The organism is Aeromonas schubertii (assembly GCF_000820105.1).
Classification (GTDB): domain Bacteria; phylum Pseudomonadota; class Gammaproteobacteria; order Enterobacterales; family Aeromonadaceae; genus Aeromonas; species Aeromonas schubertii.
In genome coordinates this window covers 1-55,299 of record NZ_CDDB01000079.1, presented here as the reverse complement: position 1 = coordinate 55,299, position 55,299 = coordinate 1, and the positions used below count along the sequence as shown (strand labels likewise).

Annotated in this window: 58 protein-coding genes and 1 pseudogene; 22 read left to right on the top strand and 37 right to left on the bottom strand. The window is 63.2% G+C overall.

Annotated features, from left to right (window positions below; genetic code table 11):
- Window positions 1–317 precede the first annotated feature (317 nt).
- The 5 genes from eno to rlmD form a co-directional block, all read right to left on the bottom strand.
- Window positions 318–1,619, bottom strand: coding sequence for a phosphopyruvate hydratase (gene eno, locus BN1133_RS15935; protein ID WP_050667461.1), 1,302 nt, complete (start codon window positions 1,617–1,619; stop codon window positions 318–320).
- Window positions 1,620–1,703: 84 nt separating this feature from the next.
- Complete coding sequence (locus BN1133_RS15930) at window positions 1,704–3,341, bottom strand: CTP synthase (RefSeq protein ID WP_050667460.1); 1,638 nt, start codon at window positions 3,339–3,341, stop codon at window positions 1,704–1,706.
- Between the two features lie 144 nt (window positions 3,342–3,485).
- Complete coding sequence (mazG, locus tag BN1133_RS15925) at window positions 3,486–4,283, bottom strand: nucleoside triphosphate pyrophosphohydrolase (RefSeq protein ID WP_050667459.1); 798 nt, start codon at window positions 4,281–4,283, stop codon at window positions 3,486–3,488.
- Window positions 4,284–4,340: 57 nt separating this feature from the next.
- Window positions 4,341–6,551, bottom strand: coding sequence for a GTP diphosphokinase (gene relA / locus BN1133_RS15920; RefSeq protein ID WP_050667458.1), 2,211 nt, complete (start codon window positions 6,549–6,551; stop codon window positions 4,341–4,343).
- Window positions 6,552–6,665: 114 nt separating this feature from the next.
- Window positions 6,666–7,988, bottom strand: a complete 1,323-nt coding sequence (gene rlmD / locus BN1133_RS15915) for a 23S rRNA (uracil(1939)-C(5))-methyltransferase RlmD (protein ID WP_050667457.1) — start codon at window positions 7,986–7,988, stop codon at window positions 6,666–6,668.
- A gap of 76 nt (window positions 7,989–8,064) precedes the next feature.
- On the opposite strand from rlmD, the gene barA reads away from it, so the two are divergent.
- The 3 genes from barA to BN1133_RS15900 all read left to right on the top strand — a co-directional run bounded on the left by barA (window position 8,065) and on the right by BN1133_RS15900 (window position 12,182).
- Window positions 8,065–10,770 carry a two-component sensor histidine kinase BarA gene (gene barA / locus BN1133_RS15910; RefSeq protein ID WP_050667456.1) on the top strand — a complete coding sequence of 902 codons (2,706 nt, stop codon included), beginning with the start codon at window positions 8,065–8,067 and terminating at the stop codon, window positions 10,768–10,770.
- Window positions 10,771–10,835: 65 nt separating this feature from the next.
- Window positions 10,836–11,315: a YehS family protein gene (locus BN1133_RS15905; RefSeq protein WP_050667455.1), complete on the top strand. Its 480-nt coding sequence runs from the start codon at window positions 10,836–10,838 to the stop codon at window positions 11,313–11,315.
- Between the two features lie 3 nt (window positions 11,316–11,318).
- Window positions 11,319–12,182 (top strand): N-acetylmuramoyl-L-alanine amidase, encoded by an 864-nt coding sequence (locus BN1133_RS15900; RefSeq protein ID WP_082178031.1) that lies wholly within the window; start codon window positions 11,319–11,321, stop codon window positions 12,180–12,182.
- Window positions 12,183–12,225: 43 nt separating this feature from the next.
- Here BN1133_RS15900 and BN1133_RS15895 read toward each other — a convergent pair whose 3' ends face one another.
- The 11 genes from BN1133_RS15895 to rpoE all read right to left on the bottom strand — a co-directional run bounded on the left by BN1133_RS15895 (window position 12,226) and on the right by rpoE (window position 21,046).
- Complete coding sequence (locus BN1133_RS15895; protein WP_050667453.1) at window positions 12,226–12,426, bottom strand: hypothetical protein; 201 nt, start codon at window positions 12,424–12,426, stop codon at window positions 12,226–12,228.
- 79 nt (window positions 12,427–12,505) lie between these two features.
- Window positions 12,506–13,243, bottom strand: coding sequence for a pyridoxine 5'-phosphate synthase (gene pdxJ / locus BN1133_RS15890; protein WP_050667452.1), 738 nt, complete (start codon window positions 13,241–13,243; stop codon window positions 12,506–12,508).
- A 3-nt stretch (window positions 13,244–13,246) separates the two neighbouring features.
- A complete protein-coding gene (gene recO, locus BN1133_RS15885) occupies window positions 13,247–13,984 on the bottom strand; it encodes a DNA repair protein RecO (RefSeq protein ID WP_050667451.1) in 738 nt (245 codons plus the stop codon).
- A gap of 17 nt (window positions 13,985–14,001) precedes the next feature.
- On the bottom strand, window positions 14,002–14,907 hold the full coding sequence (era, locus tag BN1133_RS15880) for a GTPase Era (RefSeq protein ID WP_050667450.1): 906 nt from the start codon (window positions 14,905–14,907) through the stop codon (window positions 14,002–14,004).
- On the bottom strand, window positions 14,904–15,575 hold the full coding sequence (gene rnc / locus BN1133_RS15875) for a ribonuclease III (protein ID WP_050667449.1): 672 nt from the start codon (window positions 15,573–15,575) through the stop codon (window positions 14,904–14,906). The genes era and rnc overlap by 4 nt, the downstream gene beginning before the upstream one ends.
- Window positions 15,575–16,486, bottom strand: a complete 912-nt coding sequence (gene lepB, locus BN1133_RS15870; protein WP_050667448.1) for a signal peptidase I — start codon at window positions 16,484–16,486, stop codon at window positions 15,575–15,577. The genes rnc and lepB overlap by 1 nt, the downstream gene beginning before the upstream one ends.
- Window positions 16,487–16,492: 6 nt before the next feature.
- Window positions 16,493–18,286 (bottom strand): translation elongation factor 4, encoded by a 1,794-nt coding sequence (lepA, locus tag BN1133_RS15865; RefSeq protein WP_050667447.1) that lies wholly within the window; start codon window positions 18,284–18,286, stop codon window positions 16,493–16,495.
- A 119-nt stretch (window positions 18,287–18,405) separates the two neighbouring features.
- Complete coding sequence (locus BN1133_RS15860; protein ID WP_050667469.1) at window positions 18,406–18,867, bottom strand: SoxR reducing system RseC family protein; 462 nt, start codon at window positions 18,865–18,867, stop codon at window positions 18,406–18,408.
- A gap of 5 nt (window positions 18,868–18,872) precedes the next feature.
- Entirely contained in the window at window positions 18,873–19,853 is a 981-nt protein-coding gene (locus BN1133_RS15855; protein WP_050667446.1) for a MucB/RseB C-terminal domain-containing protein, read from the bottom strand.
- A 5-nt stretch (window positions 19,854–19,858) separates the two neighbouring features.
- Complete coding sequence (locus BN1133_RS15850; RefSeq protein WP_050667445.1) at window positions 19,859–20,443, bottom strand: sigma-E factor negative regulatory protein; 585 nt, start codon at window positions 20,441–20,443, stop codon at window positions 19,859–19,861.
- 21 nt (window positions 20,444–20,464) lie between these two features.
- Window positions 20,465–21,046 (bottom strand): RNA polymerase sigma factor RpoE, encoded by a 582-nt coding sequence (gene rpoE, locus BN1133_RS15845; protein WP_050667444.1) that lies wholly within the window; start codon window positions 21,044–21,046, stop codon window positions 20,465–20,467.
- 181 nt (window positions 21,047–21,227) lie between these two features.
- On the opposite strand from rpoE, the gene nadB reads away from it, so the two are divergent.
- Together nadB and BN1133_RS15835 are read left to right on the top strand one after the other, a co-directional pair.
- Window positions 21,228–22,835: an L-aspartate oxidase gene (gene nadB, locus BN1133_RS15840; protein WP_050667443.1), complete on the top strand. Its 1,608-nt coding sequence runs from the start codon at window positions 21,228–21,230 to the stop codon at window positions 22,833–22,835.
- 164 nt (window positions 22,836–22,999) lie between these two features.
- On the top strand, window positions 23,000–24,364 hold the full coding sequence (locus BN1133_RS15835; protein ID WP_407922069.1) for an endonuclease/exonuclease/phosphatase family protein: 1,365 nt from the start codon (window positions 23,000–23,002) through the stop codon (window positions 24,362–24,364).
- A gap of 6 nt (window positions 24,365–24,370) precedes the next feature.
- On the opposite strand, the gene BN1133_RS15830 is transcribed toward BN1133_RS15835, so the two are convergent.
- Window positions 24,371–24,751, bottom strand: coding sequence for a VOC family protein (locus BN1133_RS15830; RefSeq protein ID WP_050667441.1), 381 nt, complete (start codon window positions 24,749–24,751; stop codon window positions 24,371–24,373).
- Between the two features lie 120 nt (window positions 24,752–24,871).
- On the opposite strand from BN1133_RS15830, the gene pepE reads away from it, so the two are divergent.
- Window positions 24,872–25,597 carry a dipeptidase PepE gene (pepE, locus tag BN1133_RS15825; protein WP_050667440.1) on the top strand — a complete coding sequence of 242 codons (726 nt, stop codon included), beginning with the start codon at window positions 24,872–24,874 and terminating at the stop codon, window positions 25,595–25,597.
- Window positions 25,598–25,671: 74 nt separating this feature from the next.
- Here pepE and BN1133_RS15820 read toward each other — a convergent pair whose 3' ends face one another.
- The 3 genes from BN1133_RS15820 to dnaB all read right to left on the bottom strand — a co-directional run bounded on the left by BN1133_RS15820 (window position 25,672) and on the right by dnaB (window position 28,728).
- Window positions 25,672–26,091 carry a secondary thiamine-phosphate synthase enzyme YjbQ gene (locus tag BN1133_RS15820; RefSeq protein ID WP_050667439.1) on the bottom strand — a complete coding sequence of 140 codons (420 nt, stop codon included), beginning with the start codon at window positions 26,089–26,091 and terminating at the stop codon, window positions 25,672–25,674.
- Window positions 26,091–27,164 carry an alanine racemase gene (gene alr, locus BN1133_RS15815; protein WP_050667438.1) on the bottom strand — a complete coding sequence of 358 codons (1,074 nt, stop codon included), beginning with the start codon at window positions 27,162–27,164 and terminating at the stop codon, window positions 26,091–26,093. The genes BN1133_RS15820 and alr overlap by 1 nt, the downstream gene beginning before the upstream one ends.
- A gap of 169 nt (window positions 27,165–27,333) precedes the next feature.
- Window positions 27,334–28,728 carry a replicative DNA helicase gene (gene dnaB / locus BN1133_RS15810; RefSeq protein WP_050667437.1) on the bottom strand — a complete coding sequence of 465 codons (1,395 nt, stop codon included), beginning with the start codon at window positions 28,726–28,728 and terminating at the stop codon, window positions 27,334–27,336.
- Between the two features lie 332 nt (window positions 28,729–29,060).
- Between dnaB and BN1133_RS15805 the strand changes: the two genes are divergently transcribed.
- A complete protein-coding gene (locus tag BN1133_RS15805) occupies window positions 29,061–29,918 on the top strand; it encodes a Tim44 domain-containing protein (RefSeq protein WP_050667436.1) in 858 nt (285 codons plus the stop codon).
- A 68-nt stretch (window positions 29,919–29,986) separates the two neighbouring features.
- Here the strand turns inward: BN1133_RS15805 and BN1133_RS15800 are convergent, their stop codons facing one another.
- Genes BN1133_RS15800 through nudF form a run of 4 tightly spaced genes read right to left on the bottom strand, consistent with a single transcriptional unit; the run spans window position 29,987 to window position 32,473 of the window.
- Window positions 29,987–30,562, bottom strand: a complete 576-nt coding sequence (locus tag BN1133_RS15800; protein ID WP_050667435.1) for a YqiA/YcfP family alpha/beta fold hydrolase — start codon at window positions 30,560–30,562, stop codon at window positions 29,987–29,989.
- Window positions 30,563–31,381, bottom strand: a complete 819-nt coding sequence (gene cpdA / locus BN1133_RS15795) for a 3',5'-cyclic-AMP phosphodiesterase (RefSeq protein WP_050667434.1) — start codon at window positions 31,379–31,381, stop codon at window positions 30,563–30,565.
- A gap of 21 nt (window positions 31,382–31,402) precedes the next feature.
- Window positions 31,403–31,795, bottom strand: a complete 393-nt coding sequence (locus BN1133_RS15790) for a DUF1249 domain-containing protein (protein ID WP_050667468.1) — start codon at window positions 31,793–31,795, stop codon at window positions 31,403–31,405.
- 42 nt (window positions 31,796–31,837) lie between these two features.
- On the bottom strand, window positions 31,838–32,473 hold the full coding sequence (nudF, locus tag BN1133_RS15785) for an ADP-ribose diphosphatase (RefSeq protein WP_050667433.1): 636 nt from the start codon (window positions 32,471–32,473) through the stop codon (window positions 31,838–31,840).
- Window positions 32,474–32,798: 325 nt separating this feature from the next.
- On the opposite strand from nudF, the gene tolC reads away from it, so the two are divergent.
- The gene (tolC, locus tag BN1133_RS15780) at window positions 32,799–34,121 is read left to right on the top strand and encodes an outer membrane channel protein TolC (RefSeq protein WP_050667432.1); all 1,323 of its coding nucleotides are present in this window, start codon (window positions 32,799–32,801) and stop codon (window positions 34,119–34,121) included.
- 119 nt (window positions 34,122–34,240) lie between these two features.
- Window positions 34,241–34,450, top strand: coding sequence for a YgdI/YgdR family lipoprotein (locus BN1133_RS15775; RefSeq protein ID WP_050667431.1), 210 nt, complete (start codon window positions 34,241–34,243; stop codon window positions 34,448–34,450).
- 33 nt (window positions 34,451–34,483) lie between these two features.
- Here the strand turns inward: BN1133_RS15775 and pspG are convergent, their stop codons facing one another.
- The 4 genes from pspG to BN1133_RS15755 all read right to left on the bottom strand — a co-directional run bounded on the left by pspG (window position 34,484) and on the right by BN1133_RS15755 (window position 36,536).
- Window positions 34,484–34,702, bottom strand: a complete 219-nt coding sequence (gene pspG / locus BN1133_RS15770; protein ID WP_050667430.1) for an envelope stress response protein PspG — start codon at window positions 34,700–34,702, stop codon at window positions 34,484–34,486.
- 34 nt (window positions 34,703–34,736) lie between these two features.
- Window positions 34,737–34,859 carry a hypothetical protein gene (locus tag BN1133_RS20585; protein WP_269084467.1) on the bottom strand — a complete coding sequence of 41 codons (123 nt, stop codon included), beginning with the start codon at window positions 34,857–34,859 and terminating at the stop codon, window positions 34,737–34,739.
- Between the two features lie 88 nt (window positions 34,860–34,947).
- Window positions 34,948–35,613, bottom strand: a complete 666-nt coding sequence (locus tag BN1133_RS15760; protein WP_050667429.1) for a PspA/IM30 family protein — start codon at window positions 35,611–35,613, stop codon at window positions 34,948–34,950.
- Window positions 35,614–35,813: 200 nt separating this feature from the next.
- Window positions 35,814–36,536, bottom strand: coding sequence for a 1-acylglycerol-3-phosphate O-acyltransferase (locus BN1133_RS15755; RefSeq protein ID WP_050667428.1), 723 nt, complete (start codon window positions 36,534–36,536; stop codon window positions 35,814–35,816).
- A gap of 124 nt (window positions 36,537–36,660) precedes the next feature.
- Here BN1133_RS15755 and BN1133_RS15750 point away from each other — a divergent pair, with 124 nt between their 5' ends.
- The 6 genes from BN1133_RS15750 (at window position 36,661) to BN1133_RS15725 (ending at window position 41,317) form a co-directional block, all read left to right on the top strand.
- Window positions 36,661–37,047, top strand: coding sequence for a hypothetical protein (locus BN1133_RS15750; protein ID WP_050667427.1), 387 nt, complete (start codon window positions 36,661–36,663; stop codon window positions 37,045–37,047).
- 47 nt (window positions 37,048–37,094) lie between these two features.
- Complete coding sequence (locus BN1133_RS15745) at window positions 37,095–39,089, top strand: protein-disulfide reductase DsbD family protein (RefSeq protein ID WP_050667426.1); 1,995 nt, start codon at window positions 37,095–37,097, stop codon at window positions 39,087–39,089.
- Entirely contained in the window at window positions 39,086–39,802 is a 717-nt protein-coding gene (locus tag BN1133_RS15740) for a DsbA family protein (RefSeq protein ID WP_050667425.1), read from the top strand. Before BN1133_RS15745 ends, BN1133_RS15740 begins: the two co-directional genes overlap by 4 nt.
- A complete protein-coding gene (locus tag BN1133_RS15735; RefSeq protein ID WP_050667424.1) occupies window positions 39,799–40,317 on the top strand; it encodes a protein disulfide oxidoreductase in 519 nt (172 codons plus the stop codon). The genes BN1133_RS15740 and BN1133_RS15735 overlap by 4 nt, the downstream gene beginning before the upstream one ends.
- A 201-nt stretch (window positions 40,318–40,518) precedes the next feature.
- Window positions 40,519–40,773 carry a YjhX family toxin gene (locus BN1133_RS15730; RefSeq protein WP_050667423.1) on the top strand — a complete coding sequence of 85 codons (255 nt, stop codon included), beginning with the start codon at window positions 40,519–40,521 and terminating at the stop codon, window positions 40,771–40,773.
- A gap of 43 nt (window positions 40,774–40,816) precedes the next feature.
- The gene (locus tag BN1133_RS15725; protein WP_050667422.1) at window positions 40,817–41,317 is read left to right on the top strand and encodes a GNAT family N-acetyltransferase; all 501 of its coding nucleotides are present in this window, start codon (window positions 40,817–40,819) and stop codon (window positions 41,315–41,317) included.
- A gap of 44 nt (window positions 41,318–41,361) precedes the next feature.
- Here BN1133_RS15725 and BN1133_RS15720 read toward each other — a convergent pair whose 3' ends face one another.
- Window positions 41,362–42,183, bottom strand: coding sequence for a LysR family transcriptional regulator (locus BN1133_RS15720; protein ID WP_050667421.1), 822 nt, complete (start codon window positions 42,181–42,183; stop codon window positions 41,362–41,364).
- Window positions 42,184–42,305: 122 nt separating this feature from the next.
- Here BN1133_RS15720 and BN1133_RS15715 point away from each other — a divergent pair, with 122 nt between their 5' ends.
- Both BN1133_RS15715 and BN1133_RS15710 read left to right on the top strand, forming a co-directional pair.
- Complete coding sequence (locus tag BN1133_RS15715; protein WP_050667420.1) at window positions 42,306–43,028, top strand: SDR family oxidoreductase; 723 nt, start codon at window positions 42,306–42,308, stop codon at window positions 43,026–43,028.
- Between the two features lie 123 nt (window positions 43,029–43,151).
- Window positions 43,152–43,532 carry a nuclear transport factor 2 family protein gene (locus BN1133_RS15710; protein WP_050667419.1) on the top strand — a complete coding sequence of 127 codons (381 nt, stop codon included), beginning with the start codon at window positions 43,152–43,154 and terminating at the stop codon, window positions 43,530–43,532.
- A 46-nt stretch (window positions 43,533–43,578) separates the two neighbouring features.
- Here the strand turns inward: BN1133_RS15710 and BN1133_RS15705 are convergent, their stop codons facing one another.
- Both BN1133_RS15705 and BN1133_RS15700 read right to left on the bottom strand, forming a co-directional pair.
- Window positions 43,579–43,791, bottom strand: coding sequence for a hypothetical protein (locus BN1133_RS15705; protein ID WP_005346554.1), 213 nt, complete (start codon window positions 43,789–43,791; stop codon window positions 43,579–43,581).
- A 79-nt stretch (window positions 43,792–43,870) separates the two neighbouring features.
- Window positions 43,871–44,188, bottom strand: coding sequence for a hypothetical protein (locus BN1133_RS15700; RefSeq protein WP_050667418.1), 318 nt, complete (start codon window positions 44,186–44,188; stop codon window positions 43,871–43,873).
- A 203-nt stretch (window positions 44,189–44,391) separates the two neighbouring features.
- Between BN1133_RS15700 and BN1133_RS15695 the strand changes: the two genes are divergently transcribed.
- The 4 genes from BN1133_RS15695 (at window position 44,392) to BN1133_RS15685 (ending at window position 48,116) form a co-directional block, all read left to right on the top strand.
- Window positions 44,392–45,222 (top strand): CPBP family intramembrane glutamic endopeptidase, encoded by an 831-nt coding sequence (locus BN1133_RS15695; protein WP_050667417.1) that lies wholly within the window; start codon window positions 44,392–44,394, stop codon window positions 45,220–45,222.
- Between the two features lie 376 nt (window positions 45,223–45,598).
- A complete protein-coding gene (locus BN1133_RS15690; protein WP_153006788.1) occupies window positions 45,599–47,080 on the top strand; it encodes a peptide MFS transporter in 1,482 nt (493 codons plus the stop codon).
- Between the two features lie 295 nt (window positions 47,081–47,375).
- A complete protein-coding gene (locus BN1133_RS20365) occupies window positions 47,376–47,534 on the top strand; it encodes a DUF5993 family protein (RefSeq protein ID WP_168929855.1) in 159 nt (52 codons plus the stop codon).
- Between the two features lie 9 nt (window positions 47,535–47,543).
- A complete protein-coding gene (locus tag BN1133_RS15685; protein WP_050667415.1) occupies window positions 47,544–48,116 on the top strand; it encodes a disulfide bond formation protein B in 573 nt (190 codons plus the stop codon).
- Window positions 48,117–48,374: 258 nt separating this feature from the next.
- On the opposite strand, the gene BN1133_RS19820 is transcribed toward BN1133_RS15685, so the two are convergent.
- From BN1133_RS19820 to BN1133_RS15665, 5 genes are all read right to left on the bottom strand, one after another.
- Complete coding sequence (locus tag BN1133_RS19820; protein WP_231686282.1) at window positions 48,375–49,070, bottom strand: hypothetical protein; 696 nt, start codon at window positions 49,068–49,070, stop codon at window positions 48,375–48,377.
- Window positions 49,070–51,361, bottom strand: coding sequence for a DNA topoisomerase IV subunit A (gene parC, locus BN1133_RS15680; protein WP_050667414.1), 2,292 nt, complete (start codon window positions 51,359–51,361; stop codon window positions 49,070–49,072). Before parC ends, BN1133_RS19820 begins: the two co-directional genes overlap by 1 nt.
- 77 nt (window positions 51,362–51,438) lie before the next feature.
- Entirely contained in the window at window positions 51,439–53,322 is a 1,884-nt protein-coding gene (gene parE / locus BN1133_RS15675) for a DNA topoisomerase IV subunit B (protein WP_050667413.1), read from the bottom strand.
- Between the two features lie 98 nt (window positions 53,323–53,420).
- Complete coding sequence (locus BN1133_RS15670) at window positions 53,421–53,783, bottom strand: protein YgfX (protein ID WP_224162759.1); 363 nt, start codon at window positions 53,781–53,783, stop codon at window positions 53,421–53,423.
- Complete coding sequence (locus BN1133_RS15665) at window positions 53,780–54,049, bottom strand: FAD assembly factor SdhE (RefSeq protein ID WP_050667412.1); 270 nt, start codon at window positions 54,047–54,049, stop codon at window positions 53,780–53,782. The genes BN1133_RS15670 and BN1133_RS15665 overlap by 4 nt, the downstream gene beginning before the upstream one ends.
- Before the next feature lie 89 nt (window positions 54,050–54,138).
- Here BN1133_RS15665 and ygfZ point away from each other — a divergent pair, with 89 nt between their 5' ends.
- Window positions 54,139–55,077: a tRNA-modifying protein YgfZ gene (gene ygfZ, locus BN1133_RS15660; RefSeq protein WP_269084468.1), complete on the top strand. Its 939-nt coding sequence runs from the start codon at window positions 54,139–54,141 to the stop codon at window positions 55,075–55,077.
- A gap of 12 nt (window positions 55,078–55,089) precedes the next feature.
- On the opposite strand, the pseudogene BN1133_RS15655 reads toward ygfZ, so the two are convergent.
- Window positions 55,090–55,299: pseudogene (locus BN1133_RS15655) on the bottom strand (LysR family transcriptional regulator); the annotation flags it as partial.

Below are 55,299 nucleotides of genomic sequence, written 5' to 3'. Positions count from 1 at the left end.
AATCGGCGGGGGGTGGCCGCTCGATGGGTGACTTTTCTTTGGCCACGCAAAGAAAAGTCACTCGCCACAGCCCGAAGGGCGGACGAAACCACGCATAGCGGCAATCCCGCAGGGATTGTGATGCTTGCCATAGGCCAGGAGCTTGACTGAGCCCCCCCAGAATGGCGGGCGAAACCCCGTCGAGGACAACGTCCTCGCTGCCCCCCCCTCGTTGCCCGTCACGGGTCAACACACATCCCCCCAAACCAGACATAAAAAAACCGGAACCCAAGGGTTCCGGTTTTCGTCACGCCAGTCGGGCTGGCAGAACGAGGCGATTAGGCCTGGTTCTTCACTTCTTTCAGACCGCGGAACGGAGCCTTCTCACCCAGCGCTTCCTCGATACGGATCAGCTGGTTGTACTTGGCAACACGGTCAGAACGGCTCATGGAGCCGGTCTTGATCTGGCCAGCGGCGGTACCCACGGCCAGGTCGGCGATGGTCGCGTCTTCGGTCTCACCGGAGCGGTGGGAGATGACGGCGGTGTAGCCGGCGTCTTTGGCCATCTTGATGGCAGCCAGGGTCTCGGTCAGGGAACCGATCTGGTTGAACTTGATCAGGATGGAGTTGGCGATGCCGTTGTCGATACCGCGCTTGAGGATCTTGGTGTTGGTTACGAACAGGTCGTCACCCACGATCTGGATCTTCTTGCCCAGCTTCTGGGTCTGGTAGGCGAAGCCTTCCCAGTCAGATTCGTCCAGGCCGTCTTCGATGGAGACGATCGGGAACTTCTCGGTCAGCTCTTCCAGGAAGTCGGAGAAACCGTTGGAGGAGAAGATACGACCTTCGCCCTTCAGGTTGTACTCTTTCTTCTCGGCGTCGTAGAACTCGGAAGCGGCGCAGTCCATGGCCAGGGTGATGTCGGTGCCCAGCTTGTAACCGGCAGCGGCAACGGCCTCGGCGATCACTTCCAGCGCTTCGGCGTTGGACTTCAGGTTCGGAGCGAAACCACCTTCGTCACCCACGGCGGTGTTGTAGCCCTTGGACTTCAGCACCTTGGCCAGGTTGTGGAACACTTCGGCGCCCATGCGGACGGCTTCTTTCAGGGTCTTGGCGCCAACCGGCTGGATCATGAACTCCTGGATGTCGACGTTGTTGTCGGCGTGCTCACCACCGTTGATGATGTTCATCATGGGCAGCGGCATGGAGTAGACACCGGCGGTGCCGTTCAGCTCGGCGATGTGAGCGTACAGGGGCATGCCCTTGGCAGCAGCGGCAGCCTTGGCGTTGGCCAGGGAAACAGCCAGGATGGCGTTGGCGCCGAACTTGGACTTGTTCTCGGTACCGTCCAGATCGATCATGATCTGGTCAACGGTGGCCTGGTCCTTGGCGTCTTTGCCCAGCAGAGCTTGAGCGATCGGGCCGTTAACGGCTTCCAGCGCCTTCAGCACACCCTTGCCCAGGAAACGGCTCTTGTCGCCGTCACGCAGTTCCAGGGCTTCGCGGGAGCCGGTGGAGGCGCCGGACGGAGCGGCAGCCATACCCACAAAACCACCTTCCAGGTGAACTTCGGCCTCAACGGTCGGGTTACCACGGGAGTCGATGATTTCACGACCGATCACTTTAACGATCTTGGACATGTTTCTTTCCTCAGGTTTCGTAAAAAAACAACAGAAATTATTAAGGAAAAGCGGCTGAGGCACAATGCCCCAACCGCTACCGATTTACTTCAAATTACGCTTCTGGTACTCACCCGCAGCCTTGACAAAGCCGGCAAACAGGGCGTGCCCGTCACGGGGAGTCGAGGTGAACTCCGGGTGGAACTGGGCGGCCACAAACCAGGGGTGATCCGGGATCTCGATGATTTCCACCAGCTTCTTGTCGGCGGAGAGACCGGTCACCTTCAGACCCGCCGCCTCGATCTTCGGCAGCAGGGTGTTGTTCACTTCATAGCGGTGGCGGTGACGCTCATAGATGGTAGCAGAGCCGTACAGCTCGCGGACCTTGGAGCCGTCGATCAGGTGGCAGAGCTGGGAGCCCAGACGCATGGTGCCGCCCAGATCAGACTTCTCGGTACGGGTCTCGACCTTGCCCTCTTCGTCGACCCACTCGGTGATGAGACCGACCACGGGGAACGGGCTGTCTTTCTTGAACTCGGAGGAGTGAGCCCCTTCCATGCCCGCCACGTTACGGGCGTACTCGATCAGGGCGACCTGCATGCCGAGGCAGATACCCAGGTAGGGGATCTTCTGCTCACGGGCATACTTGGCGGCCAGGATCTTGCCTTCCACGCCGCGCTCGCCGAAGCCGCCCGGCACCAGGATGGCGTCCAGACCTTCCAGCATCTCGATGCCGCGGGTCTCGATGTCCTGAGAGTCGATGTACTTGATGTGTACGGAGAGACGGTTCTTCAGGCCGCCGTGCTTGAGCGCCTCGTTGACGGACTTGTAGGCGTCCGGCAGGGAGACGTACTTGCCCACCATGCCGATGGTCACTTCGGCGGTCGGGTTGGCCTCTTCATAGATCACCTGCTCCCACTCGGAGAGGTCGGCGTCCTTGCACTCGATGCCGAAGCGCTCGGTGATGTAGCCGTCGAGGCCCTGGGATTTGAGCAGTGCCGGGATCTTGTAGATGGAGTCGACGTCCTTCATGGAGATGACGGCGCGCTCGGGAACGTTGCAGAACAGGGCGATCTTGGCACGCTCGTTGGCCGGAATGGCGCGGTCGGAGCGGCAGATCAGCACATCCGGCTGAATACCGATGGAGAGCAGCTCCTTGACGGAGTGCTGGGTCGGCTTGGTCTTCACTTCGCCGGCGGCAGCCAGGTAAGGCACCAGGGTCAGGTGCATGAACATGGCGTTGTTGCGGCCAACGATGGCGGCCAGCTGGCGGATCGCCTCGAGGAACGGCAGGGATTCGATATCTCCCACGGTGCCACCGATCTCGACGATGGCGACCTGGTGGCCTTCGCCGCCGGCGATGACGCGCTCCTTGATGGCGTTGGTGATGTGCGGGATCACCTGGATGGTGGCACCCAGGTAGTCACCACGGCGCTCTTTGCGCAGCACGTCGGCATAGATACGGCCGGTGGTGAAGTTGTTGCGGCGGGTCATCTTGGTGCGGATGAAGCGCTCGTAGTGGCCCAGGTCCAGATCGGTCTCAGCCCCGTCCTCGGTGACGAACACTTCACCGTGCTGAGTCGGGCTCATGGTACCCGGGTCGACGTTGATGTACGGGTCCAGTTTCATGATGGTCACATCCAGACCACGGGCTTCCAGAATGGCTGCCAGGGAAGCTGCGGCAATGCCTTTGCCGAGGGATGAAACAACACCACCAGTAACAAAAATATATTTGGTCGTCATGCTGAACCTGAAAGAAAGTTTAGGGAATGTTTAAGGGTGCTTCGGGGAGATGAAGCAGGACGGGGACACAGTATACCAAACCCCCCACTCCCAAACAATGCGCAAAAATCTAACAGCCTGTGGAAGAGGCTGTCTTGCGCCAAATCAACTTTCGTAAGTTTCTTTCACTCGGTTCCAGGCGGCATCGAGTTTTTCAAGGGTGCAATCCTTCACCGCCAGCCCCTCTTGCTCGATCAGATCCTCGACTTTGCGAAAGCGTCGCTCGAACTTGGCATTGGCACCGCGCAGCACCTGCTCGGGATCGTGCCCCAGATGGCGCACCAGATTGACGGTGGCAAACAGCAGATCGCCGAGCTCGTCGGCCACCCGCTCCGGGTTCACGTCGGCCATCAGGGCCTCTTCCATCACCTCGTCGATCTCCTCGTGTACCTTGTCCACCACCGGGCCCAGGGTCTTCCAGTCGAAGCCGACGCTGGCGCAGCGCTTCTGGATCTTGGCGGCCCGGGTCAGGGCCGGCAGCGAGAGGGGAATGTCGTCGAGCACGCTCGGTTTGTCCTTCTGCGCCCGCTCTTTGGCCTTCTCGGCCTCCCAGTTGGCCTTGACCGCCTGCTCGTCACCGAGAGTGGCATCGGAGAAGACGTGGGGGTGACGGCGAATCAGCTTCTCGCACACCGTATCGACGATGGCATCGAAGTCGAACAGCGCCTGCTCCTTGCCCATCTGGGCGTAGAAGATCACCTGGAACAGCAGATCCCCGAGCTCCCCTTGCAGCCCCTGCCAATCCCGGGTCTCGATGGCATCGGCCACCTCGTAGGCCTCCTCCAGGGTGTAGGGCACTATGGTGGCGAAGCTCTGCTGCCTGTCCCAGGGGCAACCCAGTTCCGGGTCGCGCAGGCGGGCCATGATGGCAAGCAGGTCGGCAAGTTGGTAAGGCGGTTTCATGGGATCCTCGACGGCTATCCGATAGAGAGTGACCGGCACTTGGCCGGCCACTGGGGGTTACAGGCGCTTGACGCTGATCATGTCCGGTAGCTGGCTCAGCTTGGCCAGGGCCCGGTTGAAGGCGTCGATGTTGTAGATCTCCAGCTCCATGTCGATCTGGGCGGTCTGCAGCTTGACGTTGGAGCGCGAGCGCACCCCCATCACGTTGATCTTCTCGTTGGCCAGCACGGTGGTGATGTCGCGCAGCAGGCCGGAGCGATCGTTGGACTCGATGCGGATGGTGAGCCCATAGCCGCCCGAGTAGTTCTCGCCCCAGATGGCGTCGATGATCCGCTCCGGGTTGCGCCGCGACAGCTCCTTGAGCTGCTCGCAATCCTCCCGGTGGATGGAGACGCCGCGCCCCTGGGTGATGAAGCCGACGATGCTGTCCCCCGGTATGGGCTGGCAGCAGCGGGCGATATGGGTCATCAGGTTGCCGACCCCTTCCACCACTATGTGGTCACGCGCCTTGGGCCGGAACGGGGTGTTGGCCTTCTGCTCGAGCTTCTCGAGCAGGCGCCGCTCCTCCTCCTCGACGCTGGGCTTGTTGTAGCGGGTATCGAGGTAGTTGAGCAGCTGGTTGATGCGCACGTCACCGCTGCCCACCCCCGCCAGCAGATCGTCGAGCTCTTCGGCATTGAAGCGCTCCAGGGTCACCTTGTCGATCTTGGAGAGGGTGAGGTTGTGGCGGTCGAGCTCCTTGTCGAGCAGCTCGCGGCCGGCGGCGATGTTCTTGTCGCGATCCAGCTTTCTAAACCAGGTGGCGACCTTGGCCCGGGCCCGGCTCGAGCGCAGGAAACCGGCGTTGGGGTTCATCCAGTCGCGGCTCGGGTTGGGCTCTTTTTGGGTGATCACCTCCACCTGATCCCCGGTCTGCAGGGCATAGGTGAAGGGGACGATACGCCCGTCGATCTTGGCCCCGATGCAGCGGTGGCCGATCATGCTGTGGACGTGATAGGCAAAGTCGAGCGGCGTGGCCCCGGCCGGCAGGTCGATGACATCCCCCTTGGGGGTGAAGACGTAGACCCTGTCCTCGAACACCTGGCTGCGCAGATCCTCGAGCAGGGAGCCGCTCTCGGACATGTCCTCCTGCCAGGCGAGCAGCTTGCGCAGCCACTCGATCTTGTCTTCGAAGTTGTTGGCCTTACCGCCCGCCTGGGCCCCTTCCTTGTAGCGCCAGTGGGCGGCGACCCCGAGTTCGGCATCCTGGTGCATCTGATCGGTGCGGATCTGGATCTCCACCGTCTTGCCCTCGGGCCCCACCACCACGGTGTGGATGGATTGATAGCCGTTGGGCTTGGGGTTGGCCACGTAGTCATCGAACTCGCGGGGAATGTGGTGGAAGTGGGTATGCACTATGCCCAGCGCCGCATAGCAATCCTGCAGTCGCTTGGTCACCACCCGTACCGCACGCACGTCGAACAGCTCGGTGAAGTCCAGGTGTTTTTTTTGCATCTTGCGCCAGATGCTGTAGATGTGTTTCGGGCGACCGTACACCTCGGCATCGATCCCCGCCTCTTGCAGGGAGGTGCGCAGCCTGGTCACAAACTCGCGGATATAGCGCTCCCGATCGAGACGCTTCTCGTCGAGCTGCTTGGCAATCTGCTTGTAGGTCTCCGGATGGAGGTAGCGAAAGGCGAGATCCTCGAGCTCCCACTTGAGCTGGCCGATGCCGAGACGGTTGGCGAGCGGCGCATAGATGTTGGAGATCTCCTGGGCCATCAGCACCCGGGTCTCCTCGTCCGCCTTCTTCGCCTCGCGCAGGCAGGCGATGCGCTCGGCCAGCTTGATGACCACGGCGCGCACATCCTCGACCATGGCGAGCAGCATGCGACGCACGTTGTCCACCTGCTCCGGCGAGGTCTCGGTGCGTTGGGCAGTCTGCAGGGAGCGGATCGCCTCCATCTCCAGCACCCCTTCCACCAGGCGGGCTATCTTGGGGCCAAACTCCTCGTCGAGCTTGTTGCGCGCCAGCAGTCCGGCCTCGGCGAAGGGATAGAGGATGGCCGCCTTGAGGGTGGCGATGTCCATGCTGAGCATCATCAGGATGCCCACCATCTCGACCCCGCGCACCAGCAGGCGTTCGCTCACCGCCTCATCGCCCAGCCCCAGACAGTATTGGTAGAGGGTTCGCAACTGGTCACGCTCGGGCTCCTTCAGGGAGAGGGAGGAGAGCCACTCTTCCAGAGTGAAGTTCTCTTTGAGGTGTATATCGCGAACCGAAACCATCTTTTGCATCCTTCTTGAGGGGGCCTGAGCGACCCCTTTCTAACGACACTCCCCTCTCTGGGGACGAGGTGGCCCTGTTTCAAGGCTTGCCTTGCGGCATCAGGGCCGCCCCCGCTACTCCCTGACGAACAGGGCAATCGACTCCAGGTGGCCGGTATGGGGGAACATGTCCAGCATACCGAGCCGCTCCAGTCGATAGCCGGCCTGGGTCAACACCTTGCTGTCCCGGGCCAGGGAGACGGGGTTACAGGAGACATAGACAACGCGGCGGGGCGCAAGTTTCGCCACATGAGGCATCACCTCGAGGGCGCCCGGACGCGCCGGGTCGAGCAGCACCAGGTCGAAACCTTCGCGGGCCCAGGGCAGATCCGTGATATCCGCCGCCAGATCCGCCTTGAAGATTCGCACATTGTCGATGCCATTGCCCGTTGCATTGTGCTGGGCACGCTGCACCATGGCCATCTCCCCTTCCACCCCCACGACCTCGCGGGCCAGGGCAGCCAGTGGCAGGGTAAAGTTACCCACACCGCAGAAGAGATCCAGCACCTTCTCTGTGGGCCGCACATCGAGCCACTCCATGGCCCGCGCCACCATGGCGTCGTTGATGGTGCGGTTGACCTGGATGAAGTCCCCCGGAGCAAAGGTCAACGAGAGCTCACCCAGGCGGTAGCCCGGGGTCATGGTCTGACGCAGGGGCTCGCACCGGTCGCTACCGTCTTGCAAATAGAGATCCAGCTTGTGCTGCTCGGCAAATGCCATCAGCAGGGTGCGATCCTGCTCATTGGGCTTGCCGGTGTGGCGCAGCAGCATCAGCAGGCCATCGTCGGCCTGCAGCAGCTCCACGTGCCCCAGCTCCCTTTGGTTTTTGAGGCGACCAAACAGCTCGCGCAAGGGGGCGATAAGGGCCGAGAGCGGCGCCTCCAGCACGGGGCAAGCGCTGATCTCGACCAACTCACTGGACTGGCGACGACGAAAACCCAAGCGCAGGCGGCGGGCGTTCTTGTCAAACTTGATGGCCAGCCGGCAGACCCGGCGATAGGCGCGATCCGGCCCCGTCATCACGGGCTCGAGATCCGGGATGGCGATCCCGCCCAACCGGCTGAAGAGGGAGCGCAGCCCCTGCTGCTTGGTCTCGTGCTGCCGGGCCAGGCTCATGTGCTGGGTACTGCAGCCGCCACACTCCCGATAGTGGGGGCAGAAGGGCTCGATCCGCTCGGGGGCCGGGGTGATCAGCTTTTGCAACTGACCGTGGGCGTACTGCTTCTTCTGCTCGGTCAGCAGCACCTTGACCCGCTCACCGGGCAGGGTGCCCTCGACAAACACGGCCTTGCCCTCATGACGGCCCACCCCCACGCAGTGGTGGTCGAGCGTATCTATAGTGCATTCAATGTGTTGGGGTTGCTTGTGGGTCTTCTTGGGGGTGAAAAACTGGGCCATAAAACTTGGTGCCTATAGGTGGCTATGTCATCATGTGGGAACCTGCAGCCGGGCATTGTCCCACAAGTACCATTGTATGACCAAATACGGCCTGAGAGCGCGCGTTCTGGCATTCACCATCCTGCCTACCCTGCTGATCGGGGGCATGATGGCCGGTTATTTCTCCTTCCACCGCTACCAGCAGCTGGAGAACAACCTCATCAATCAGGGCATCAACATCATCGAGCCCCTGGCCATCGCCAGCGAATATGGCATGACCCAGCACAGCCGCGAATCCCTCAAGCGGCTGATCGGGCTGACCCATCGCAAGAACTCTCCCCTCATCAAGTCCATCGCCGTCTTCACCCAGGACAACCAGCTGTTCGTCACCTCCAATTACCACAGAGACTTCGCCCTGCTGCGCCTGCCCAAGGGAGAGGCGATTCCGTCACTGGCCAGCGTGGAGCGACAAGGGGATGACATCATATTGCGCGCCCCAATCCAGGCCGAAACCAGTCTCGATGGCTTCCCCCTGCCGAGCGAGAGCGATCCCCCGGTCATCGGCTATATCGCCATGCAGATCACCACCGACGGCGCCCTGGTGCTCCAGTATCGGGATACCTTCTTCGCCGTCATGATGCTGGTCTGCGGCCTGGCGGTGAGCGTGCTGTTTGGCTTTCGGCTGGTCAAGAGTGTGACCCAACCCATCACCGAGATGGTGCAGGCGGTGCACCGGATCCGGGAGGGACGCCTCGACACCCGGGTCAGTGGCCAGCTCACCGGCGAGCTGGAGATGCTGAAAAACGGCATCAACGCCATGGCCAAGGCGCTCTCCGAATACCACGAGGAGATGCAGCAGAACATCGATCAGGCCACCTCTGACCTGCGCGAAACCCTGGAGCAGATCGAGATCCAGAACGTCGAGCTCGACATGGCCAAGAAGCGGGCCCAGGAGGCGGCGCGGGTCAAGTCCGAGTTCCTCGCCAACATGTCCCACGAGCTGCGCACCCCCCTCAACGGTGTCATCGGCTTCACCCGTCAACTGCTCAAGACCAGCCTGACCCCGAACCAGACCGACTACATGCAGACCATCGAGAAGTCGGCCCGCAACCTGCTTGGTATCATCAACGACATCCTCGACTTCTCGAAGCTCGAGGCGGGCAAGCTGCAACTCGAGCACATCCCCTTCAGCCTGCGCGACACTGTGGCCGAGGTGATGCACCTGCTCGGCCCCAGTGCCCACGACAAGGGGCTCGAGCTCTCCCTGCTGGTCGCCCCCGAGGTACCGGACCACCTCACCGGCGACCCATTGCGCCTGCAGCAGGTGATCACCAACCTGACCGGCAACGCCATCAAGTTCACCGAGCGGGGCAACGTGGACGTGCGCATCGAGCCCCAGCCCCACCACCGCAGCGGTGTGGTGCGCCTGCAGGTGCGTATCCGCGACACCGGCATCGGCATCTCCCCCGAACAGCAGCGCCAGCTGTTCCAGGCCTTCAATCAGGCCGACTCCTCCATCTCTCGCCGCTACGGCGGCACCGGATTGGGTCTGGTCATCACCCAGAAGCTGGTGCAGCAGATGGGGGGGCAGATCCAGATCGAGTCGCGCCAGGGCGAGGGCTCCACCTTCTCCTTCAGCATGGAGCTTGAGGTGTCGCCGCTCCCCTTCGACGACAGCCTGCCCCTGGAGAGCCTGCGCCAGCAGCGCATCTGGCTGCTCGAGCCAGACCCCTGTGCCCTGGCCGCCCTCAGCGCCCAGCTCACCACCTGGGGCATAACGAGCCAGCCCCTGCAGGAGGACGAGACGGTCCCGCCCCAGGAGCTGGTCATCATCGGCAGCGGCAGTCAGCTCCCCCCCGAGCAGGTGTTGCTGCGCCTCGACCAGTTGGCGGCCACTCACCCCGTGATCGTGCTGCTGGGGAGCCACGACCCCGCCCTCTACGAGCTGATGCAGGAGCACGGCGCCCTGCACTGCCTCTCCAAGCCAGTGCACCACCGCAAGCTGCTGCACGCCCTGCTCAGCGGCGATGCCACCGAGGCCGGAGCCCCCCTGCTGCTGCAACCGCCGCGCCGGCGCCACGAGATCAGGGTGCTGGCGGTGGACGACAACCCGGCCAACCTCAAGCTCATCGCCGCCATGCTCGAGGAGATGGTGCAGGAGGTGGTGGTGTGCCACAACGGCAAGGAGGCGGTGAAGCTGGCCCAGGAGCACCCCTTCGACATCATCTTCATGGATATCCAGATGCCGATCATGGACGGGATCAGCGCCACCCAGGAGATCCGTCGCCAGTCACGCAACCTCGACACCCCCATAGTGGCGGTCACGGCCCATGCCATCGCCGGGGAGCGCGAACGCCTGATCCGCCAGGGGATGGACGACTACCTGGCCAAACCCATCGACGAGGAGGTGCTCGAGCAGCTCATCACCACCTTCTCGAGCCAGCGACATCAACGCACCCAGAGCCATCTCATCGACTGGCCCCTGGCCCTGCGCCAGGCCGCCAACCGGCCCGATCTGGCCCGGGAGATGCTCGGCATGCTGCTCACCAGCTTCGACGAGACGGCCCCGGTGCTCGATCAGGCCCTGGAGGGGGAGAGTGATCCACAGGAGCTGATGGGGCGGCTGCACAAGCTGCACGGGGGGAGCGCCTACTGCGGCGTGCCGGCCCTGCAGCGGCTGCTGGCCCAGCTTGAGCAGCAACTGCGCGACGGCGTCGGGGTCGACGAGCTGGAACCCGAACTGCTGGAGCTACAGGATGCGATGGATCAGGTTCGCCAGGAGGCCCCCCGCTACCTGGCCTGATCCCGCTTTTTCTGACGCGAGCCCCGGCAGATGGTAGAGTTGCGCCCTATTCACAGGAGTCGACCTTGACCAACAACGATATTTTGCGCCGCCTGCGCTACGCCCTCAGCCTTGGCAACGACCAGATGGTCGAGATGTTTGCCAAGGGTAATCTGGCCATCGACCATGCCCAACTGCACGGCTGGCTGATGAAAGAGGCCGAAGAGGGAGCAACGCAGGAGGCCGGCTATGCCCCCTGCCCCGACTCGGCACTGAGCCAGTTCCTCGACGGCTTTATCGCCGTGCGCCGCGGGGTGCGTGAAGATGCACCGCCCCAGGAGATCCCCAACCGGATCAACAACAACCTGATCCTGCGCAAGCTGCGCATCGGCCTCAACTTCAAGGAAGAAGAGATGCTCGCCACCCTCAAGCTGGCCGACTTCAACCTCTCCAAGTCGGAGCTGAGCGCCCTGTTCCGCGCCCGTCACCACAAGCATTATCAGGATTGCGGAGATCAGATCCTGCGCAACTTCCTCATCGGTCTCACCGCCAAGTATCGCGGCTGACCCATGGTGCGGCCCCCTCCTGCCCCCTTGTCCCGCCTGCCGGAGGGCTTCGGGTGGTGCCGTAAAATGGTCGCCGGTCTCATTCTGCTGCTGGGCGGCTGCGACGAGGGGAGTTACCGCCTCGAGCAACACCCCAGTGCCAGCCAGGACGAGCGCATCCAGTTTATCGTCCTCCACTACACGGACGAGGACGACGATGCCTCGCTTCGCCTGCTCACCGAACCTGGCCATCAGGTGAGCGCTCACTACCTGCTCCCCTCTTCGAAGCCGGGTGTTCCCTATCGCATCTTGCAGCTGGTGGCCGATGAAAGGCGCGCCTGGCATGCGGGCAAGAGCCGCTGGCAAACCCAGGCCGGCCTCAACGCCAGCTCCCTCGGCATCGAGATAGTCAACCTCGGCTACCCGCCCGAGCAGGCCAGCCTCCCCCTCGACCAGCGCGACTGGCCTCCCTTCGAGGAGGCACAGATCCAGGCCCTGGCGGCCCTGCTGGCGGAGAAGGTGAAGCGCTATGGCATAGCCCCGACCCGACTGCTGGGCCACAGCGACGTGGCGCCGGAGCGCAAGGTCGACCCCGGTCCCCGCTTCCCCTGGCAGCGGCTGCACGAGGAGTTCGGGCTCGGCGCCTGGCCCGACGAGCGGCGAGTCGCCGAGCGACTCAAGGAGCCCTTCCCGAGCGACGCCCTCCCCTGGCAGCAGGCCCTGGCGCGCTACGGTTACGGGGTACCCCTGAGCGGCGAGTGGGACGAGATGACCCATCTGGTGCTGCGCGCCTTCCAGCTCCACTTCCGCCCGGCCCGCCCCGACGGGCTGCCCGATGCGCAGAGTTGGGCCCGCCTGACGGTGCTGCTGGAGCAGTACGCCCTGTAAGCACAAAAAAAGAGAGAGGCCCATGGCCTCTCTCAATCGGATATCAATTCTGCCGCCGGCTCTGCACCAACCGGTGCACACCTTCCGCCAGCCAGCCCAGCAACTGCACCAGGCCGAGGGGAATGGTCAGCAGCACCAGCCAGCGCTGCGGCTCATGCAGCTGGGTCAGCCCCACCGACTGATAGAGCAGCGGGGTCAGCAGGGCCGCCAGCAGGATCACCCCGAGACGCCACTTCGATTCCATGACTCGCATCTTGAACCTCAAAAGAAACTCATACGAGGCTCATTGTATCAGGGCGTCACAGGGTAAACCCTGCGCAGACTCACAGACCGGCGCGCGCCTCTTGCATCAGGGCTCGCATGTCGCTGACCGCCTTGGCCAGGCCGTCGAAGGCGGCGCGGCCGATGATGGCGTGGCCGATGTTGAGCTCGATCATCTCGGGGATGGCGGCGATCGGCTTGACGTTGTGGTAGTGCAGGCCGTGGCCGGCGTTGACCTTGAGCCCCTTGCCCGCCGCATAGGAGGCCCCCGCCTTGATGCGCTTGAGTTCGGCGTTCTGCTCGGCCTCACTCAGCGCATCGGCATAGCGGCCGGTGTGGATCTCGATGAAGGGGGCACCGCTCTCGGCGGCGGCATCGATCTGCACCGGGTCGGCGTCGATAAACAGCGACACCTGGCTGCCGACGGCGGCCAGACGCGCCACGGCGTCCTTGATCTTGTCGAGCTGGCCGGCCACATCCAGCCCCCCCTCGGTGGTCACCTCGGTGCGCTTCTCCGGCACCAGGCAGACAAAGTGGGGCTTCAGGCGGCAGGCGATGCCGAGCATCTCCTCGGTGACCGCCATCTCCAGGTTCATCCTGGTCTGGATGGTCTGGCGCAGGATCTCTACGTCACGGTCGGTGATGTGGCGGCGATCCTCGCGCAGGTGCACGGTGATCCCGTCGGCACCGGCCTGCTCGGCCACGAAGGCGGCCTGTACCGGATCCGGATACTGGGTACCGCGGGCGTTGCGCAGGGTGGCGATGTGGTCGATGTTGACCCCCAGATAGATCTCGCTCATTGACTACTCCTTGGATGAAACCTTGCGTTTGAGAAACAACTCCCGGCTCCTGAGGCGGCGATGCCCCAGATAGGGTTGCAGGGCCAACCGGCTGAAACGCTTGGCGGCCTGCAAGATGGCCGGAGTATCGAAACGGTGCTCGGCAAAGGCGTGCAGATGAGCACCGAGAAAGAGGTTGGCGGGATCGGGTGTGCGCTCGCGGGCGACAAAGCCCAGCTCGCGCTCGAACCCGTAGAGGCAATCCGGCAGGATCGGTGACTCCTCGTCGGCGGTGATCTCGAAGTCCACCGCGTAGCCGAGCGCCTCCAGCAGCAGGAACTCGAAGCGGCGCAGGGGCAGCTCGGGGACCGGGGTATCGGCCAGCAGGGTGAGGGCCTCGGCGTAGGCCTCGAACACCTCGGGAAAGGGGGTGCCCGATTCCAGCAGGTAGTAGACCAGCTCGTTGAGATAGAGGCCGTAGAAGAGTCGATCCCCGCTCAGGCGGGTCGGCAAGAGCAGCAGCTCGGCACGGGTGAGGGTCTTGAGATCGCCACGTCCACGCCAGCTCAATGCGAGGCGGGCGAAGGGCTGCAACACCCCCTTGAGGGGGGAGCGCTGGGTGCGGGAACCCTTGGCCACCAGGGTGAGTCGCCCCAGCTCGGCACTGAACACCTCGACCAGCTGGCTGGTCTCCCGATAGGGACGGGTGTGGATGACGAAGGCGGCGACCTGGTCGCCGCCATCACGGCTGCGGGGCTGCATGGGCGTCCCGCCGCGGATCAGTCGTCACCGTAGCCGAGACTGCGCAGGGCGCGCTCGTCGTCGGCCCAGCCGGCCTTCACCTTGACCCACAGCTCCAGGTGCACCTGGTTTTGGAACAGCCGCTCCATGTCCATGCGCGCCTCGATGCCGATGGTCTTGATCTTCTCGCCCTTGTTGCCGATCACCATCTTCTTCTGCCCTTCCCGCTCGACCAGGATCAGGCCGTTGATGTGGAAGATGCCGTTCTCTTCGACCTTGAAGCGTTCGATCTCCACGGTCACGGAGTAGGGCAGCTCCTCACCGGTGAAGCGCATCAGCTTCTCGCGGATGATCTCGGCGGCCATGAAGCGCGACGAGCGATCCGTGATGTAGTCTTCCGGGAAGAAGTGATCGTTCTCGGGCAACCACTCCTTGGCCCACTCGCGGATCTTCTCCACGTTGTCACCCTTGCGGGCGGAGATGGGCAGGACGTGGGTGAACTTCATCTGGCTGCCGAGGAACTCCAGGTGCGGCAGCAGCGCCTCCTTGTCCTTGATCTGGTCCACCTTGTTGATGGCCAGCACGATGGGGCACTTGAGGCCACGCAGCTTGCCCAGCACCATCTCGTCATCCTTGGTCCAGTGGGTGCCGTCCACCACGAACACCACCATGGCCACGTCGCCCAGGGAGCTGGTGGCGGCGCGGTTCATCAGGCGGTTGATGGCCCGCTTCTCCTCGATGTGCAGACCCGGGGTATCCACGTAGACGGTCTGATAGGCCCCCTCGGTGTCGATACCCAGGATGCGGTGCCGGGTGGTCTGGGGTTTCTTCGAGGTGATGCTCACCTTCTGCCCGAGCAGCTGGTTGAGCAGGGTCGACTTGCCCACATTGGGGCGACCGACGATGGCGACGAAGCCGCAGTAGGTCATCTCGTGTTCGCTCATAGCAACTGCTCCAGGGCTTGTTGGGCGGCGGCCTGCTCCGCCTTGCGGCGGCTCGAGCCGATACCGACCAGGGGGGTGCCCAGGCCGTCTACGTCACACTGGACGGTAAACTCCTGGTTGTGGGCCTCACCCTTGACGTTGATGACGGTGTAGGTGGGCAGCGGCTTGCGGTTGCCCTGCAGGATCTCCTGCAGACGGGTCTTGGGATCCTTTTGCTCGACGCCGGGCTTGATCTCCTCCAGACGGCTGGCGTACCAGCCCAGCAGCAGGGTACGGGTGGTATCCATGCCGCTGTCCAGATAGATGGCACCGATGAGCGCCTCGACCGTGTCGGCCAGGATCGACTCACGACGGAAGCCGCCGCTCTTGAGCTCGCCCGGCCCCAGGATCAGGTGATCACCGAGTTCGAACTCACGGGCCAGCTCGGCCAGGGTCTTCTCGCGCACCAGGGTGGCCCGCATGCGGCTCATGTCCCCTTCCGCCACCTGGGGGAAGCGGTGGAACAGCTCCTCCGCGATCACCAGGCTGAGGATAGAGTCGCCCAGAAATTCCAGGCGCTCGTTATGACGGGAGCCGGCGCTGCGGTGGGTCAGGGCCCGGGTCAGCAGCTCGCCGTCGTTGAAGCTGTAGCCCAGTCGGGACTGCAGCCGGTTACGCTTGATGGTCATCACTTGATTGCGCCAATACGGTTGAAGCGGACGCCGGTCGGGATCCAACCCGGCAGCAGTGACCCTTCTTCCCGTTCAAATTCAAAACTGATCCAGATGGCGACCGCCTTGCCGACCAGGTTCTGCTCGGGCACGAAGCCCCAGAAACGGCTGTCGGTACTGTTGTCACGGTTGTCACCCATCACGAAGTAGTGCCCCTCCGGCACTACCCACTCGTCCGGATAGGTCCCGCTCTGGCGGTAATAACGGTCCACCAGATCGGGCATCACGGGGTTACGCAGGGTCTCATGGCTCACCGCTCCCAGCTGCTCGGTGTAGCGATCGAGCGGGATCCCCATCTGGGTAAACTCGCCGCGCTGCTCGAACTTCACATCCAGCTTCTTGAAGCCACCGCAGCTCTGCCCCTCGTCGCAACGGGGGCGGATCATCAGCTCCTTGTTGCGATAGAGGATGCGATCCCCGGGCAGCCCCACCACCCGCTTGATGTAGTCGACACGGGTATCCAGCGGATACTTGAAGACCACCACATCACCGCGCTTGGGCTCCCCGGTCTCGAGGAACTTGGTGTTGGTCACCGGATCGCGCAGACCATAGGCGAACTTCTCCACCAGGATGAAGTCGCCCACCAGCAGGGTCGGCATCATGGAGCCGGACGGGATCTGAAACGGCTCATAGACGAAGGAGCGCAGGATCAGCACCAGGGCGATCACCGGGAAGACGCCACCGGTCTGCTCGACCCAGACCGGCCGCTCGGCCAGCTTGGCCAGGCTCTTGGCATCCTCGGCGCCGTTGGCGCGGGCCACGGCCACCTTGGCGGCGCGCTGCTTGGCCCAGACCAGCTTGTCAACGGTCCAGATAATGCCCGTCAGTATGGTGACGACGACCAGGATCAGGGAAAAGGTGCTCGCCATGGGAGATTAGTCCTTACCTACGTGGAGAATGGCCAGGAAAGCCTCCTGGGGCACGTCGACGCGACCCAGGGACTTCATCCGTTTCTTACCCTCTTTCTGCTTCTGCAGCAGCTTTTTCTTACGGCTCACGTCACCGCCGTAGCACTTGGCCGTCACGTCCTTACGCAGGGCCTTGACGGTGCTGCGGGCGATGACGTGGTTGCCGATGGCGGCCTGGATGGCGATGTCGAACATCTGGCGCGGGATCAGCTCGCGCATCTTCTCCACCACCTGGCGACCCCGGTACTGGGAGTTCTCCTTGTGGGTGATGATGGCCAGGGCGTCGACCCGCTCACCATTGATGAGGATGTCCAGACGCACCATGTCGGAGGTCTCGAAGCGCTTGAAGCCGTAGTCCAGGGAGGCGTAGCCGCGGCTGGTGGACTTGAGGCGGTCGAAGAAGTCGAGCACCACCTCCGCCATGGGGATCTCATAGGTCAGCGCCACCTGCTTGCCGTGGTAGACCATGTTGGTCTGCACGCCGCGCTTCTCGATACAGAGGGTGATGACGTTGCCCATGTACTCCTGGGGCAGCAGGATGTTGCACTCGGCGATGGGCTCGCGCACCTCTTGAATGCTGGTCACCGCCGGCAGTTGGGCCGGGCTGTCGATGTAGACGGTCTCGCCATCGGTGGTGAGCACCTCATAGACTACGGTCGGCGCCGTGGTGATGAGATCCAGATCGTATTCACGCTCCAGACGCTCCTGGATGATCTCCATGTGCAGCATGCCGAGGAAGCCACAGCGGAAGCCAAAGCCCAGGGCGGTGGAGTTCTCCGGCTCATAGAAGAGGGAGGCGTCGTTGAGAGAGAGCTTCTCGAGGGCATCGCGGAACGCCTCGTAGTCATCGCTGGAGATGGGGAACAGGCCCGCATAGACCTGGGGCTTGACCTTCTTGAAGCCCGCCAGCGGCTTGTCGGCGCCGTGCTTGGCCAGGGTCAGGGTATCGCCCACCGGCGCACCGTGGATGTCCTTGATGCCGCAGACAACCCAACCTACCTCGCCACAGCCCAGGCCGTCGGTGTCCACCTGCTTCGGCGTGAAGATACCGATGCGATCGACGCCCCAGGTCTGGCCGGTGCTCATCACTTTGATCTTCTCGCCCTTCTTGAGGGAGCCGTTCTTGATGCGCACCAGGGAGACGACGCCCAGATAGGAGTCGAACCAGGAGTCGATGATCAGCGCCTGCAGCGGTGCATCGGGATCCCCTTCCGGTGAGGGGATCTTGGCCACTATCTCTTCCAGCACCAGATCGACGCCGAGGCCGGTCTTGGCGGAACAGCGCACCGCGTCGATCGCATCGATGCCGACGATGTCCTCAATCTCCTCGGCCACACGCTCGGGCTCTGCCGCCGGCAGGTCGATCTTGTTGAGCACCGGCACCACTTCCAGGTCCATTTCCATGGCGGTATAGCAGTTAGCCAGAGTCTGTGCCTCAACCCCCTGACCGGCATCCACCACCAGCAGCGCCCCTTCACAGGCAGCCAGGGAACGGGATACCTCGTAGGAGAAGTCCACGTGGCCCGGGGTGTCGATAAAGTTCAGCTGATAGGTGTTACCGTCTTTGGCCTGGTAGTTCAGGGTCACACTCTGTGCCTTGATGGTAATGCCGCGCTCACGCTCCAGTTCCATGGAGTCGAGAACCTGGGCCTGCATCTCGCGGTCGGAGAGGCCGCCGCAGGTCTGGATCAGGCGGTCGGACAGCGTCGACTTACCGTGGTCAATGTGGGCGATAATGGAAAAGTTACGAATGTGTTTCATCGAGCAATAATCACTCAAAAAGTTGTGGTATCCGGATATGGAGGCAGGATTTTACTGGATAAGCGCACGCTCGGCCATTCTTTAGTCGGCCACCCCAGTAAAATCGCCTTCTGCGGGGGTTAAGGATGGAAACGGGTCGGGATCACGCGCCCCAGCATACGGGGGGCATACTCCCCCTCACCGAGGCGGTGGGAAAGGTAACGAACCAGTAAAAAACCGAGTCCGCCCCCCAGCGCCGTGGCGAGGATACTGACCCCCTCTCCTCCCTGCAGCAGGGGGCGCAGCCAGAGCTGGCCAACCAGACCGCCCCCCACCAGACAGAGCAGGGGCAGCAGATAGACCAGCAGAGCCCCCTGGATCAGGCTGCGCTGGGGAATGCCGATGCGGATCTGCTGACCCACCCGCACCTCCTCGCACAGGCGCACCCGCACCCGCTGGGCACGGTTGGCCAGGGCCTTGGCGACGGTACCTGTGCCACAGTCGCTCTGCTGCTGGCAGCCGCTGCAGGCACTGCGCCGCTCGCAGCTGACCCAGGCGTGATCGCCGTCGAGCTCGACCACGGTGGCCAGCTCCTCACTCATGGGGCTCATTGCACCGCCTCGTTGCGAGAGAGGGGCTTGATCGACTCGGCAATGCGCTTGGCGGTCTCGGCAGGCACCTCGCCCACCACGGTGATCTCCACCCCGACGTCATTGACGAAGCTCACCAACGTGGTCGCCCCCTGACGGATCAGCTGCTGGCGCACGCTCTGCTGGGGATCGGCCCGGGAGACATAGACCGAGAGATCCACCAGACCGTCCGAAGCCATCATGTAATCGACCGGCTGATTGGTGGCCACCAGACGGTGGCGATCCCGCGACTTGAGGATAAAGCCATCCGGCAGCCAGGTGATGCGCCATGCCAGCTCCTGCTGGGGCGCCTGATAGGCCTCTTCCAGCGCCAGGGCCGGCGGCTGGGATTCCGCAGCCAGCTTGGCGAGCCAGGCCGGCGCCGCCGTCAGCAGATCGAGATCGACCCCCAGCACCTGCTCCACCAGATTACCTTCCCGATCGATCATGTCGACCCGCAGCAAGAGGTGGCTCTCCTCATCGAGCCAGAGCACGAAGCCGTACTTCTCTCCGTCCCGGGGCACCAGACGCACCACCTGGGAGACCTGACCGGCCACCCGGCTGCGGCCGGCCATCACCACGTCATAGGAGCGGGTCAACTGGTCGAGGGGCACCCGTTGCAAAGCGCTCCAGATGCCGGGGAAGCGGGCCCCCTTGAGGGTATAGGGAGAGTGGCCGGCTTCGAAGAAGGTGTAATCGTCGGCCCGTTGCAGAAACTCGATATTCTGACCATCCAGATGGGTCAGGTGGGCCACCTGCTGCCCCTTGATGATCGTATGGCTGTAACGAAGTGATTCGATGCGTCCCTGACGAACCTTGACCATGGAGAGTTCGAAGTGACGATGGTGAGAGGCACTCTGCATCTGTTGCAGCAAGGCCTCGGCCGACGCAGGGTCGGCCGAGGCCTGGGAGCAAATCAGGAGCAGAGCGGCCGATACTGCGAGGCGACTCTTGCGCACGAAGACTATTCCTGAACCTGTTGTGCCTGATGGAGACGTTGCTGCAGCTGGTGATCGCGCAAGAAGGCATTGATGCGATCCCGCTGCTCATTCATCTGCTGCTCGGTCAGTGCCTGCTGGCGGGCCCGGCTGTCGTCCTTGGGATAGTGAACGCTCACCGGCGCCGCATTGCCGCCGATCGGGATGGTGTTGAGCACAGGATTGACCGGAGTCACCGAATCCTGACCCTGGTAATGCTGCACCCCGAAGATGACGGCGGCGGCCACGGAGGCGGCGATGGCATATTGCCCCATTTGCTGGCCGAAGCGGCGCACCAGCGGGATCACCTTGCCACCATGAAGCGGCGCGGTCGGTGCCGGCTGGGGAGCCAGCACGGTGGGCTCCTCATCCAGCGCCATGGCAATCTTGTCACACAGATCGAACTGCATGGTGTCAGGCAGCTCGCCCCGCATGGCATCACCGATGAGGTGATAGCGTGACCAGCTGGCTTGCAGCTCGGCATCGCTCATGACCTCATCAATCGCCTGCCGACCCTGCTCACCGTCCAGCACCCCATCCATCAGGGCGGAAAGTTGCTCTTTGTTCGCCATAAGAAAACCTGTATCCCCAAGTTAATGTGCAATCAGAGGCTGCAGCTTCTTGTCGATCGCTTCCCGCGCTCGAAAGATTCTGGAACGCACGGTACCCACCGGACACTCCATAATCTCTGCAATCTCCTCATAACTCAGCCCTTCCAGTTCTCGAAGGGTGATTGCCGTCCGTAAATCTTCGGGCAGAGCCTCTATGGTGGCGAAGACGGTACGCTTGATCTCGTCGGTCAACGCCAGATTTTCCGGAGTCGAGGTCTCGGTCAAGGCCTCGCCGCCGTCGTAGTACTCTGCCTCGTCTGCCTCCACATCACTGCTGGGGGGACGGCGCCCCTGGGAGGTCAGGTAGTTCTTGGCCGTGTTCACGGCAATACGATACAACCAGGTATAAAAGGCACTCTCGCCGCGAAACGTTCCGATGGAGCGGTAGGCCTTGATGAAGGCCTCCTGTGCCACATCGGGCACGTCACCGGGGTTGCTGACATAGCGTGATACCAGGTTGACCACCTTGTGCTGATACTTGCGTACCAGCAGGTTGAACGCGTTCTTGTCACCGCGTTGAACTCGCTCAACCAATTGTTCGTCCAGTAGATTCTGGTCGCTCATTGGAGCCGTAAAACCCCCATCAGGTTATCGTTCTTCTCATCCGGCCCTTCCTAAGCGCACTAGTTCAGACAGGGTTCAGCAAGGAAAGTTCGCTCGGGCGCAAAAAAATGTGATGCAGGCTGCATCCTCGCGGCCCCTTGGGCTACCATAGGGCCAGTTTTAACTCAGGCCAATGATACTTATGAAAGCAAGCGTTGAATACCTTTGCGACGTGCTCATCATTGGTAGCGGTGCCGCCGGTCTCTCCCTCGCCCTGCGCCTGGCAGACTCGGCAAAAGTCCTCGTACTGAGCAAGGGGCCCATCAGTGAAGGGGCCACTTTCTATGCGCAAGGAGGCATCGCTGCCGTGTTCGACGAGACCGACAGCATCGAATCCCATGTCAGCGACACCCTCAATGCCGGCGCCGGATTGTGCGACGCGCGAGCGGTCGAGTTTACCGCTCGCCACGCCCGCGACTCGATCCAGTGGCTGATCGGCCAAGGGGTACCGTTTGACAAGGAAGAGGGAGAGGAGGGAGAGGAGCACTATCACCTCACCCGCGAGGGGGGGCACAGCCACCGCCGCATCTTCCATGCCGCCGACGCCACCGGCAAGGCGGTCCAGACCACCCTGGTCGATCAGGTGCGCCAGCACCCCAATATTCAGTTGATGGAGCGCTTCAACGCGGTCGATCTCATCACCACCCGCAAACTCGGCCTGCCCGGCAATCGGGTGCTTGGCGCCTATGTCTGGAACCGGGACAGCGAAGAGGTAGAGATGGTGCGCGCCCGCTTCGTGGCCCTGGCCACCGGCGGCGCCTCCAAGGTCTATCAGTACACCTCCAACCCGGACGTGAGCTCGGGCGATGGCATCGCCATGGCGTGGCGCGCCGGCTGCCGGGTGGCGAATCTGGAGTTCAACCAGTTCCACCCCACCAGCCTGTTCCACCCGGACGATCGCAACTTCCTGCTGACCGAGGCCCTGCGCGGTGAGGGGGCCTACCTGCGCCGCCCCGATGGCAGCCGCTTCATGCCCGATTTTGACGAGCGCGCCGAGCTGGCACCGCGGGATATCGTCGCCCGCGCCATCGACCACGAGATGAAGCGCCTCGGGGTGGACTGCATGTATCTGGACATCAGCCACAAGCCGTCGGATTTCATCATCAAGCACTTCCCGACCATCTATGAGCGCTGCATGGCGGTGGGCATCGACATCACCAAGGAGCCCATGCCCGTGGTGCCGGCCGCCCACTACACCTGTGGCGGCGTCATGGTCGACAAGCACGGCCAGACCGATGTGCCGGGTCTCTACGCCATCGGCGAGGTGACCTACACCGGGCTGCACGGCGCCAACCGCATGGCCTCCAACTCCCTGCTCGAGTGCGTGGTCTACGCCCGCTTCGCCGCCGAGGATATTCTGGCCAAGCTGCCGGCGAGCGAAGAGCCCCCCTCCCTGCCCGCCTGGGACGAGAGCCAGGTGGACGACTCGGACGAGCGGGTGGTGATCCAGCACAACTGGCACGAGCTGCGCCTGATGATGTGGGACTATGTGGGGATCGTTCGCACCAACAAGCGCCTCGAGCGGGCCAAGCGCCGCATCGAGCTGCTCAAGCAGGAGGTGCAGGAGTATTACGCCAACTTCCGTGTCTCCAACAACCTGCTGGAGCTGCGCAACCTGTTGCAGGTGGCCGAGCTTATCGTCGAGTGCGCCATCCGCCGCAAGGAGTCCCGTGGCCTGCACTATAACCTCGACTACCCGGATCAACTGCCCAATCCCAAGCCAACCATACTCACTCCCAAGCCGGAGTAACCAGGGGGCCCGTCATGGGCCCTTTTCGTTTTACTCTTTTGGTTGTGAATGGCCTCACACTTCCCCCATTCCACCCCGTTCGAAGCCGAACAACTCTCTATAATGCCAGCGCTCCACCGGAGCATCATCTGTCTACGCTACGGAACACAACAATGAAAACAATGATGAAACATGCACTGGCGGCCTCAGTGTCGCTGGCCCTGCTCGCCGGTTGCGAATTTTCCTTTAATAGCGACGATAACGACGCTGCGGCCAGCACGGTTCGCTTTGCCACCTTCAACCTCTCCTTCGATCGCACCGCCGCAGGCATGCTCTCCGGCGCGCTGGCCCTGACCCGTGCCGAGCAGGATGCCCTGCTGGCTCAACTGGCCGAAGGGAGCCTCTCCGGCGCCACTGAAACCAAGGCCAAAAATGTCCAGCAGATCCGCAACGTGGCCGAGATCATCCAGCGCACCCGCCCGGATGTCTTCGTGCTCGACGAGTTCGACAACGACGGCAAAGGTGGAGACACCCGGGATCTGAAGGCCTTCAACGACAACTATCTGGCCCATGCCCAGCACGCCGAGGTCAAGGCCATCACCTATCCGGTCATGGAGAGCTTCGCCACCAACACCGGCCTGATGAGCGGCTTCGATCTCAACAACGATGGCAAGGTGAACTCGGGCCCGGACGATGCCTGGGGCTTTGGCAACTACCACGGCCAGTACGCCTTCGCCCTGCTCTCCAAGTATCCGGTGGATAGCAAGCAGATCCGCACCTTCCAGAAGTTCAAGTGGAAGGATATGCCGGGTGAGCAGAACCCCGTCATCGACGACTGCAATAACGCCAAGGCCCCGATCCCGGCCAATCGCCAATGCGGCGATCGCTGGTACAGCGACGCGGCCTGGAATGGCTTCCCCCTCTCCTCCAAGAACCATGTGGATGTGCCGGTTCGGGTGAAGACGGGTAACGGCGAGACGGTGATCCACTTCCTGCTCTCCCACCCGACGCCCCCCATCTTCGGCAACGCGGCGCGCCACAACCTCAAACACAACCGCGCCGAGGTGGATTTCTGGAACGACTATGTGGCCGGCGAAAGCTACATGGTCGATGACCAGGGCAAGGCGGGCGGGCTCGCCAGCGGGGCGCGCTTCGTCATCGCCGGGGATCTCAACGCCGACCCCCAGATCGGCGACGGGGATCTCACCGCCATCCAGGATCTGCACAACAACGCCCTGGTCAATCAGGCGGTGAGTAACGGCCATCTCATCCCCACCAGCGAGGGGGGCCCCGAGTGCCTGGCAAGCAAGGTGTGCCAACGCAACAACAGCCGCCCCACCCCGGAGCGCATCACCAGCAGCAGTGGCCTACAGCTCGATCATGTACTCCCCTCGGCCAATCTGGAGGCGAGCGCCGCCGGCGTGTTCTGGCCCTCGAGCAGCCAGAGTGGCTACCACCTGGTCTACGGGGTGTTCGACGGCAAACCGGACATCGCCAAGAAGGTCTCCTCGGATCACCGCCTGGTGTGGGTCGACCTCAAGGTGAAATGACCAGAATCAGGCTCGATTGGCGAGCTCGATAAGGTTACCGTCCGGATCGCGGACATAGAGTGACAGCAGGGGGCCGGTGGCACCGGTACGGTGCACCGGCCCCGCTTCGACGGGGATCCCCGCCGCCCCCAGCTCGGCGGCAACCCGCTCGAGCGCAGTGGTCACGATAAAACAGAGATCCCCGCTTCCCACCATGACACGGGCCGCCTTGGGCTCGAACTCCTGTCCACTCCGGTGCAGGTTGATCTTCTGGCTACCGAAGGCGAGGGCCACCCTCCCCTCCCCAAAGCGCACCTCCTCCATCCCCAGCACATCCCGATAAAACTCAAGGGTGCGATCGAGGTCGGTCACGGTGAGCACCAGATGATCGAGCGACGCTATCTTCATATGATTTCCCTCAGTGCGTCGCCCTATGACCCCTCGATCACAGTTTTTGTACGCCGCACGCGCTATGGTCTGCACTCCCTTTTCGCCCCAGGGGGCGCGTCTTCTATCGAGGAGTCCATCATGGATCTGCTACTGCTTAGCAACGGAAAAACCGACGAACAACCCGGCCTGCTCGGCTGGGCCCGGGAGCGGGTAAGAGCCCTGCTGGCTCGCCACAATGTACAACGCATCCTGCTGATCCCCTATGCCGTCATTCGGGGAGACTGGGATCAGAGGGCGGCGGAGCTGGCCGAGAGCCTGGGCGTCGAGGTGCAGAGCATCCACCACGCCGCCGATCCGGTGGCCGCGGTGCAGCAGGCCCAGGCCATCTTCGTCAGCGGAGGCAATAGCTGGCGCCTCAATCAGCAACTCCACGAGCGGGGACTGGTGGTCCCCATCCAGCGGGCCGTGCGCGAGCGGGGCGTCCCCTATGTAGGCTGGAGCGCAGGCACAAATGTAGCCACGCCCTCCATTCGCACCACCAACGACATGCCGGTCTGCAGCGCCGCCGTGCTGCCGGCCCTGGGCCTGTTCCCCCTGCAGATCAATCCTCACTATCTGGATACGGTCATCAACGGCCACAAGGGGGAGACCCGGGACGAGCGTCTGGCCGAGTTCTGCGCCATCAACCCGAGCGAGTACGTAGTGGCACTGCGCGAAGCGAGCCTGCTGCAGGTGAGCGGGAATACCATCGAGTACTGGAGTGCGCGGGGAGAAGACTTCAAGATCTTTAAACAGGATCAGGCGCCGCAGGCTTTTATGGAGGCGACCCCGCTGGCCGGGCTGACCCCCTTCGCAGCGCGCTAGCGCGCCTTCGGGGAAAAACCAAAACGAAGAGGGATGGCGCAATGCCATCCCTCTTTGTTCGTGACGGTCCCGGCTTACTCGCCCTGCAGGGTCACCACTATCTTGCGGGCCCCGCCGTCCAGGCGGTGCTCGCCGAGCCAGATCCCCTGCCAGGTACCGAGGGCCAGGCGTCCCTCCCGAATGGGCAATTGCAGGCTCACGCCAAGCAGGGAGGACTTGATATGGGCGGGCATGTCATCCGGCCCTTCATCGGTGTGGCGATAGTAGGGGGCCTCTTGCGGCGCCAAACGGTGCAGGTGCGCCTCCATATCGGCGCGCACGCTCGGGTCGCAGTTCTCGTTGAGGGTGAGCGAGGCGGAGGTGTGTTGCAGCAGCAGGTGCACCAGGCCCACCCGGTAGCCGGCAAGCTCGGGCAGTTGGGCCAGCAGCTCGTCGGTCACCAAGTGAAAGCCCCGCGAGCGGGGCCTCAGGGTGATCAAACGCTGATGCCACATCAGACGTACTCCATAAAGACCCGGGAGGTGAGCTTGGTGATGAGCTCATAGGGAATGGTACCGATGGCCTCGGCCACCCGCTCTACCGGCAACCCGTCACCCCACAGCACCACCTCGTCCCCTGCCTTGTCGCAGGCACCAGGCCCCAGATCGACCGTGGTCATGTCCATGGAGACGCGGCCGACCAGCGGCACGATGCGACCGTTGATCAGCACGGGCGTGCCGTTGGGAGCCATGCGCGGATAACCGTCGCCGTAGCCGATGGCCACCACCCCGAGGCGCGTGTCTCGCTCCGACACCCAGTTGGCCCCGTAGCCGACGGGCTCGCCCGCCTTGTGGTCGCGCACCGCGATAAGCTGGGTCTTGAGCGTCATCACGGGTTTGAGGTCGTAATCCGCCGCCACCGTGTCCGGGAACGGCGAAACACCGTAGAGGATGACGCCGGGGCGCACCCAGTCGCAGTGGGAATCCGGCCAGGCCAGGATGCCGGCCGAGTTGGCCATGGCGCGCTCGCCGGCCAGGGGAGCCGTCAGCTGGCTGAAGAGATCGATCTGCTCGCGGGTGGTGGGTTGGTCCAGCTCGTCGGAGCGGCTGAAGTGGGTCATGACGTTGAACGGCTGCACCACGTTCTTGCACTTGCCGAGGCGCTCGATGAAGGCGGGCATCTCTTCGGCACGCACCCCGAGGCGGTGCATGCCGGTATCGAGCTTGAGCCAGGCCACGACGGGGGCGGGAAGCTCGGCCTGCTCCAGCGCCTCGAGCTGCTCCCAGGTGTGCACCGCAGTCTGCAGATTATTGGCCGCCAGCACCGGCAGATCGTCGGGGGAGAAGAAGCCTTCCAGCAGCACGATGGGCTTGACCACGGCGCAGGAGCGCAGCATCAGCGCCTCCTCGATGCGGGCCACCGCATAGGCATCCGCCGCCGCCAGGGTACGGGCGACCGGCAGCAGGCCGTGGCCATAGGCGTTGGCCTTGACCACGGCGATGATCTTGCATTCGGGGGCGTGGCGCTTGACCACGGAGAGATTGTGGCGCAGGGCCTCGGTATTGATTTGGGCAGTTGCCGCTTTCATGGTTTTCCCTTACGAGAGCACAAATGGCGCAGCCCCCCGACGGGAGGCCGGAGGCCGCCGCTCAGTTGTCATGGCCGGACCGGCAGAATTGTCGAACCGGGAAAACAGGCCCCGGGAGGGTACAGACCCAAGCCGGGGCTATGGTGGCGAGCGTTAGCGGATGCTCGCCTTAATAGTCATCATCAAACGCCGGACCCGCGTAGTTGTCAAAGCGCGAGAATTGGCCCTGGAAGGTCAACCGCACTCTTCCTATCGGGCCGTTACGCTGTTTGCCGATGATGATCTCGGCGATCCCCTTGTCGGGGCTGTCGTCGTGATAGACCTCGTCGCGGTAGATGAACATGATGAGGTCCGCATCCTGTTCGATGGAGCCGGATTCACGAAGGTCCGAGTTGACCGGGCGCTTGTCGGCCCGCTGCTCCAGGCTTCGGTTAAGCTGGGAGAGGGCCACCACGGGACACTGCAGCTCTTTCGCCAGGGCCTTGAGGGAGCGGGAGATTTCACCGATCTCCAGGGTCCGGTTGTCGGAGAGACTGGGCACTCGCATCAGCTGCAGGTAGTCCACCATGATCATGCTGATGCCGCCGTTGTCCCGCGCCACCCGACGGGCACGCGAGCGCACTTCGGTCGGGGTAAGGCCGGAGGAGTCGTCGATGTACATCTTCCCTTTCTCGAGCAGCAGCCCCATGGTCGAGGAGAGGCGAGCCCAATCCTCGTCGTCGAGCTGACCGGTCCGCACCTTGGTCTGGTCGATGCGCCCCACCGAGGCGAGCATACGCATGATGATCTGTTCCGAGGGCATCTCGAGGGAGAAGATAAGCACCGGCTTGTCGGCGGTGAGCGCCGCGTGCTCGCACAGGTTCATGGCAAAGGTGGTCTTGCCCATGGAGGGACGGGCCGCGACGATGACCAGATCCGAGCGCTGCAGGCCGGCAGTCATCTTGTCCAGATCGTGATAACCCGACGAGACCCCGGTTACCCCGTTGTGGGGGGTCTTGAACAGCTCCTCAATCTTGTCGACGGTCTGCTCGAGGATCAGCTTGAGGGGCTGGGGACCTTCACTGGCGCTGGTACGCTGCTCGGCGATCTGGAACACCTTGCTCTCGGCCAGATCGAGCAGATCCCCGGAGTTGCGCCCCTGGGGCTCATAGCCGGCCTCGACGATCTCGTTGGCCACGGCGATCATCTCGCGCACCACGGCCCGCTCGCGCACGATTTCGGCGTAGGCACCAATGTTGGCGGCACTGGGGGTATTCTTGGCGATCTCCACCAGGTAGGCGAAACCGCCCACCTCCTCGAGCTGCTCGGAGCGCTCGAGATCCTCTTGCACCGTGATGAGATCGATGGGGCTGCCCGCATTGGAGAGGCGGGTCATGGCCTGGAAGATAAGGCGGTGGGGACGGCTGTAGAAGTCCTTGTCGATGACCCGTTCGGCCACCCGATCCCAGGCGTCGTTGTCGAGCATGAGACCGCCCAGCACGGACTGCTCGGCCTCGAACGAGTGGGGGGGAACCTTCAGCTGTTGTGTCTTGGCGTCTTTCTTCGCCGCCGCTTGCTCTGCCATAGGGGATCTGAATTGCTCGAAAGGAGGGAGAATTCTACAAAATATCCCCCTCCACCGCGAGGCCCAATCAGATCGGACAGATTAACCAGATGGCAGGCAGGGACTCCTGACGCAACTTCTGCTTGCTACGCTGCTTGCGCTCGCGGCGGCTGGCTCGACGAATCTTCATGGTTTGCTTCCCTCTTTGTTATCACGACACGCCTCTCCATTCATGAATAATTCATGCCAGAGCAGTTATCAATGGGGCACGCTGGCGATTCATGGGATGATTCGCAGCCTGCGATGCAAGGCGCATCGCTCCTTTGAACGAACGAGAGTGAAAAAGAGCCGACATGAAAAGAGTGTTGACCCTGTTTGCCGTCATCCTGGCCATTGGCCTGGGGGCACCGATCGCCGAAGCCAAGAAGCTGGGCGGAGGCAAGTCCTTTGGCAAGAGCTACAAGACGGCACCGGCCCAACCGGCCGCCAAGCCTGTCGATAGCAAGAACCCGACCCTGGGAGCCCAGACCGCGCCCAAGAAGAGCGGCCTGATGGGCGGCCTGCTCGGTGGCCTGCTGGCCGGTGGTCTGTTTGCCTGGCTGCTCGGCAGCGGCGCCTTCGAGGGGCTGCAGGCGATGGACTTCGTGCTGATCGCCGCCCTGGCGTTCGGGGTCATGTTCCTGCTGCGCACCCTGCGCAAAGGCGGTGCCCCCCAGGCCGCCCGACCGCAAGCGGCCTATGCGGGTTATCAGCCCCAACAGCCGACGCCGCAGGCCTTTCAGGCTGATAGCAGCGCCCCCCAGGCGAGCGGCTTCACCGAGAGCGATGTCCCCTTCCGTCTGCCCCCGGGCTTTGACATGAATGCCTTCCTCTCCGGCGCCCGCGATCACTACCGCACCCTGCAAGAGGCGTGGAACAAGAACGATCTGGAGAAGATTCGTGAATACGTGAGCCCGGAGCTGTTCGACCAGCTCAAGGCTGACCGCGCCGAGCTCGCCGGCGAGCAGCACACCGAAGTGATGTACGTGGATACCCAGCTGGTTCGTGCCGACCACGGCAGCGACTGGGCGCAGGTGAGCGTGCTGTTCACCGGTCGCTACATGGACCGCACCGAAAACGTCGAGGCCGACATCAAGGAGGTGTGGCACCTGGAGCGCGACCTGGCCAAGGCCGGAGCCCCCTGGCACATCGTCGGGATCGAAGAGGCCTAAGCCCCTCTGGAAACAAGAAGGCGACCGCATGGTCGCCTTTTCATGGGCCACTCTTATGACACTCAGGCTCAGAGGCCAAGGAAGCGCACTATCTGGGCACAGTAGCGCTCGAAACCGACGAAGGCGTGGTTCCCCTCACACTCCATGGTGAAGCGGGCGAAGCGATACTCCTGAAGCGCCTGATGGCTGTCGAGCACCTCATCAGCCTCCTGCTGCAACACCCAGAGACGCTCGGGGGCCGTCACCGGCACGGCCAGCGCCTCGAGCTCGGCCATGTGCTCATGAGTCAGGTCGTAGCACTCCCCGGTATAGGGGTTCTGCTGGGGCCCCAGATAGTCGGCCAGCAACGCGTGGGGACGCACCGCAGGATTGACCAGCACGGCGCGGCAACCGTAACGCTCGGCCACCCGGGTGGCCATGAAGCCCCCCAGAGAGCTGCCCACGACGCCGAGCAAGGTTCCCTCGGGCTGGGCGGCAATGGTCTGTTCAATACAGTGCCAGGCGGCCGCCGGTGTACTCGGTTGGGCCGGGATCACCACCCGGATATCGGGCCTGTGAGCGGCCACCCACTCGGCCATCTGGGTTGCCTTGAGGGAGGCGGGAGAAGAGTTAAACCCGTGCAGATAGAGCAGAACCGAGGCCACCTAGTACCCCCGGGCCTGGGAGTCCGGCACGAAGCTGCCGGCGGGCAGTCGCCACACCTGGGTGTCGATGCGGCCGTCCGGATGCAGGGTCAGATAACGCCAGCCCGGCCCCGACTCATCGAGGGTAAAGTCGTCGCACAGGGGCTTGAACTGAATGCAGGTGGAGGGGGTGGCGATGAGACGAACTCCTCTGTGCACCTCGTCAAATTCCTGATGCACATGGCCAAAGAGGATGGCACTGGCCTGGGGATAGCGGGCCAGGACGGCAAACAGATCGTCGGCATTCTTGAGATTGTGCTGATCGAGCCAGGCACAACCGACCGGCACCCCCTGATGGTGCAAGGCGATCAGGGCATGCTTGTCCGGATGGGTGCGCAGGGCGCGATCGAGAGCAGCCAACTGATGATCGGCCAGCACACCATGGGGCTTGGTGCGCACCTGGGTATCGAGCAGGATGATCTGCCAATGCTCGCCAACCAGCCACTTGGCCTCGCTGATCCCCGCCTCAAAGAGGCTCTGGTTCATCAGGGGGCCGTCGTCGTGATTGCCGGGCAACCAGTAGATGGGTTTGCCAAGCGGGGCCATCATCTGCGCGAAGCGCTGGTAAGAGCCGGCGCTGTGATCCTGGGAGAGATCTCCCGTCGCCAGCACCAGATCGAAGGGCTCGTCACTGCCTTGCACACGCTCCAGCACGGCCGCCAGGCTGTCGGCCGTGCGCACCCCGAGCAGTTGCCCCTCGGGGTTGGCAAAGAGATGGGTGTCGGTTATTTGCAGCAGGCGCACACACCCGTCGGGCGCCTGAAGTCGCTCTGTTTCCAAAATCACGCTTCTTCTTATGGATTAGAAAATCTTGGCAAGGGTGGAACCATGCCTGAGACAGAAGTTAAGCCACTCGGCCAGAAACTGGTTGACCTGGGCCTTCTCATCGGGCTGGTGCATGCCTTCATTCGGGTAATCATATCCCGGTTGCAGGCGGGAAATCTGTTGGGCCGCACACACTTCCGCCATGCGCACATCATGATACAAACGAATCTCTGCCTGACTCTGCAACCAGGCCGGCAGATCGGGGTTGCACTGGCTGAAGGCAACCCGGGTGGTGAAGCGACTCTCTTCCAGAACCTCGAGGCGAAAAAAGAGGTCGCCCGCCTGATAGTGGCGTTCGGCCCCGGGTACCAGCTCACCCGGCAGCAACCGCATCAGGGCCATGTAGTTCACCTCACAGGTGCGCTGCATGGTCCGCAGATCCGGCACATATTTTCGCTGTGCCTGTAACACTCAACTTGCTCCTGCCCAACGGGCCTTCAACTGCACATGATGTAACTGCAGCCACTGCAGCGCGATGACCGAGGCGGCGTTGTCGATGCCCCCCGACTCTACCAGAGCATAGGCGCTCTCTCTGCCTAGTACATGCACGCGGATATCCTCGCCCTCTTCGGCCAGGCCATGCAGCCCCTGTGCCGAGCCGGCATCCACCTCGCCCACAAACACCTCGATACGCTCCGAGGTGCCCCCCGGGCTCACCAGGTAGCTGAGAGCATGCTCGATGCGTCCGATGGTGACGCCGGCCTCCTCCTCGGCCTCTCGCCGTGCCACCTCATCGGCGGGCTCGCCCGGCTCTATGATGCCGGCGATCAGCTCCAGCAACCAGGGCGTCTGGCTGGTGGTAAGGGCTCCGATACGGAACTGCTCGACCATCACCACCTGATCCCGGTGCGGATCATAGGCGAGCAGGGCGGCGGCATGGCCGCGCTCGAACAGCTCGCGCACCATGGGTTCGGACCAGCCGCCGGCGAACAGACGGTGACGCAGTCGATAGCTGTTGATCTTGAAGAAACCGTCGTAACCACTGCGCTTCTCCAGCACCTCTACATCGGTTGGACCAAAGGTCGCAACCGGACGCTTGTCTACCATCTTGGCCTCCTGGCTTGACTTGAACCCTGATGAATCTAGAATCACGGGGCCATGAATGAACGCTCATTCATTTTTCTCCCCCCGACATCAGAGGGCGGATTCTAGCAGGATGCCACGGGATGACTAAGTGACAGTTTGTAAATCTCTTCCACAGGAAGCGTCACCTATTGACCTTGCCCCCCGGTTATTCGCTGAAATGGATGAAACGAAAGAATTTTTGCTTATAGTAGGGTCATTAAGCTCAGATAAAGCCCATGGGGGTATGCTTGATCGCCCCTTCCCGTCCGGCAACCGCTCAGGATCTACCAATAAGGTTATGGAATCTATGAAACGAACTCTTCTGTCCGTGCTTGTCATGCTGGGTGTCAGCACCGCGGCCCATGCGGAGAACCTCATCGACATCTACCATCAGGCCCAGGTCAAGGATCCTCAGTTGCTGGAGTCCAAGGCCAAGCGTGATGCCGCCTTCGAGAAGATCAACGAATCCCGTGCCGCCCTGCTGCCCCAGATCAACCTGGCCGGCACCGCCGATTATCAGAACACCACGGATGACGTGGCCACCCGCACCCAGCTGGGCGCCCAGGTGACCCTGGATCAATCCATCTACCGTCGCAGCAACTGGGTCAATCTCAGCCTGACCGAGAAGGGTGCCACCCAGAGCGATGTCAGCTACAACCTCGAGCAGCAGAGCCTGATGCTGCGTACCGCCCAGGCCTACTTCAACGTACTCAAGGCCCAGGATACCCTGGAGTTTGTGCGCGCCAACAAGGCTGCGGTCGAGCGCCAGCTCGAGCAGACCCAGCAGCGTTTCGAGGTGGGCCTGACCGCCATCACCGACGTTAACGAAGCCCAGGCAGAACGCGACCAGGCTCTGGCCGACGAGATCCAGGCCGAGAACACCCTGGCCAACAGCTACGAGACCCTGCGCGAGCTGACCGGTGTCGACTACCGTAGCCTGGACGTGCTCAATACCGATCGTTTCAGCCCGGTCAAGAGCCCCCTCAACTCGGATCAGTGGCTCGAGACGGCCCTCGACAAGAACCTGGCCCTGCACAATGCCCGCATCGGCAAAGACATCGCCAAGGAGCAGATCGATCTGGCCAAGACAGGTCACGAGCCGACCCTGGATCTGGGCGCCGGCCTTGGCACCACCAACAACGACTACAAGCTCGACAATCCCCAGGATGGCACCATGGATCAGGCGAGCGTTGGCCTGACCCTCAAGCTTCCCCTCTACAGCGGCGGTGCAACCACCTCCCGGGTCAAGCAGGCCCAGCACACCTATGTGGCCGCCAGCGAGCAGCTCGAGAAGACCTTCCGCTCGGTACAGAGCACGGTCCGCTCTTCCTATAACAACGTCAACTCCAGCATCGGTGCCGTCCGTGCCTATGCCCAGTACGTGGTCTCCGCCGAGAGCTCCCTCAAGGCGACCGAGGCCGGCTACGAGGTGGGTACCCGAACCATAGTCGACGTACTCGACTCCACCCGCAAGCTCTACCAGGCCAAGCAGAAGCTCTCCGAGGCCCGCTACAACTACATCCTGAGCATACTGCAGCTCAAGCAGGCAGCCGGTACCCTGCAAGAGCAGGACTTGGCCGAGGTCAATCAGGGCCTGATGCCCGCCTCCCAGAAAAAGAGCATCACCTGACCGGTGAAGCGATCCCCAAAAGGCGCCTCAAGGCGCCTTTTTGTTATCCGCCACTCCCCCTCAGCGCCCCTTCTGCCACCTATACTTGGGCGGACTGACCCCACCGAGGAGAGTGCGTTATGAAAGGAACCCTGTTTGCCCTGCTCTGCACCCTGATGTTGGCTGGCTGCAGCTCTCAGTACATCATGAGCACCAAGGATGGACGGCTCATCACCACCGACAGCAAGCCGAAACTGGACGAGAGCACCGGCATGTATCGCTATTACGATGCCGAGGGGAGAGAGGTGATGGTAAAGAAGGATGACATCACCCAGATTATGGAGCGCTGAACGAAGCGGGGCGGCCGACGCCGCCCTCTCTGTTTAGTAGTAACGGGGGCGCCGGTTGCGCCGCCAGCTCAAGAACCAGCAGGCCAGCAACACCAGCAGGATCCAGGGCGCCAGCTTGACGATCATCGCCAACATGCCGCCCACTATGCCAAACAGGACGAACAGCCCCGTCACCACCACCATGGCCAACAGGGTAAACCCCGCCAGCCCCATCCCGATCAGGACCACCAGCAGTACCAGAAACTCGACCATCAGGGTTACCTCCAACGGGCCAAATGGCCCTCACTCAATCGAGCCAGCGCCGCACCTCGGCACGTGGCGACATCAACACCATACCGGCCAGGTAGAGGGCCAGCGCCAGGGGGGGCATCAACACCAGGGTAAAGAGCGCCGCCAGCCGCACGGCCACCCGCGAGACCCCGAGCCCCCGAGCCCCCGGGCGACGCCGGCGCAGACGCCCCCCAGGCGGGCATGAAGGGGATCCCGGCGCCAGCGGGTCATGCCCGGCTCCCCTGGCGCTCACGCAGACGAGCCAGCTCGCGCTCGATCTCGTCGGCCTGCTCCAGCTCGCGAAACTGGGCGGCGAGAGAGGCATTCTGCCCCCAGGTGGCGGCCTCGAGTTGCGCCTCGAGCTGCTCCACCTTCCCCTGCATGCCATCGAAGCGATCCATCAGGGCCTGCATCCTGCCCGTATCGAGCTGAGCCTGTACCTTGAGGCGGCTGCGTGCCGTCTCCTCACGCAGGGTCAGGCTCTTGCGCTTCTCTCTGGCCTCGGCCAGTTTGGCGGCCAGGCGCTCGCCATCGCTCTCGAGGCGCACCTTCAGCTCCCCAAGGCGCGCCTGCTCTTCACCCAGCAGGCGCAACTTCTCCTGCTCGGCCAACTTCTCGGCCAGGGCGGCGCGGGCCAACTCTTCACGCCCCTTCTCCAGGGCCAGCGCCGCCTTCTCCTCCCATTGGGCGATCTGACGCTCGAGGGCCAGCTGATGACGCTCCATCTGCTTGCCCTCGGCGATGAGGCGGGCGGCCTGGGTGCGCATCTCAATCTGGGCCTCCTCCATCTCCTCGATCACCAGCCCCAGCAGCTTTTCGGGCTCTTCACTCTTGTCGAGCAGGGCGTGCAGGTTGGCATTCAGGACATCGGTCAGTCGGCGAAACAGGCTCATGGTCTTCTCCTCGTTGAATCGTGATGAACCCACTGTCAATTACAAGGAGCGTGCCATAAGTAGTAATTCCAATATTTTCAATTGCTTGACTATGAATGGCAGACAACGCGCATCAAAGCATGGCGAAATTCACCAATTATTGATGGTTATTTTCGCCATGAAAAAAGGGAGCCATCGGCTCCCTCTCTCATAGACTCCCGTCAGGCTCGACGCTGGACCCGGCTGTCGAGCTCGGCCAGCTTCTCTTCCATCTTGGCGCGGCACACCTCGGAGAGTTCACGGATCCCGGCGGCACCGTGCTCCTTGGGGCAGACAGGGGGCAGCATCTCAATCAGCACCTCGCCGTTGTCCCAGCGGTTGAGATCGACCTGATCGAAGTAGCTGGAGCAGATGATGGGCACCACGGGCACCTCGGCCTGCACCGCGGTGTGGAAGGCGCCTGCCTTGAACGGCAGCAGGCCACGCCCCTTGGAGCGGGTCCCCTCCGGGAACATCCAGATGGAGGTGCCACGCCCCTTGATGCGATCCACCACCTGGCCGATGGTGCCGATGGCACGGTTGCGGTTGGAGCGATCGATCAAGACGTTACCCGAGAGCCAGAACAGTATGCCAAAGAGGGGCAGCCATACCAGGCTCTTCTTGCCCACCGCCACCACGCCGGGCATCACGGCCCCGGTCACGGTAAAGATGTCGTAGTTGCTCTGGTGGTTGCACACATAGACGGCAGGACCGATCCGCTCGGCCCCCTCCGGGAAGGTGACCCGCACCTTGAGGCCAATCAGGGGGCAGACCGCATGGTACATGCGGGCGAAGACATAGACGTTGTTGGGATGGCGCGGCCGCACCAGGCACAGCAGCAGGCCAAAGATAAACCAGAAGAGCAGCAGCACGCCAAGCAGCAGCACGCGGGCAAGTTTGAGCATCGAACACCTCGAATTAAGACTGGGCGCAGTATACTGGCGTGGATTTTGGCGAACAAGCGTTAGCCAGACAGAAGCGAGCCATTGGCTTGCCTCGGCCAACCTCGCCCATTAGGATGTTTCCCCTATGCCAAGAGCCCTCACCCACCGCCGGCGTCTGGCCCGCCTCTTTATGCTGCTGATCGCCATGCTGCTGCTTAACTGCACCCTGCAGCCGGTCATGCGGATGCTGGTCCAGTTCGAGCAAGCCCGGCAGCTGAGCCTGCCGCCGGCCGCATCGACCGACACGGAAGCCCCCTCCCGGGAAGAGGGGATGCCGAGTCCCTGCTCTCTGGTCGGCAAACTGCTCTCGGCCACCCAGTGGAGCGCCATCGCCCCTCTGCTGTTTGCCCTCTACCTGCTGGCCCGTCAGATACTGGCGCCCCCCCTCTCCCGGTGCGCCCGGCCACGTCTCATCCCCATCTCGCCCCCCGAGCGGCGATTACACCTGACCTTGTGCAACTTCCGGGAATAGACAGGCAGCCCATCCGGTCTGTTATTGGTCTTTTTCTGGAGAACCCCATGTTTCGATTGTTGACGACCCTGATCCTGGTGATCGGGTCACTCTGGCTGCCCGCACGGGCGGCCGATACCGGCTGGTTGAGCGAAACCCGCCACCCCCATGTGAAGGTGCGCCTCGAGCGCAACGGTGAGCGAGCCCTGCTGCGCGTACAGCTCGCCGAGGGCTGGAAGACCTACTGGAAGAGTCCGGGCGAGGGAGGCATTGCCCCCGCCATCGCCTGGCAGGGCACTCCCCGGGTAACCTGGCACTGGCCCACCCCGACCCGCTTCGAGGTGGCCGGCCTGCCCGCCCAGGGCTACCCGGGGGATGTGACCTTCCCCCTGACGGTAACCAGCCCGGGCGAACTCGGCGGCACCCTGCGCCTGCCCACCTGCAGCAATGTCTGCGTGCTGACCGACTTCCCCTTCACCCTGGACGAGGGCGGCCCCACCGACGCCGACTTCGATCGCCGCTATGCCCAAGCCCTGAGCCAGGTGCCGCGCCCCCTGCCCGAGACGGTGCAGGTACAAAGCGGCTACCGCCCCGGTGAACTGCAGGTTGAGGCGACCCGCCCCGGCGGTTGGCAGCGCCCTGCGCTCTTCGTCGACACCGTGAAGGGAGCCCTGTTCGGTGCCCCGCGCTTCACCCTGGAGGGGGATCGCCTGATCGCCGTGTTACCGGTGGAAGACGAGTGGGGCAAGGGGGCGCCGGATCTGCAGGGGCAGCCCCTGCCCCTGGTGCTGGTCAACGACGGCCAGGGCTGGCAGCTCGACAGCCGTCCCGGCCCGCCCCTGAGCGAGGCACCGGCGCCCCCTCTCTCCTTGTGGAGCCTGCTTCTGCTGGCCCTCGCCGGTGGCCTCATCCTCAACCTGATGCCCTGCGTGCTGCCGGTGCTGGCCCTCAAGATCGGCTCTCTCACCCGCCATAGCGAGGATCACCGCGCGGTGCGCGCCGGCTTTGTCGCCTCGAGTCTCGGCATCCTGGTCTCCTTCTGGCTGCTGGCCCTGATGAGCGCGCTCCTGCGCCTCACCGGCGCGGCGCTCGGCTGGGGCATCCAGTTCCAAAGCCCCTGGTTTATCGCCATCATGGTGCTGGTCACCGGCCTCTTCACCGCCAACCTGCTGGGGCTGTTTGAGCTGCGCCTGCCCAGCGCCCTGGCCACCCGATTGGGGGTGGCCGGCGGTCAGGGGCGCCTCGGCCACTTCCTGCAGGGGATGTTTGCCACCCTGCTCGCCACCCCCTGCTCGGCACCGTTTCTCGGCACCGCCGTGGCCTTTGCCCTCGCCGCCCCCCTGCCGCAACTCTGGCTGGTGTTCACCACCCTGGGGCTTGGCATGGCCCTGCCCTGGCTGCTGCCAGCCCTGAGCCCGACCATGGCGCGCCTGTTGCCCAGACCCGGTCCCTGGCTTAACGGGCTGCGCCCCCTGCTGGGGATCATGATGCTGGGCTCGAGCCTGTGGCTGGTGAGCCTGCTCGAGCATCACCTGCCGAACTATCTGGTGCTGGCCCTCGGGGCGCTGCTGTTGCTGCTGCCCTGCGCGGCCCTGGCCCGAGTCAGCCGCCGCCACGGGGTGTTGGCCCTGCTCGCCCTGGTGCTGATGCTGCCCCCGGCCCTGTTGGCGCTGCGCGGTGCCAGCGCCACTGTACGCACCGACACCGTGATCTGGCAGCCGCTCAGCGAAGCGGCCATTCAGGCGGCGCTCGGCGACGGCAAGCGGGTCTTCGTGGACGTGACCGCCGACTGGTGCATCACCTGCAAGGCCAACAAGTTCAACGTGCTACTCGATCCTGCCGTGCAGGCGGCCCTTGCTGCCGACGACGTGGTGGCCCTGCGTGGAGACTGGAGCACCCCGAGCGACACCATCAGCGTCTTCCTCAAGGGACGCGGCGTCGCCGCCATCCCCTTCAACCAGATCTACGGACCTGGCCTGCCCCGGGGCAAGGTGCTGCCGCCCCTGCTCAATACCCCATCCACCCTGGCCGCCCTGGCCGAGGCGAGAGGAGAGACCCCATGAAATCCATACTGATGGCCCTGCTGCTGGCCGGCGCCGGCGTCGGCGCCGCCCCCTTCACCCCGGAGCAGGAGGCGCGCATCCGCGAGCTGGTGCGCGAGACCCTGGTGCAAAATCCCGCCATCCTCGACGAGGCCGCCGAGAGTTGGCAGCACCAGCAGGAGGCCGACTACCAGAGCAATCTGGGGCGGCTTATCGAGAGCCAACGCAAGGTGTTGTTCGAGAGCCCTGCCAGCCCGCGCCTCGGGGCCAGGGATCCTGCCCTCACCCTGGTGCTCTTTACCGACTACAACTGCCCCTATTGCAAGCGCTTCGACCCCGAGGTGATGAAGCTGCTCGAACGCAATCCCCGGCTCGGCCTGGTGATCAAGTTTCTCCCCTTCAAGGGGGAGAGCTCGAACAACTCCGCACGCCTGGCTCTGACCCTGTGGAGCCAGAAACCGGAGGCCTTCCTGCCTCTGCACCAGACCCTGATGGGCAAGCGTGGCATGCTCGATGAGACCTCGATCCAGGCCGCCCTCAAGGCGACCGGCAACAGAGCGCTAAGCATGAGCGACGAGAGCGCCCGGGAGGTGAACATCAACCTACAGCTGGCCCGGGAGTTTGGCGTACAGGGGACACCGGCCCTGCTGGTCGGCAGGCAACTCATCCCCGGCGCCATCCCCTATGAGCAGCTCGAGCAGATTGTCCAGGCCGAGCTGGGGGCGCCCCGATGAGCCGCCGAGTACGTGCCTGGTTCAAGGAGGGGGCTCTGGCCCTGCTCCTGCTGGTGCTTGTCACCGGGGTGGCTGACTGGCTGCGCGCCCCGGATGCGACGAGCCTGTCGCTTCAGCCCCTCACTACCCTCGCCGGGGAGCGGGTCGATCTCGCGGCACTGAGCCGTGACCGGCCCCTGCTCATCTATGTCTGGGCCAGCTGGTGCGGGGTGTGCCGCTTCACCGGCGACGCGGTGCAGTCCCTGCACGAAGACGGGGTGCCGGTACTCGGCATCGCCCTGCGCTCGGGGGACGATCCGACCCTCAGCCGCTACCTGGCCCGCCAGGGGTATGACGTTGCCAACATCAATGATCAGGATGGCGCCATCGGCGCAAGCCTGGGGGTCTCCGTGACCCCCACCTTCCTGATGGTAAAGGGGGGCAAGGTAGTGGGAAGCACGACGGGGTGGAGTTCAGGCCCCGGGCTGCGGCTGCGCCTGTGGCTGGCTCGATGGATCGATACTGAGGGCGCTTAGAGGTAACGAGCGCTTGCCCGGCGCCGGCACGATTTGTTACAGTGCCGGCGCATTTCTGTTCAACCTCATCGTTTCGAGGCCTGCATGTTGGAGATTGTCATCACCCGATAATCGGTATTGCCCGGTTATCACATTCGCAAGCGAGGCGAGTACCCACAGTACTGAGCCCTGGTTACCTATGGTGAATGACAAGGAATCCACGTGAACCTTTCCAAACCGGAACAACGGACCCTGCACGTCCTGGCCAAGGGCGGGCGCCTGCTGGTGCTGCGCGACGGCCCCCGTATCCTCCACGTCGAGTGCTACACCCGAGAAGGCTATCTGCTGAGCGACTGTACGGTCGTGACCTTTACCCGGCTGCGCAACAAGCGGCTCATCACCTCCCGTGATGGCCAGCCCTATCGCATCAACTGCCATGGCCTGCAGGCCGTGCGCGCCCAGCTCGACAACCGTTAACCCTTGATAACCGGGGAGAGCACTCCCCGGTGGAGCACCTACCATGCTTACCCGAAACGAATGCCCCGGCGACATCGCCACCATCGACGCCCTGACCCGCGCCGCCTTTGCCACTCACCCCCACTCCCGCCAGACCGAGCACTGCATCGTGGCCGCCTTGCGGGCCAGTGACCGCCTGACCCACTCGCTGGTCGCCGAGGAGGGGGGAGAGCTGCTGGGCCATGTGGCCCTCTCGCCCCTCACCCTCTCCTCGGGCCAAACCGGCTGGTTTGGGCTCGGGCCCATCTCGGTGTGGCCGAGCCGACAGGGGGGCGGGGTTGGCAGCGCCCTGATGAGAGCCGCCATCCAAGCCCTGCAGGCCGAGGGCGCCGCCGGCATAGTGCTGGTGGGCGAGTCCGACTACTACGGCCGCTTCGGCTTCGTGGCCGCCCCCACCCTGCAACTGCCCGGGCTCCCCCCCGAGTACCTGCTGGCCCTGCCGCTCGCGGGGGGGACGCCCAATGGAGCGGTGCAGTTCGACCCGGCGTTTGACGCCAGCTGCTAACAAGAAGGGCCATCCCACGGGATGGCCCTTTTTTCGTCGCTACCTCAAGGGGCCACGTCGGCGCGCAGGCGCGCCATCAGGGCCACCGCCGCCGGCAGGCGCAGGGCATCGGGGGAATAGCAGAGCCCGAGGCGGCGCTTGAGGGGCGGCGCGGCCAGGGCCACCCGGGCGCAGCCGGGGGCGATGAGCGACGCCGGCAGCCAGGCGATGCCGACCCCGGCGGCCACCATGCGAGCGGCCAGGGCCAGGGTACCGGCGTGCTGGGGCCAGACCGGCGCCTGATTGCCGAGGATGGCGAGCAGCCGCTGCTGGGCATAGTGGTGCGGGCACATCACCCAGCACTCTCCGGCCAGCCGCTCGGGGGCGAGCGCCTCCTCCCCGGCCAGAGGGTGGCCGGGCGGCAGGGCCAGCAGGAAGGGCTCTTCGAGCAGGGGTAAAAACAGCTCGTCCTCGCAGCGCAGCGACTCGCAGCCCAGGCGCAGATCGCCGCAGCACCCCTCTGCCAGGGTGAAACGCAGCCCCTCGATGGCGGCCAGATGAGCGCTCAGCGCCCCCACCAGCTCCGCCCCCAGCTCCCCCTCGATGCCGACGGTGAGCTCGAGGTGGGGCTCGGCGGCGCGCAATGAGCGCGCCAGCGCCTCGGCATCGCCGATCAGCCGCTTGGCCCCGGGATAGAGGCGGCGCGCCGCCTCGGTCGCCTCGACCCCGCGCGCCTGGCGGGTAAACAGGGCGGTGCCGAGCTCCTCCTCGAGCCCCTTGAGGGTGGCCGACAGGGTGGGCTGGGTGATGAACAGACGCGCCGCGGCGGCGGTGATGTTGCGCTCCTCGAAGACGGCGACGAAGGCGCGCAGGGGACGAATATCCATAGAAAAGACCTATACCAGAGAGTGAAAAAAGCCATTTTTCACCGGGATTTCACCCCTCTATAGTGGCCCCCATCGCAAAAGGCATCAAGCCTTCCTATTCCTGATAGCGTGGAGAACTCAACATGACCCAGCCCCTTATCGTGATCACCGGTGCCAGCTCCGGGTTTGGCGCCGCCTGTGCCCGGCTGTTTGCCGAGCGCGGCTATCCCCTGCTGTTGCTGGCGCGCCGCATCGAGCGCCTGGAGGCACTGGCGCTCCCCAACACCCTGTGCCGCCAGGTGGATGTGACCGATCGCGCCGCCCTGACCGCCGCACTGGCCGAGGCCGAGGCCCGGTTTGGCCCGGCCGATCTTATCGTCAACAACGCCGGCCAGATGCTGCTTGGCAGGCTCGCCGAGCAGGACCCGAGCGAGTGGGACCGCATGCTGGATGTGAACGTGAAGGGGGTGCTCAACGGCATTCACGCCGTGCTGCCGGGCATGCTGGCGCGCCGTCACGGCACCATCATCAACATCAGCTCCATCGCCGGACGCAAGACCTTCCCGAACCACGCCGCCTACTGCGGCACCAAGTTCGCCGTGCACGCCATCTCGGAGAACCTGCGTGAAGAGGTGGCGATGCAGGACGTGCGCGTCATCACCATCGCCCCCGGCGCGGCCGAGACCGAGCTGCTGAGCCACACCAGCAGCGATGAGATCAAGGCCGGTTACGATCAGTGGAAGGAGCACATGGGCGGCGTCATCTCGGCCCAGGATATCGCCGAGGCGGTGCGCTTTGCCTACGAGCAGCCCCAACACCTGTGCATCCGCGAGATAGTGCTGGCCGCCACTCGCCAGGAGCCCTAAGCGCCCCACCCCATCAAGGAGCCTTCACGGCTCCTTTTCTTTGCTGCCCCCGTCCGGGCAGTGGGGGCGCGCCGCCCGGCCGGGTAGAGTGGCGCTCGAGTGATACCAACCCAGGGAGACCCCATGATTCAGAGCCGACAGTGGGCGCAGGAGCTGCTCGCCTGGAACCGCCACCACCTGCGCGCCGAGGCGACGCTGGACGAGGCGGCCATCGGCGAGCGCTTTGCCGAACACTTCACGGTGCGCGCCAACGGTCGGGAGTACCAGACCGACCGGCCCGGCTACCTCGCCTTCTTGCAGGAGTTTCGGGCCAGCATCGCCACCATCGACTATCGGGTGCAGGAGTGGGTCTGCGAGCCGGGCAGCGCCGTGTTGGCGATGCAGGCGAGCGTGACGCGCCTGAGCGGCAAGGCAGAGCGTTTCGAGGCCATCTTGCTGCTGCGTTTTGACGAGCGCGGCCTGATCACCCTGTGGCAGGAGCTCTACCTGCCGAGCCCACAATGAAACAGGGGGCCCAGGCCCCCCGTGTGTCGACCCATCCCCCGAGCGACTAGGTGAGGTAGTAGCGCCACATCCGCACCGGCTCCGAATAGCCGACCCGGATGCAAAACGGCGAGAGGTCATGGTTGGCCTGATCCAGCGTCAGGCGCTGGTGGGCATCCTCTTCACACCACTGCACAAACTCGTCGCTGTTAAAGCTGTAGTGATCCCCGTGAAAGGCCCCGTGGGCCTCGATAAGCCCGATGGCTTTCTCCGTCTCCATGATTGGCCTCCTGGCACTCGGTTGTTCTCTTCCAGTTTAGGCCCCGAGCCAGCCATTGGCCGCCGGCAAGGCGGCAGGATCAGGGCACAATGCTCCACATGGCACTCTCCATGCCGGTCTCGCGAAAATCCATGACCACCGGATAGCGCTTGCCACACCCCTCGACCTCCCAACGCTCTTTCCAGTACCGGCTGCCGGGCTCCCCCTTGGGCAGTTGCAGCACCACGGGCACAAAGCGCTCCGGCGCATCGCAGCCCAACGCCGCCACCTGGCCTGCCACACCGACCAGGGCATCCCGGATCAGTTGCTGGTTGGCCAGGGTTCCCTCCTGCACGGGCTTGATCGTCTCGGCCTGCAGGGACCAGACGGCGCACAGCAGCAACGGAATCACTCGCATCTTCTCACTCTCCTCCTGTCCATGACCTCAACCATTGATTCGACCGAACCTTATCCATGATCGACCAGTTCAGCCCTGAACAGAACCCCTTATGCCGGTTCCGCCCTCCGCCTCACATCGAAATAAATGCGCTATCCATCATCAACACCATGGTTTTTTCAGCGCCCCATGGCCGTTATCCTTGGCGACAACTTAGGGAGAACATGATGACCATAGCGTTATTCACCAGTTGGGCCCCACTGTGGCTCGCCATCCTCCTCGCCCTGTTTGGCCGCCAGCGGGAGGCCTGGCTACTGCTGGCCCTGTTTCTGGGGTGGGCGACCATCAAGGGGGCCATCACTCCGCAGGCGCTGAGCTTTGCCTTCTCAGGCCTGGTGCTGGCATGGCGCCTGCCGACCCTGTCGCCCCGGTGGCGAATGGGGGGGCACCTCTTGTTGCTGCTCTGGATGGTGGCCCTGCTCCATCACAAGGTGCCGGGCTTTCATAATCCGCTGGTGCTCGAACGGGTGCTTGCCGGGGGGCAGAGCGTTCCTTTCAACCTCTACTTCAACTACGACAAGCCGCTCATCTTCTTCGCCCTGTTACTGGCCTGGCCCGGCCTGAGGGGCAGCGGTGGCCCGATAAAGCGGCGAGCCTTGCTGCTACTGCCGCTGCCCATGCTGGGACTCTTGCTGCTGGCGTGGCAGCTGGGGGCCCTCAGGCCCGAGGTGGGGCTACCCGACTGGTGGCTCCTCTTTGCCATCAACAATCTGCTGCTGACCTGCGTCGTCGAAGAGGCGCTGTTTCGCGGCTACCTGCAGCAGGGGCTGGTGCGTCGCTTCTCCCTGCCCATCGGCCTGCCACTGGCCGCCCTGCTCTTTGGTGCCGATCATCTGGCAGGGGGGCCCCTGATGATGATCTTCGCGGCCCTGGCCGGTCTGTGCTATGGCCTCGCCTTTCACTGGAGCCAGCGCCTCTGGGTTGCCGTGCTCTTTCACTTTGCCCTCAACATCACCCATCTGGCGCTCTTTACCTACCCCCTGGCGCGTCATTGAGTCTGGTGGCGAAGCCCGCACGGGCTTCGCCACCCACGCCATATTTATTCATCACAACGATGTCCTGCCCCCCCTCGCTATCGGCGGACGGCCCCTGAGCCTGCCTGTCAACACCAGAAAGGAAACCAGAAAATGGATTCCCACTGCCCTCAAGCAGGGCAGTCCGCCCCTTGGCAGCAAGAATAAAAAATCAAATAAAATCAATAAAAACAAATTAATCCTTCCCGATTAAATGTTAGGTATGGCTATTTGAACGACTTGGCCGCTAAATGACAGGTCTGCCTTCAGAGCGGCAAGGAAGCGCGCAAGGCTAACCGGCAACAGACCGGATGCTCTCAGGACGAGTGATGACTTTTTCTCTCACAGGAGACTGACAGTGAGCGCTTCCAACCAACACACCACCATACCCCCGGGCTCGGGGGCTCTCTTCTTTATTCAGACCTTCGCCACCCTCGGCTTTGCCGTGCTCTACTCCACCCTGGTGCTCTATGCGACCCAGCGACTCGGCTTCAGCGAAACCCAGGCCAATGCCATGATGGGCGTGTTCGGGGCCTTCAACTATGGGCTGCACCTGTTTGGTGGCTATCTGGGTGGGCGCTACCTCAGCAATCGCAATCTCTTCGTGCTGGGCATGGTGCTCCAGGTTACCGGCTGTTACGTCATCGCAGAGACGGGGGCGGACGGCCTCTACTGGGGTCTTGCCATGTTCCTGACCGGCAGCGGCCTCAACGTAACCTGCCTCAACATGATGCTGACCCAACGCTTCACCCCCGATGATCATCGCCGCGAGAGTGCCTTTCTCTGGAACTACGCCGGGATGAATCTGGGCTTCTTCATCGGCTTCTCGGTGGCGGGTTACTTCCAGCTCGCCGCGGATTATCACAGCCTGTTCCTGTTCGCGACCCTGGGCAATGTGATCGCCATCGTCGCCACCTTCGCCTGCTGGCCCATCCTGGCCGATATCAGTACCCCGCTGCGCCATATCAAGGGCAGAGGCTTCTATCTTCGCATGCTCGCCGGCCTTCTCATTCTGGCCATGCTGGTGCCGGTCCTTCGCCTCCTGCTGACCCATGCCGACTTCAGCAGCCACTTCGTGCTGTTGCTCGGCCTGCTGGTGCTGGTCTTGCTCGGCGTGATGACGGCCCGCCATCAAGATGGGGCCGAGCGCAGCCGCATGCTGGCCTATCTGATCCTGGCCCTCGGCTCCCTGGTCTTCTGGTCGCTCTACCAGCTGGCCCCCATGGGGCTGATGCTCTTCTCCGAGCACAACATCAACCTCAACCTGTTCGGGCTGCAGATCGCGCCCCAGTGGATCCAGAACATCAACACCCTGGTCATCGTCATCGGTGGCCCGCTGATGGCCCTGCTGTTCAAGCGACTGCGCGAACGGGGGTGGAATATCGACATCCCCTCCCAGTTTGCCGCCTCCCTCTTCTGCATGGGGCTGGGCATGCTGGTGCTGCCACTGGGCATTCATCTGGCCGGGGCCGACGGCCTGGTCGCCTTCAAATGGATCGCCATCAGCTATGTGCTGCAGAGCCTGGGCGAGCTGCTTATCTCCCCCATCGGCTACGCCATGATTGGAAAACTGGCCCCTGCCAGCCTGCAAGGGGTCTTGATGGGGTGCTGGATGATGGTGACCGGCGTCGCCTCTGTGCTGGCGGGATATGTCTCGAGTGCCATGCCGCAAAATATCGGCACGACGCCGGCTGCCACCGATCCTGGCTACAGCGCCGTGTTTGGCATGCTGGGTTGGGGCGCCACGGGCGCAGGTCTGGTGTTGCTGTTGCTGGTGCCCCGTCTGCGCCTGCTGATCGCCCCCCGGCGCGACTCCCGGGCGCAGCCCCTGGCCGCCTGACGCTTCGTGTCCGGCCATTTCCCGGGCGGGGCCCGTTGGGCCTCGCCTCTGATCACTTGCACGAGATGAATCACCCGGCGGGAATTACCTGCCATGTGACCCTTGTGTTGACGTGGGCTTATAATGGCCTTGCCGCCACGCTCTGCCCGCGCCATTTATTCCCGCGCATCCTGCCCCGGGATTAATTAAATTCTGGCAGCGTCACCAGGTGCCGGGGCAATGTGCGCACCCTGTCACTCATTTCATATATACTGGTTGCACCTTTCATACTGCCCGGCCAATGAGGAAATATACGATGTATATGTTTCTACCCTTCTTGCTTGCGCTGATAACCGGTATCAGCATCCTGCTAAACAAGCGCACCGCCTCCTATCTGCTCTGGTCTCTTCTTCTGATCGTGACCCTGCTCTCGTTTATGCACCATGTGACCGACCCGCTTACCCTCTCGTTTTAGGAGCCTGCCATGACCCTCTCCACTCCTTCTGCTCCGGCACAAGAGAACGATCTGCCGCCACTGCTCAATACCCTCGGATTATTGGGCGTCTCCCTGACGCTGATAGTCGCCTTCTATTACCAGCTCTACCTCTCCGAGCTTCCCTGCCCCTTGTGTCTGTTGCAACGAGCCGGCCTGATTGTGGCGGGCCTCGGCTTTATGTTGAACCTGCAATTTGGTCCCAGAGGCACCCACTACGGTATCGTGATGATCGGCGCCCTGACCACGGCCCTCATCGCCACCCGGCAGGTGCTCCTGCATATTCTCCCCGGCGATCCCGGCTATGGCTCAACCTTCCTCGGCCTGCACTTCTATACCTGGTCGCTGGTGAGTGCCCTGCTGATCATCCTGGCCGTCGCCCTGGTGCTGATAGTGAGCGACAGGCTCACCCTCTCCCTGCCCACGGTAGCCCGCTGGGGACGTATCGCCTCATTGATCTTCGTCATCCTGATCGCGGCCAATCTCGCCTCGACCCTGCTCGAATGCGGCACCGGGCAGTGTGAGGATAATCCCACCTTCTACCAGCTACTCGGTCTGCGATAACCATCCCGGGTGGCGAAAGCGCCTCGCTTTCGCCACTCCCCTTCCCCCTTACGCCTCTATCACAACGGTGGGTGTCCCAGAATCTCTAATATATACCGGCTAAAACTCGCATATTTATTGAGTTCATTCGACAAAACATCATTAGTTATCAGTAGCTAAAGTCCGAAACTAAATGGCATACGTCAGCGTTTATCGTTTGCGTGGGTCTGATTACGCTTCGTTAATCAGACCCACAGCCTTATAAAGGCCTGTGAAAAACTAACTCACTTTCAACACTTCTTTACCATAGTGAGTTTCACATTGTACATATTCTAATAGCGCATACAGTTTATCAGGTTCATTTCTTATAACCTTCAAACTATCCATTGTCGTTTCCCTTGGTGAAACTGTTGTTAAAAATAGCTCGCCATAAATCTCATTTTGCAAACATGATATGAGATCTCTGGTGAAACACGATATTTCTCTAGATACCCATTCTAACTTACTAAAAAAGTCATTTTTTTCAAGATATGGTTGTTCCCTGGAAAGCTCGTATAATTTTGCTTGAATCATGAAGCGAGTTGTTCTAAATAACAAAGGATTTAAAATTTCGTGGCACTCCAATTCTTTGCAAAACAAATACGTGACATGCTCAAGCTGCATTGCATAATCCATTCTTTTAGGGAGGTCAACCTCATGTCCATCTTTTTTATTAACACGCCATATCAACGCTTTTAAAGATAGTTCATCACAAGTAGATGTCAGTGCATTGGAGACGGAGAGCAATTGTTCAAATATCTTAATTTGATGTTCTTTTTTAAAATTAGCTCTTCTTTCCCGTTGAGCTTGATAAATTGGTACAAACAATCCAAAAAAAGCTAAAAAAACAGGTGAGAAATCCTTTATAAAGTCGTACATAAAATCACCAAAAAAAATATTTATTTTAAGAAAAGGCGCTTTCGCGCCCTTATTCATTACCCTTCCTGATTTTCCCCGGCTGCCGGTTCGGTTCCGGCTGCGGGTTCAATCTCGATACGATCGACCCGCTGCAAGCCTCTGGGCAGCTTGGCGCCGCGGCGGCCGCGCTCGCCACGGTAGTACTCGAGATCCGAAGGTTTCAGGGTCAGCTTGCGCTTGCCGGCAAACAGGGTGACCGACTGGCCGGCGGGCACCACGGCGAGCTGGGTGACAAACTCCTCGCGCGCCTTCACCCGGGCCGAGGGGATGCTGATGATCTTGTTGCCCTTGCCTTTGCCGAGCACCGGCAGGGTCGAGAGCGGGAACAGCAGCATGCGCCCCTCGTTGGAGATGGCCATGCAGAGATCGCTGTCCGGGCGCTTGATGGGCTGCGGCGCCAGCACCTGGCCCCCCTCCGGCACCGACAGCAGCGCCTTGCCGTTCTTGTTCTTACCGATCATGTCCTCATAGCTGCAGACGAAGCCATATCCCGCATCGGTCGAGAGCAGATAGGGCTCCTGCTCGCTTCCCATCACCACATGGTGCACCTCTTCGCCCGGGCTTAAGGCGAAGCGACCGGTGAGCGGCTCGCCCTGGCTGCGGGCCGAGGGCAGGGTGTGTGCCTCCAGGGAATAGCTGCGCCCCAGAGTGGAGAGAAATACCGCCTGCTGGTTGCTGCGCCCCTGGGCGTCGCACAGGAAGTGATCGCCGGCCTTGTAGCTGAGGCCTGCGCTGTCCACGTCGTGCCCCTTGGCGGCGCGGATCCAGCCCGCGGCCGAGAGGATGACGGTGACCGGCTCGCTCGGGGTGAGCTCCTTCTCGGTCAGGGCCACGGCGGCGGCGCGCTCCACCAGGGGGGTGCGGCGATCGTCGCCGTACTTCTCGGCGTCGGCCAAGAGCTCCTTCTTGATGAGGGTCGAGAGGCGGCGCTCGGAGCCGAGGATAAGCTCGAGCTTGCCGCGCTCCTCTTCCAGCTCTTTTTGCTCGGCGCGGATCTTGAACTCCTCGAGCTTGGCCAGATGGCGCAGCTTGAGCTCGAGGATCGCCTCGGCCTGGGTCTCTGTGATGCCGAAGCGTTCGATCATCACGGCGCCCGGCTCATCCTCGGTGCGGATGATGTGGATCACCTCGTCGATGTTGAGGTAGGCGATCAGCAGGCCTTCGAGGATGTGCAGGCGGGAGAGCACCTTGTCGAGACGATACTGCAGGCGGCGGCGCACGGTTTCACGGCGGAAGGTGAGCCACTCGGTGAGTATGGTCTTGAGATCCTTGACCTGGGGGCGGTTATCCAGCCCCAGGATATTGAGGTTGACCCGGTAGTTCTTCTCGAGATCCGTGCTGGCAAAGAGATGCGCCATCAGGCCATCCACATCGATACGGTTGGAGCGCGGCACTATCACCAGACGGGTCGGGTTCTCGTGATCCGACTCGTCGCGCAGGTCGGTCACCATGGGCAGCTTCTTGGCGGTCATCTGCCCGGCGATCTGCTCGAGGATCTTGGCGCCCGAGGCCTGGTGCGGCAGGGCGGTGATGACGATCTCGCCGTCTTCCAGCGCCCAGACGGCGCGCTGCTTGATAGAACCCTTGCCGGTCTCGTAGATTTTGCGGATCTCGTCACGGGGCGTGATGATCTCGGCGTTGGTCGGGTAGTCCGGCCCCTGAATGTGGGCCATCAGGGCATCGAGCCCGGCCTCGGGGTTGTCGAGCAGCTCGGCGCAGGCGTGAGCCACCTCGCGGGCGTTATGGGGCGGAATGTCGGTCGCCATCCCCACCGCGATGCCGGTCACCCCGTTGAGCAGGATATGGGGCAGGCGTGAGGGCAGCACCTTGGGCTCTTTCATGGTGCCGTCGAAGTTGGGCACCCAGTCGGCCGTGCCCTGGCCGAGCTCGGAGAGCAAAATTTCCGAGAAGCGCGACAGGCGCGCCTCGGTGTAACGCATGGCGGCGAACGACTTGGGATCGTCCGGCGCCCCCCAGTTGCCCTGGCCGTCCACCAGCGGGTAGCGGTAGGAGAAGGGCTGGGCCATCAGCACCATGGCCTCATAGCAGGCGCTGTCCCCGTGGGGGTGGTACTTACCCAGCACGTCACCCACGGTACGGGCCGATTTCTTGTGCTTGGAGAGGGCCGAGAGTCCCAGCTCGCTCATGGCGTAGATGATGCGGCGCTGTACCGGCTTGAGACCGTCGCCGATGTGCGGCAGGGCGCGGTCCATGATGACGTACATGGAGTAGTCGAGGTAGGCCTTCTCGGTGAAGGCGTGCAGTGGCTGACGCTCCACCCCGTCGAGGCTCTGCTCTAGGTCACTCATGGGTTCTTCTCTTGGTTATAGGGGGCGGCGCTGGCCGCCCGAATTCGGGGGCACGGCCCGGGCCGTGCCGCTTGGGGTTACACCTCGGCGAGGTTGCCCTTCTCTTCGAGCCACTCGCGGCGATCGGAGGCACGCTTCTTGGCCAGCAGCATGTCCATCAGCTTCATGGTGGCCTCGGCGTCTTCCATGGTGAGCTGCACCAGGCGGCGGGTATTGGGATCCATGGTAGTCTCGCGCAGCTGCTTGGGGTTCATCTCACCCAGGCCCTTGAATCGGGTCACCATCACCTTGCCCTTCTTCTTCTCCGCCTCGACCCGCTCGAGCACGCCGTTCTTCTCGTCCTCGTCGAGGGCGTAGTAGACCTCCTTGCCGATATCGATGCGATAGAGGGGCGGCATGGCCACATAGACGTGGCCCTTCTCCACCAGGGTGCGGAAGTGCTTCACGAACAGGGCGCACAGCAGGGTGGCGATGTGCAGGCCGTCGGAGTCCGCATCGGCGAGGATGCACACCTTGCCGTAGCGAAGGCCGCCAAGATCGTCCGAGTCGGGATCGAGGCCGATGGCCACCGAGATGTCGTGTACCTCCTGGGAGGCGAGCACCTGGCCGGCCTCGACCTCCCAGGTGTTCAGGATCTTGCCGCGCAGGGGCATGATGGCCTGAAACTCCCGGTCGCGCGCCTGCTTGGCGCTGCCGCCCGCCGAGTCACCCTCCACCAGGAACAGCTCCCCCTGCATGGGGTCGGCGCAGCCGCAGTCGGTGAGCTTGCCCGGCAGGGCCGGCCCCTGGGTGACCTTCTTGCGTACCACCGTCTTGGCGGCGCGCATGCGGCGCTGGGCGCTGGAGATGCAAAGCTCGGCGATCTGCTCGGCCAGCTCGGTGTTGGCATTCAAAAAGAGGCTGAAGGCGTCTTTCACCACGCCCGATACAAACGCCGCGCACTGGCGCGACGACAGCCGCTCCTTGGTCTGGCCGGCGAACTGGGGATCCTGGATCTTGACCGAGAGGATGTAGGCGCAGCGATCCCAGATGTCTTCCGGGGTGAGCTTGACGCCGCGCGGCAGAAGATTGCGAAACTCGCAGAACTCGCGCATGGCGTCGAGCAGCCCCTGGCGCAGGCCGTTGACGTGGGTGCCGCCCAGCGCCGTGGGGATCAGGTTCACATAGGATTCGGCGAGGCTCTCGCCCCCCTCGGGCAGCCAGCACAGGGCCCAGTCCGCCGCCGAGCTCTCGGTGGCAAAGGAGCCGACGAAGGGCTGCTCCGGCAGGCAGGGGACGTGCTTGACCGCGTCCACCAGGTAATCTTTCAGGCCATCTTCATAGCACCAGGCGAGCTTGATGCCGGTGTTCTTGTCGAGGAAGGTGATCGAGAGGCCGGGGCAGAGCACGGCCTTGGCCTTGAGCAGGTGCTCGAGCTTGGAGACCGAAAATTTCGGGGAGTCGAAGTAGTGGGCCTCGGGCCAGAAGCGCACCCGGGTGCCGGTGTTGCGCCGCCCGCAGGTGCCGGTGACCGCGAGCTCGGAGACCTTCTCCCCCTTCTCGAAGGCGATCTCGTAGACCTGACCGTCGCGGCGCACCGTCACCTCGACCCGGGTCGAGAGGGCGTTGACCACCGAGATCCCCACCCCGTGCAGACCGCCGGAGAACTGATAGTTCTTGCCCGAGAACTTGCCCCCCGCGTGCAGCTTGCAGAGGATAAGCTCCACCCCCGAGACCCCCTCTTCCGGGTGGATATCCACCGGCATGCCACGGCCGTCGTCGATCACCTCGAGGGACTGATCCTCGTGCAGGATCACCTCGACGCTGCGGGCGTGGCCTGCCAGCGCCTCGTCGACGCTGTTGTCGATGACCTCCTGACCCAGGTGGTTGGGGCGGGTGGTGTCGGTGTACATGCCGGGGCGACGTCGCACCGGCTCCAGGCCATTAAGGACCTCAATGGCATCGGCATTGTATTGAGACATGGATTCTCGGGTCTGGGCAAAAGAGAGTTGATGGGAATCTTAACCCCTCCCCCGCAGGGGAACAAACTATGGCAGGGGTTAGCCGCCGAAATTGGGGCTCACGACAGATGAATGGCGCGGGCCAGGGCGCGGTAATCCCTATCGCCGAGTTGATCGGCGAAGAGGGCGAGTCCGCCTTGCTCGAAGCGAAGCCAGAGCAGACCCGGCAAGACGCGGCAGCGCGCTGGCTGCCAGGGGTGCCCATCGCGCCAGAGCCGCTCCCCGTCCCAGGCCAGGGTCGGGGCGGCGCGTCCCATGACCAACCAGGAGCGCCACAGGGCCAGCCCCCAGAGGGGGACAAACAGCCCCCACTGCCAGCCATCAAGCCAGAAGGGGGTCGGGGCGATCAGCAACAGATAGAGCAGCAGCATCACCCCCCGCCCCCGGCGCGACGGGCGCAGTGGCAGGGGGGCGCCGGTCACAGCCTGGCGTCGTGACGGGCCTGGTTGCGCTGCAGGATGAAGGGCACCAGGGCGGCAAAATCGGGGTCGCTGGGCACGCCGTGGCCCATAAACCACTTGAAGAGATCCGGGTCGTCGCAGGTGAGCAGGCGCTCGAAGGTCTTCTGCTGCTCCGGGGTGAGGGCGTCGTATTCGTGCTCGAAGAAGGGCATCACGATCACGTCCAGTTCCAGCATGCCACGGCGGCAGGCCCACTTGAGACGGGATTTCTCGGCTGGGGTCAACATCGACATTACTCCAAGTGAAAACGGGGGGATGGTAGCAGCCCGATTTTCCGGCTGACAAATTTTCCTTCCATCTTTACCATGACGGTCACATCTTTTGCCCCTGTCGGACACCCATCATGAGTAGCCAACTGCCTGTTTTTCCAGCACAACCCACCCTCTATACCCTGCCCGGTTTCGCCGCCATCCGGCTCACCGGCGAGGAGCGGGTCAAGTATCTGCAGGGCCAGGTCACCTGTGATGTGGCGGCACTGACCCCGGGCCAGCAGACTCTGGGGGGGCACTGCGATCCCAAGGGCAAGCTGTGGAGCGACTTTCGCCTGCTCACCCTGGCGTCGGCCCTGCTGCTGGTGCTGCGCCGCTCGGCCCTGGCTCGCGAGCTGCCCGAGCTGAAAAAATTCGCGGTCTTCTCCAAGGTGGAGATCGTCGAGGCGCCCCACACACTGGCAGGCCTGGCCGGCAGCGGGTGTGACGCCCTGATGGCCGACACCTTCGGCCTCACCGGCAGCGGCCTCATCCCCGGCGGCATGGCGGTGCGCCTCGAGGCCGACCGCTGGCTGCTGGCCAGCGAATCCCTGCCCGCACTGACCCTGCCCGAGGGGAGCGAGGGCGACTGGATGGGCTTTGAGATCCTCGCCGGCCTGCCCCATCTCGAGGCGCCCCATCAGGGGGAGTACATTCCCCAGATGATCAACCTGCAGGCCCTGGACGGCATCAGCTTCACCAAGGGGTGCTACACGGGTCAGGAGACGGTGGCCCGCGCCAAGTACCGGGGCGCCAACAACCGCGCCCTGTTCCTGCTCGAAGGCAACGCCGGCCGCGAGGTGTCAGCCGGCGATACCCTGGAGCTCCGCCTCGGGGAGAACTGGCGCCGCAGCGGCACGGTGATCAATGTCTGGCAGGAAGGTGACGCCCTGCTGGTGAGCGCCGTACTGCCCAAGGATACCGAGGCCGATGCCGAGTTCCGCCTCAAAGAGGACGAGGGCTCGGCCCTGCGCCTGCGACCCCTGCCCTACGAGCTGGTCGACTAGGGAGGGGCGCCTCTACCCCCCCTCTCCCTGACCCCGGGTGCGCGCCTGTAGCGCCTCTTTCAACCAGCGCCCCGCCTGTCCGAGCGGGCGGGCGCGATGCCACAAGAGCTGGGTGCTCATGGCCGGCGGCCCCGCCAGAAAGGTGGGGGTCAGGCAGACCAGCTCACCCCGGGCCAGGGGCCCCTCCACCAGCACATCGGGGATGCTGGCCCACCCCAGCCC

Bases quoted from the DNA above. Each gene is read 5' to 3' on its own strand.
- BN1133_RS15715 (WP_050667420.1), top strand. From the start codon at position 42,306: ATGACCCAGCCCCTTATCGTGATCACCGGTGCCAGCTCCGGGTTTGGC.
- BN1133_RS15755 (WP_050667428.1), bottom strand. From the start codon at position 36,536: ATGCTCAAACTTGCCCGCGTGCTGCTGCTTGGCGTGCTGCTGCTCTTC.
- BN1133_RS15700 (WP_050667418.1), bottom strand. From the start codon at position 44,188: ATGCGAGTGATTCCGTTGCTGCTGTGCGCCGTCTGGTCCCTGCAGGCC.
- BN1133_RS15665 (WP_050667412.1), bottom strand. From the start codon at position 54,049: ATGTTGACCCCAGCCGAGAAATCCCGTCTCAAGTGGGCCTGCCGCCGT.
- BN1133_RS15710 (WP_050667419.1), top strand. From the start codon at position 43,152: ATGATTCAGAGCCGACAGTGGGCGCAGGAGCTGCTCGCCTGGAACCGC.
- parC (WP_050667414.1), bottom strand. From the start codon at position 51,361: ATGAGTGACCTAGAGCAGAGCCTCGACGGGGTGGAGCGTCAGCCACTG.
- BN1133_RS15750 (WP_050667427.1), top strand. From the start codon at position 36,661: ATGCCAAGAGCCCTCACCCACCGCCGGCGTCTGGCCCGCCTCTTTATG.
- BN1133_RS19820 (WP_231686282.1), bottom strand. From the start codon at position 49,070: ATGAATAAGGGCGCGAAAGCGCCTTTTCTTAAAATAAATATTTTTTTT.
- BN1133_RS15835 (WP_407922069.1), top strand. From the start codon at position 23,000: ATGAAACATGCACTGGCGGCCTCAGTGTCGCTGGCCCTGCTCGCCGGT.
- alr (WP_050667438.1), bottom strand. From the start codon at position 27,164: ATGAAAGCGGCAACTGCCCAAATCAATACCGAGGCCCTGCGCCACAAT.
- relA (WP_050667458.1), bottom strand. From the start codon at position 6,551: ATGGTTTCGGTTCGCGATATACACCTCAAAGAGAACTTCACTCTGGAA.
- BN1133_RS15695 (WP_050667417.1), top strand. From the start codon at position 44,392: ATGATGACCATAGCGTTATTCACCAGTTGGGCCCCACTGTGGCTCGCC.
- nudF (WP_050667433.1), bottom strand. From the start codon at position 32,473: ATGGTAGACAAGCGTCCGGTTGCGACCTTTGGTCCAACCGATGTAGAG.
- BN1133_RS15775 (WP_050667431.1), top strand. From the start codon at position 34,241: ATGAAAGGAACCCTGTTTGCCCTGCTCTGCACCCTGATGTTGGCTGGC.
- BN1133_RS15850 (WP_050667445.1), bottom strand. From the start codon at position 20,443: ATGGCGAACAAAGAGCAACTTTCCGCCCTGATGGATGGGGTGCTGGAC.
- recO (WP_050667451.1), bottom strand. From the start codon at position 13,984: ATGCAGCCCCGCAGCCGTGATGGCGGCGACCAGGTCGCCGCCTTCGTC.
- BN1133_RS15860 (WP_050667469.1), bottom strand. From the start codon at position 18,867: ATGAGTGAGGAGCTGGCCACCGTGGTCGAGCTCGACGGCGATCACGCC.
- mazG (WP_050667459.1), bottom strand. From the start codon at position 4,283: ATGAAACCGCCTTACCAACTTGCCGACCTGCTTGCCATCATGGCCCGC.
- BN1133_RS15820 (WP_050667439.1), bottom strand. From the start codon at position 26,091: ATGTGGCATCAGCGTTTGATCACCCTGAGGCCCCGCTCGCGGGGCTTT.
- BN1133_RS15930 (WP_050667460.1), bottom strand. From the start codon at position 3,341: ATGACGACCAAATATATTTTTGTTACTGGTGGTGTTGTTTCATCCCTC.
- era (WP_050667450.1), bottom strand. From the start codon at position 14,907: ATGAGCGAACACGAGATGACCTACTGCGGCTTCGTCGCCATCGTCGGT.
- BN1133_RS15790 (WP_050667468.1), bottom strand. From the start codon at position 31,795: ATGCAGCGCACCTGTGAGGTGAACTACATGGCCCTGATGCGGTTGCTG.
- parE (WP_050667413.1), bottom strand. From the start codon at position 53,322: ATGTCTCAATACAATGCCGATGCCATTGAGGTCCTTAATGGCCTGGAG.
- tolC (WP_050667432.1), top strand. From the start codon at position 32,799: ATGAAACGAACTCTTCTGTCCGTGCTTGTCATGCTGGGTGTCAGCACC.
- BN1133_RS15805 (WP_050667436.1), top strand. From the start codon at position 29,061: ATGAAAAGAGTGTTGACCCTGTTTGCCGTCATCCTGGCCATTGGCCTG.
- dnaB (WP_050667437.1), bottom strand. From the start codon at position 28,728: ATGGCAGAGCAAGCGGCGGCGAAGAAAGACGCCAAGACACAACAGCTG.
- BN1133_RS15720 (WP_050667421.1), bottom strand. From the start codon at position 42,183: ATGGATATTCGTCCCCTGCGCGCCTTCGTCGCCGTCTTCGAGGAGCGC.
- rnc (WP_050667449.1), bottom strand. From the start codon at position 15,575: ATGACCATCAAGCGTAACCGGCTGCAGTCCCGACTGGGCTACAGCTTC.
- BN1133_RS15685 (WP_050667415.1), top strand. From the start codon at position 47,544: ATGACCCTCTCCACTCCTTCTGCTCCGGCACAAGAGAACGATCTGCCG.
- lepB (WP_050667448.1), bottom strand. From the start codon at position 16,486: ATGGCGAGCACCTTTTCCCTGATCCTGGTCGTCGTCACCATACTGACG.
- BN1133_RS15705 (WP_005346554.1), bottom strand. From the start codon at position 43,791: ATGGAGACGGAGAAAGCCATCGGGCTTATCGAGGCCCACGGGGCCTTT.
- barA (WP_050667456.1), top strand. From the start codon at position 8,065: ATGACCAAATACGGCCTGAGAGCGCGCGTTCTGGCATTCACCATCCTG.
- rpoE (WP_050667444.1), bottom strand. From the start codon at position 21,046: ATGAGCGACCAGAATCTACTGGACGAACAATTGGTTGAGCGAGTTCAA.
- eno (WP_050667461.1), bottom strand. From the start codon at position 1,619: ATGTCCAAGATCGTTAAAGTGATCGGTCGTGAAATCATCGACTCCCGT.
- nadB (WP_050667443.1), top strand. From the start codon at position 21,228: ATGAAAGCAAGCGTTGAATACCTTTGCGACGTGCTCATCATTGGTAGC.
- pepE (WP_050667440.1), top strand. From the start codon at position 24,872: ATGGATCTGCTACTGCTTAGCAACGGAAAAACCGACGAACAACCCGGC.
- BN1133_RS15760 (WP_050667429.1), bottom strand. From the start codon at position 35,613: ATGAGCCTGTTTCGCCGACTGACCGATGTCCTGAATGCCAACCTGCAC.
- rlmD (WP_050667457.1), bottom strand. From the start codon at position 7,988: ATGGCCCAGTTTTTCACCCCCAAGAAGACCCACAAGCAACCCCAACAC.
- BN1133_RS15895 (WP_050667453.1), bottom strand. From the start codon at position 12,426: ATGGAATCGAAGTGGCGTCTCGGGGTGATCCTGCTGGCGGCCCTGCTG.
- BN1133_RS15725 (WP_050667422.1), top strand. From the start codon at position 40,817: ATGCTTACCCGAAACGAATGCCCCGGCGACATCGCCACCATCGACGCC.
- BN1133_RS15735 (WP_050667424.1), top strand. From the start codon at position 39,799: ATGAGCCGCCGAGTACGTGCCTGGTTCAAGGAGGGGGCTCTGGCCCTG.
- pspG (WP_050667430.1), bottom strand. From the start codon at position 34,702: ATGGTCGAGTTTCTGGTACTGCTGGTGGTCCTGATCGGGATGGGGCTG.
- BN1133_RS20365 (WP_168929855.1), top strand. From the start codon at position 47,376: ATGTATATGTTTCTACCCTTCTTGCTTGCGCTGATAACCGGTATCAGC.
- BN1133_RS15900 (WP_082178031.1), top strand. From the start codon at position 11,319: ATGGTGCGGCCCCCTCCTGCCCCCTTGTCCCGCCTGCCGGAGGGCTTC.
- BN1133_RS15830 (WP_050667441.1), bottom strand. From the start codon at position 24,751: ATGAAGATAGCGTCGCTCGATCATCTGGTGCTCACCGTGACCGACCTC.
- pdxJ (WP_050667452.1), bottom strand. From the start codon at position 13,243: ATGAGCGAGATCTATCTGGGGGTCAACATCGACCACATCGCCACCCTG.
- BN1133_RS15745 (WP_050667426.1), top strand. From the start codon at position 37,095: ATGTTTCGATTGTTGACGACCCTGATCCTGGTGATCGGGTCACTCTGG.
- BN1133_RS15740 (WP_050667425.1), top strand. From the start codon at position 39,086: ATGAAATCCATACTGATGGCCCTGCTGCTGGCCGGCGCCGGCGTCGGC.
- lepA (WP_050667447.1), bottom strand. From the start codon at position 18,286: ATGAAACACATTCGTAACTTTTCCATTATCGCCCACATTGACCACGGT.